Genomic DNA, 57,256 nt, shown 5'->3' on the forward strand with positions numbered 1-57,256 from the left:
GGCCCAGCGCCCGCGTCGGCGCCTGGCTCCACCCCATCAGCCCCGCCATCCCATTGACGGCGTCCGCCCCATGCACCTCGTTGAGGTGCGTGAACAACTTGATCGGGTCGCTGTACTGAATCATCGGGTCGTCACCGACGCCGCGCAGCGCCACCGACATCACGTCGAGGTCGATCGTCGGCAGGGTGTCCAGCCCCAGTTCGCTGACCACCACCGCGGCGGTCGGGAACTGCACCGAGCCCGCGATCTCGAAGTGGTAGCCGTCGAACAGCTCGACGGTGGAAGCCATCCCGCCCGCATACAGCTTGGCGTCGAGACAGATGGTCCGCAGCCCGGCCTTCTGCAGCAACACCGCCGCGGCCAAGCCGTTGTGCCCGGCACCGACAACGATCGCGTCAAAGTCATTCATGTCCCTGCCCTCCGAGAAGGGAGGCTGGCACGGACGCGAAGTTTTGTCAATTATGACGAAACTTGCGCGGACACCCAGGCGCCGGTGATTCCGCCCCGCAGCGTCTCCAGCGCCGCGTGACTCATCCGCGCCAACTCCCCGAGCGAGCGGTCGTCGCCGAGCATCCAGAACTCCATCGCACCGAAGACGCCGGCCGCGATGCAGCGGGCGGTGACCGCGGCGCGCAACCGGGCGTCCGGCGTCTCACCCACGGCGCAGCTACGTCGTTGCAGCTGGCTCTGAATGGCGTCGGCGAAGTCGGCCTGCACCTCTTGCATGTGGCGGACGATGCGTCCCGGGTCGAGCTCGCCGCCGCGGAGGGCGGCGATTTTCGTCACGGCCTCAACGTCATAGGGAAACGAAAAGATGGCCGTCTGAACGGAGTCGATGATCGGCTCCTCGGCGGGCCTGGCATCCAGCGCCGCCCGGAACCAGTTCAATCCGGTGTAGTCGGCAAACAGCAGGTCGTGTTTCGACTTGAAGTGGCGGTAGAAGGTCCGCAGCGACACCCCGGCGTCGGCGGCGATCTGCTCGGCCGACGTGTCCTCCACGCCCTGGGCCAGGAACCGCACCATCGCGGCCTGAATCAGCGCCTCCCGGGTGCGTTCGCTGCGCGCTGTCTGCGCGGGCCTGACCATGGCGATAAGGTACCGCACTTCCAGTTATGTCAATATTGACAAAACTTGACGAGGCGGGCCAGACTGCGGCCATGGTGTCGCTCCTCGTCCACGCGGTTCTCGGCCTCTCCGTCATCGGATGGATCGTCGCGTCGAATCAGCAGGTGTTCGCCCGTCCGGCCGGCGGATCGCTGTTCTCGCCACTGGAAGTCCTCTACTACGTGGTCGGCATCGCGTCGGTGGTGCTGGGCTGGTACTTCAACGTCACCTTCGTGCGGGAGTACTCGCACGGATCGACCAACCCGCTGTGGGGCGAACACGGCAGCTGGGCCGAGTACATCCGGCTCATGTTCACCAACCCGGCGGCGAGCTCGGCCAGTCAGGACTACACGATCGCGAATGTGATTCTGCTACCGCTGTTTACGATCGTTGACGGCTACCGCCGCGGGTTGAAGCACCCGTGGCTGTACTTCGTGTCCAGCCTGTTCACCAGCTTCGCGTTCGCGTTCGCCTTCTACTTCGCCACCATGGAGCGGCAGCGCCGGCACGAACAGGCCCGCCAGACCGTGGACGCCTAGGTACTGGGCTTCACGGCCCGCCACCGCTGGCGACCATCGTGCGCGTCGCCGCGGATGTCGATGAATCCCGCGGCGATCAGTCGCCGGGCCAGGTCCTTGGGCGCGATCGGGTTGTAGGTGATCGGCTGCCACTTTTGCCCAGGCCGCCGAGCTGCACCGGCGCCGGTGCAGGAGATTCATCGCCATGGCGATCACGCTAGGCGGCGCACACCCAGCGGACTTCCGATAACCTGCCGTGTTGTGTCGGATTTCGGCCATCACGGCGTGGCGACGTCGGCGCAGACGTTGCCGCCGGGCGCGCGGATCGAGCGGCACCGGCATGTCCTGCACCAGATCGTCAATCCGTCCTCGGGGGCGGTCTCGGTGACCACTCCGGCAGGAACGTGGATCGCTCCGGCCAATCGGGCGATCTGGGTACCGGCGGGCTGCTGGCACGAACACACGTTTCACGGCCACACCCAGTTTCACGGCGTCGCACTGGATCCCGGCCGGTACCGTCACGGTCCCGCGGCACCGGCCGTGCTGGCGGTCGGCCCGTTGATGCGCGAACTGATCATTGCCTGCTCACGAACGCCCGCAACCGATACCGACGAGCACCACCGGATGCTCGCCGTGCTGCACGACCAGGTGCGAACGAGCGGCCGCGAGCCGCTGTGGGCTCCCACGCCCGTCGACGACCGGCTGCGGCGGGCCTGCGCACTGATCGCCGAGAACCTGCGCGAGCCGTTGACACTGCAGCAGATCGGCCACCGGGTCGGCGCCGGGCAGCGCACCCTCAGCCGCCTCTTCGGCGTCGAGTTGGGGATGACGTTCCCGCAATGGCGCACCCAACTCCGGCTACAGCACGCACTCGTCCTGCTCGCCGAGCGCCGTGACGTCACCTCGGTGGCCTCCGAATGTGGTTGGGCCACATCGAGTGCGTTCATCGACACCTATCGGCGAGCCTTCGGCCACACCCCGGGCCGGGTGGCCGCAAAAGCGGTCTAGCCGGTCGGCTCGAGGAGCTCGGTGCCCACGAACGGTACGAGCGCCGCGGGCACCCGCACGCTGCCGTCGGGCTGCTGGTGGTTCTCCAGGATGGCCACCAACCACCGGGTGGTGCCCAGCGTCCCGTTGAGCGTGGCCGCCGTCTGCGGCTTGCCCTGGTCGTCGCGATAACGCGTCGAGAGCCGGCGCGCCTGGAAGGTCGTGCAATTCGACGTCGACGTCAGCTCGCGGTAGGTGCCCTGCGTGGGAACCCAGGCCTCACAGTCAAATTTGCGGGCGGCTGACGAGCCGAGGTCGCCCGCGGCCACGTCGATGACGCGGTAGGGCACCTCGATGCGGGCCAGCATTTCGCGCTGCCAGCCCAGCAGCCGGCCGTGTTCGGCTTCGGCCTCCTCGGGCGTGCAGTAGACGAACCCCTCCACCTTGTCGAACTGGTGCACCCGGATGATGCCGCGGGTGTCCTTGCCGTAGCTGCCGGCCTCGCGGCGAAAGCACGACGACCAGCCCGCATACCGCAACGGACCGGCCGACAGGTCGAGGATCTCGTTCGAGTGGTAGCCGGCCAGCGGCACCTCGGACGTGCCGACCAGGTACAGGTCGTCGGCCTCCACCCGGTAGATCTCGTCGGCGTGGGCCCCGAGGAACCCGGTGCCGGCCATCACCTCCGGGCGCACCAGCACCGGCGGGATCATCGGGACGAAGCCGTTCTCGACGGCCAGCCGCAGGGCCAGTTGCAGCAGGCCGAGTTGCAGCAGTGCGCCCCGCCCGGTCAGGAAGTAGAACCGCGAGCCCGACACCTTGGCGCCGCGCTGCATGTCGATGAGCCCCAGCGCCTCGCCGAGTTCGAGGTGGTCCTTCGGCTCGGCGAGCCGAGCGGGTTCGCCGACCACGTCGAGGACGCGGTAGTCGTCCTCTCCGCCGGCCGGTACGCCGTCGATGACGATGTTGGCGATCGCCATGTGCGCCGCCGTGAACGCCGCCTCGGCGTCGCTCTGGGCGCTCTCGGCTGCCTTCACCTGCTCGGCGAGCTCCTTGGCGCGCGCCAGCCTGGCCGGTCGCTCTTCGGGCGCGGACGCGCCGACGGCCTTGCTGGCGGCCTTCTGCTCGCCGCGCAACGTGTCGGCGGACGAGATCGCGGCCCGGCGGGCGGCGTCGGCTTCCAGCAGGGCGTCGACCAGCGCCGGGTCCTCTCCTCGGCTGAGCTGGGAGCGGCGGACGGTGTCGGGGTCTTCCCGGAGCAGCTTCAGGTCGATCACGGGCACGAGACTACTTTCGGCGCCGCGTGCCGGCGTCGGCAGCGTCCCGCCACCACGATCCCAGGACACACATCTGCATCATTTGTCACAGGTCTTAGCTGGTCCTGTCAGAATGGAGCCGATGACGCAAGCGCCCGAGACGGAAGTTTCCGAAGCCAGCGCGCCCGCCTCGCCCGAAGAGCGAGGGGAGCAGCCGGCCGGCTTGCAGTGGTCGCATAGTTTGCAGGCGAGGGCGACGAGGCGGGCACTTTTGCTCACCGCGCTCGGGGGCCTGCTGATCGCCGGCCTGGTCACGGCGATCCCGGTCGGTGGCACCGGCCCGGGGCGGCTGGCCGGCTACCTCGACAGCAACCCCGTGCCCACCACCGGCACCAAGAGCGAGGCCGCCTTCAACCGGGCCGCCAGCGGCGAATGCCTGATGTGGCCGGACACGACCCCCGAAGCGGCCCGCGTCGTCAACTGCGCGGACGACCACAAGTTCGAGGTGGCCGAGTCGATCGACATGCGAACGTTCCCGGGTTCCGAGTACGGGCCCAACGCCGCTCCGCCCTCGCCGGCCCGCATCCAGCAGATCACCCAGGAGCAGTGCGAGGCCGCCGTCCGCAGCTACCTCGGCCCCAAATTCGACCCCAACAGCAAGTTCACCGTCAGCCTGTTGTGGCCCGGCGACCGGGCGTGGCGCCAGTCGGGCGACCGTCGCATGCTGTGCGGGCTGCAGATGCCCGGCATTAACAACCAGCAGCAGGCGTTCAGGGGCAAGGTCGCCGATATCGACCAGTCGAAGGTCTGGCCGTCGGGCACCTGCCTGGGGATCGACCCGACCACCAACCAGCCGGTCGATGTCCCGGTGGACTGCGCGGCCCCGCACGCCATGGAGGTGACCGGCACGGTCAACCTGGCTGAGCGGTTCCCCGGGGCCCTGCCGGCGGAGCCCGAACAGGACGGGTTCATCAAGGACGCGTGCACCAAGATGACGGACGCCTACCTCGCGCCGGTCAAGTTGCGCACCACCACCCTGACGCTGATCTACCCCACCGTCTCGCTGGCCAGCTGGACCGCGGGCAGCCGTGAGGTCGCGTGCAGCATCGGCGCCACGCTCGGCAACGGCGGCTGGGCCACCCTGGTCAACGGCGCCAAGGGCCAGCTGCTGATCAACGGGCAGCCCCCGGTGCCGCCGCCGGACATCCCCGAGGAGCGGCTGACATTGCCGCCGATCCCCCTGCAGATTCCGGCCCAGCCGCCGGCCAGCCAGCCCAGCGCCCCGCCGCCGATTCCGCCGAACAACCAGCACCTGCCGGGCCAGCAGCCGGCCCCGCAGTCGCCCGCCTCGCAAGCCCCGCAGCAGCCCGCATCGCCGGTCCCGGCTCCGCAGGCGCCGCCCCAGGAGGCGCCGCCGCCGGGGGACGCCGCTGTCCCGCCCGCGGACGGAGGAGCGCCGCCGGCCAATCCGGCGACAGAGGCACCGCAGCCCGCCCCGGGTGGCTAGCCGGTGCCCGTGCGGATGGACCCGCAGCGGTTCGACGAGTTGGTCTCCGACGCGCTCGACTTGATCCCGCGCGAGCTGGCGTTGGCGATGGACAACGTCGTCATCCTCATCGAGGACCGCCACCCGCAGGAACCGGAACTGCTCGGGCTCTACGAGGGCGTGGCGCTGACCGAGCGCGACTCCGAATACTCCGGCTACCTGCCGGACGCCATCACGATCTACCGCGAGTCGCTGCTCGACGTCTGCGACTCCGACGAAGACGTCGTCAACGAAGTCGCGATCACGGTGATCCACGAGATCGCCCACCATTTCGGGATCGACGACGACCGGTTGGCGGAGCTGGGTTGGGCCTGACGGCGCGGCAACCGTGAATTGTCGGCGCCCGATGCTATGAACGGCTTATGAGCGCTGACTGCCGCGACTGCCTGGCGGGCCTAGATCACTGTCATGGCACCGTCATTCGCCATTCACTGCGCCACTGGGAGTGCACCGAACCGGACTGCGCCAGCCCCGAACTGGTCGCGCACACCTTCGTCATCGACTGCGACGCCGTGGGCTGTGGTCACTGTGTGGAGTCGATCCGCCTGGCCGGCTGACCGGGCGTCACCCCATCGGATCGGTTCCCGAGCGCACCGCGTCCGCGACCGGAGAGGCGGTCACCCCCGAGGACTCGGGATAGAACGGCGCCGTCAGTGGCCCCCAACGCACACAGCTCCACCGCCCGTCGGTGATCGGCGCGAGCACCACCGATTCGGCATTGTCGAGGTGGTTCTCCAGCGCGAAGTCGGCTTCCACCCCGGCGAGCACCGCCGCCGCCAGGCGGATCGCGGCGCCATGGCTCACCACGACGATGTCGCCGGTCCAGTCGGCGTTGTCGAGGTAGCGCATGCGTAGGTCGGTCAGCACCGGCAAGTAGCGGTCCAGCAGATCGTTGGCGGTCTCTCCGCCGGGCAGCGGGACGTCGAGTTCCCCGCGGTGCCAGCGCTCATAGATGGCGTTGAACTCGGCGACGGCGTCGTCGTCGTTGCGGTTCTCCAGCTCGCCGACCTGCACTTCGTGAATGCCGGCGACCTCGACGGCCGTCACCGCGAACTCTCCGCCGATCACCGCGGCCGTCTGCGAGGCGCGGGTGGCGACCGAGTGCGCCAACAGCGCGGGTCGACCGGAACCGCGCGCAAACGCCCTGGCCTGGTCGCGACCCAGCGACGTGAGCTCCGCGCCGGGCGGCCGGGTGTCGAGTCGGCGCTCGACGTTGCCATAGGACTGGCCGTGGCGCAGCAGCACCAGCCGTCCGCTCACGGCTCGATCCGCTCGGGATTGCCCCTTAGCTGGGCCAGCCATCGGGACGCCTCGTCGGACGGCGGCGGCAGCACTCCAGCGGCCGAGCCCGTCGGCCAGGAACCGAGGTATCGCACATCGGCACAACGACGGTGCAGCGCCTTGAGTGCCTCGGCGACGGCGCCGTCGTCCAGGTGGCCGACGCAGTCGGCGAAGAACACATACGTGCCGAGCCCCGTCCTGGTCGGCCGCGACTCGATCCGGGTCAGATCGATGCCGCGCATGCCGAACTCGGTAAGGGCCGCCACCAGCGCGCCCGGGCTGTTGTCGATCCGCAACACCACCGAGGTCCGGTCGGCGCCGGTGCGCGGAGGCGGGGATCCCGGCGGTCCGACCAAAAGGAAGCGGGTGCGCGCATTCGGCTCGTCGACGACCCCGTCGGCCAGGACGGGCAGGCCCCATCGGGTCGCGGCCAGCGGCGAGGTCACCCCGGCGTCGGCGTTCCCCTCGGCCACCTGCCGCGCGGCGTCGGCGTTTGAATAGGCGGGACGCGGCTCCGCGCCCGGCAGTTCGACGGCGAGCCACTTCCGGACCTGGGCCAACGCCACCGGGAAGGCGGCCAGCGTGCGGACGTCCGGCGCGCCGTAGCCCGGCCTGACGACAATGCTGAACGCCACGTCGAGTGTCGTCTCAGCGAACACCTGCAGCGGCGAGCCGATCGAGAGGCTGTCCAGCGTTGGTGTCACCGATCCGTCAATAGAGCTTTCGATCGGGACGCACGCGTAGTCGGCGCGGCCGTCGCGCACGGCATCCAGCGCCCCCGGTGTGCTGTCGATCGGCACCTTTTGAATCTCCGCGTCCGGGCCCTGTTCGGGGATCAGGCCGGCGGCCACGATATCCATCAACGCCGCCTCGGTGAAAGTCCCCTCCGGGCCGAGATAAGCGATGCGGATCACGCCCCAACCCTAACGGCACGCCGCGCGGAACACTCCATTGTGCCGTCGCGCGAGTTAGGTTAACTTAGGCTTGCCTAACCTTAGGAGGACCATTGCCACCGCTCGCCCCTTCCGCGCCGACAACCGCCGAGCGCATCCGCAGCGTCTGCGCCCGGGCCGGCGGCGTACTCCTTGCCATCGAGCGCGAGGACCCCGTCGCCCCGTCCCTCCATCACCTCCTGGACGACGGATCGTTCGCCCTCGCCCTGCCCGTGCAACACTCGCCCGGAACCTTCGGTTCCCAGGCGTTGCTCGAGCTCACCGATTACGCTCCGCTCCCCCTGCGGGAGCCGGTCCGCTCGTTGGTCTGGGTGCGCGGCAGAGTGCACGAGGTCCCGGCGGGCGCGGTGCCGCCGCTGCTGGACCATGTCGCCAGCCGATGCCCGAACCCCGCGCTGCTGCAGGTTCGGACGCCCCAGTCGGTCGCGACGGACGAGGAACCGGGGTATGCGCTGCTGCGGATGGAGATCGCGTCGGTCGTCGTCACCGACGCCACCGGCGCCGAACCCGTCGACATAGCCGACCTGCTGGCGGCGCGGCCCGACCCGTTCTGCGAGATCGAGTCGACGCTGCTGTGGCACCTCGACACCGCCCACAACGACGTGGTGGCGCGGCTAGTGTCCCGGCTACCCCCGCAGCTGCGGCGCGGGCAGGTCCGCCCGCTCGGGATCGATCGCTACGGCATGCGCTTCCGCGTCGAGCGCCACGACGGAGACCACGACGTACGGTTGCCGTTCCACAAGCCGGTGGCGGACATGGCCGGGCTGAGCCAGGCCATCCGCGTTCTGATGGGCTGCCCGTTCATCAACGGGTTGCGGGCCCGCCGCTAGCCCATGTCCTAAGTTGAGCGGGTGAACGGCGACCGAGCTCCGGAACGTCGAGAGCCTCGAAGACCCGTCCCGCCGGCGGAACCGTCGCAGGTGATCCGGCGCGAGGCCGCCCCGCCGCCCGACGCCCGCACGGTACCGCTGCGCCGTCCGGTACCGCGACGCCCCGCGACCCCGCGACCGCCCCCGCCGGTAGCGCCGCGAGTTCGCCGCCCCCGCGGCATCCGTCGTTGGTTGCGGGCGACCGCGGCCGTGGTGCCGATCGGGACGCTGCTCGCCGCGGCGGGCCTCGTCGGCGGCGGCTGGTGGTTCGACACCGCATTGCACCGCGAAGCGGTGTTGAGCGACTACCCGGACCGTCCCGGTCCCGGGCGCGGGACCAACTGGCTGCTCGTCGGCTCCGACAGCCGGCAGGGCCTCACCGCCCAGCAGCAGCGCGACCTTGCCACCGGCGGCGACATCGGCAACGGTCGCACCGACTCGATCCTGCTGGTCCACGTCCCGGAGTTCTGGTCCGGTACCCCGCCGACGATCGTGTCGATCCCGCGCGACTCCTACGTACCGATCCCCGGGCATGGCAAGGACAAGATCAACGCCGCATTCTCGGAGGGCGGGGGCGCCCTCCTCACCCAGACGGTGGAGCAGGCCACCGGGTTGCACCTCGACCACTACGCCGAGATCGGGTTCAGCGGGTTCGCCAGCCTGGTGGACGCGCTCGGCGGAGTGACGGTGTGCCCGACGGAGGCGCTGCACGACCCGTTGGCCGGCATCGACCTGCCGGCCGGCTGCCAGCAAGTGGGCGGCCGCGACGCGCTCGGCTTCGTGCGGACGCGGGACACCCCCCGGGCCGACCTCGACCGGATGGTGCATCAGCGGGAGTTCATGTCGGCGCTGCTGCACCGTGCCACCAGCCCCGCGGTCTACCTCAACCCGCGGCGCTGGTACGCGGTGCCGCGCGCCGCCGCCGGCGCCCTGACCGTCGACCGGGGCGACCACGTCTGGGACCTGGCCCGCCTCGGGTGGGCGCTGCACGGGCCGAAGAGGGCGATGACGGTCCCGATCGGCGAATTCACGGACAGCGACGCCGGATCCGTGGTGGTGTGGGACCACGACGGGGCCGCGCGCTTGTTCGAGGCGCTGGCGTCCGACGGCCCCGTGCCCACCCCGGGCGAGGCGCAATAGCGACCCCTATTCGCCGTTCTCGCCGGCGGGGTGCTCCTGCAGCCAGGCCTTGGTTCGACCGGGATGGTGGGTGGCCAGCCAGGCGACCCCGACGTCCCGGCAGAACGCGAGGTCCTCGTACTCGTCGACGTTCCAGCAGTACACCGCCCTGCCCTGGGCGATGGCACGGTCGGCGAGTTGCGGATACTCCTTCAACGCCGCCAGCGACGGCCCGATGGCGGTGGCGCCGACGGCGGTGGCGGCGCCACTGATCAGGTAGCGGGCGGCCTTGCCGAGCAGCACGGTCGGCAGCATCGGTGCGGCGCGCCGGATCCGCCACATCGCGGCCGCCGAGAACGACATCACCACCGCCCTCGACCGGTCGGCCGACGCCGGCGCGGCGATGCCGTAGCGATGCAGGAGCGCGAGCAGCTTGCTCTCCACCAATGAGCCGTACCGGACCGGGTGCTTGGTCTCGATGAACAGCTTGACCGGCCGGTGCCAGTCCAGGACGAGCGAGACCAGGGCATCGAGCGTCAGCAGGCTCGTGTCGCCGTGCGACCCGTCGGGGCGCCAGCTGTCGTGCCAGGCGCCGTACTCCAGCTCCCGCAGCTCCTCGAGGGTTGACGTGCTGACCAAACCGGCCCCGGTCGACGTGCGGTCCAACCGACGGTCGTGCACGCACACCAGGTGGCCGTCGCGGGTCAGGCGCACGTCACATTCCACCCCGTCCGCGCCCTCTTGGAGGGCGAGATCGTAGGCGGCGAGCGTGTGTTCGGGCAGGGCCGCCGACGCGCCCCGGTGGGCAACGACGAACGGGTGCCCGGCGAGCACCTCGTCGGCCCACGTCATGATCCCAATGCTGCCGGTTCCTGCCCCTTCAACTCAACTGGGGCGGCGTCAACCGGGCGCGCCGGCTCCCCGGCGGGCCGAGTGGGACCGTCGGAACCGGCCATGATCCAGCGGTGCGCCGGCCGGTCGACGGGTTTGCGCTCGAATCCCTCGACGATGCGCGCCGCGGCGGCCAGCGCGATCGCCGCGAGCAGGTAGGCGAACACCATCAGCACGGTGTTGTTCGCGATCGCCTGCGCGTCCGTGGCGAAGCTGGTGGCGATGGCGAAGGTCGACGCGAGGTAGCTGAGGATCCAGGCGATCCACCACTGGAGGATGGGCCTGCGCAGCCGGACGTAATGGTCCTCGATCTCGGCCAACTCGATGATGTAGACCGGGGCCCACAAGAGATTGACCAGCGGCACCAGGCAGCCGACCCACAGAGCGCGCGCCGACCGCGGCTCCGGGATGCCGTAGTGCGCGAACGCCGCGGTCCGGCGCGCGATCAACCACCGCACGAGCAGCAACCAACAAGTGACCGCCACCCCGATCGAGGCCAGGCTGGCCACCACCCCGAGCCAGTCGACGGCGATGGCCAGCAGCGAGTTGAGCAGGATGTTCCGGTTGATCACCAGCAGCACGTAGCGCACCACGTAGACCAGGGCGGTGAGGCCGAGCACCAACACGCCCGCGAACAGGCTGGCACGCACCACGGCCGTCCACGGGCCCGTGCGGGCCGGCTTCTCGGCCGGCGCGGGGGCCAGCTCCGCACGGTCCGAAAGTCCCCAACGCGGCATCACCGCATACCGCGGCGTCGGCCCCCGGTCCCGCCGCAGTCGGCGGGTAGCCGGCGCGGCGCCCGGGCGCACCGCTATCCAGCGATACCCCGGTGGCAGCCGCGGCGTTGCGCGCTGCCACGCGGACGAACCGGGAGGCCTGGCGGGCGTCGCCGGCGGCGGGCCCCCGTACGTGCCCCATCGAGGATCGGCGGGCGGAGCGTCCGCAAGGGGCGCCATGAGCGCCCCCCGGCAGCGTGGACACCACTCGCGGCGCCGCTCGCGCACGTTCCACCGAGTGCCGCACTGGGAGCACACCTGGATCACCGGACCAGACTAGCCCGGCGGCAAACGCACCCCCCGGCAACGCGGCGGTCACCCGAGTCGCCCGGAACGCGACGGCCCGCTCAGCTCCGGGACGGTTCGGCAATCACCCGAACGCCGACGACTATCCACAGTTTCCACAGGTTTATCCACAAGAGGCGCCGGGGTATGCCGCCCCCGAAAATCGCCTCTACCGGCCAACGCGGGACCGCAGCTGTGGATAACCCGCGCTCTGGTACGGGTGTCCCGTAAACAAGCCGCATCGACGCGGGAGCGAAATGGATTGCCCGGCTAACCATCCCCACGGGAACGGCCCCATTGCGCGCCACATTTTCCAAGCCGATCACAACGGGTTATGATCGCGATCCGCCCTGTGTTGTGACTCGCCTCACTAACCGAAATGGACGAGCAGGTGAAAGGCACTTGATGGCCACGCATTCGTTCGGTCCCGGTTCGCCGGCCCAGTCGAAGTCGTATTCCGGCTCGCCTGCGTGGAATCACAGCTACAGCGTCGCCGCCTTGCGTGCGGGTCTGATCGCACTGGCCCTGCTCGCGGTATTGGCCATCATCGTCCTGTCTTGAAACCCGGCCGATCGGGGTATTCGGAGTATCGCCTCACAGCGGACGTTCTTGCGGTGCGCGCAGTCATGGAGCAGGGTTGATTACGGCTGGCCTCCACGTGGCAGGCTTGGGCCGATGAGCGTCTTAGACCGATAACCGAAGAAAGGAATGCCGTGGCTGAATACACCCTGCCCGACTTGGACTGGGACTACGGAGCGCTGGAACCGCACATCTCCGGCCAGATCAACGAACTGCACCACAGCAAACATCACGCGACGTATGTCAAGGGCGCCAATTCCGCCGTCGAAGCGCTTCAAGAGGCGCGCAGCAAGGACGATCACAGCGCCATCCTGCTGAACGAGAAGAACCTCGCCTTCAACCTGGGCGGCCACGTCAACCACACGGTGTGGTGGAAAATTCTGTCCCCCAACGGTGGCGACAAGCCGACCGGCGATCTGGCCGCCGCCATCGACGATGCATTCGGCTCGTTCGACAAGTTCCGTGCGCAGTTCACCGCGGTTGCCAACGGGATTCAGGGCTCCGGCTGGGCCGTGCTCGCGTACGACAGCCTCGGCGACAGGTTGCTCACCTTCCAGGTGTACGACCACCAGGCCAACTTCCCGCTCGGCGCCGTTCCGCTGCTGCTGATCGACATGTGGGAGCACGCGTTCTACTTGCAGTACAAGAACGTCAAGGCCGACTACACCAAGGCGTTCTGGAATGTCGTGAACTGGGAGGACGTGCAGGCGCGCTATGCCGCGGCCACGTCGAAGGCCTCGGGCCTGATCTCGACCTAACCGTCCTGGAGAAATCAAAGGGCGTCACGCGCTGCGCGTGGCGCCCTTTGACCTTCTCGCCACCCTCACGACGGCCGTGTCGGGTTGCACGGTGCCTAAACCGCAGGCATCCTTAACTATTCGAGCGTGTGGCTGTTCGGTTTCAGGCGTCGCGCGGAGGTCGAAATGGAGACTGGCTCAGAGCGGCCAATAGGGGTATCCCCCTTCCATTCTCGTGGTGCCCTGAAAGGGTTTGTGATCTCTGGCCGTTGGCCGGATTCAACCAAGGAATGGGCCCAGCTGTTGATGGTCGCAGTGCGGGTCGCGTCACTGCCCGGATTGCTTTCCACGACAACGGTGTTCGGCGCCCGCGAGGAACTGCCCGACGAGCCCGAGCCGGGCACGGTTGGCCTGGTGCTGGCCGAGGGCACGGTCTTCGGCGAATCGGCCATCCAGCCAGGCTATTTCGCCACACATCAGCCCCCAGCCCTGCTGATGTTGCACCCGCCCTCGGAAACCACGCCGTCGTTGCCCGAATGCACCGGAGCGGCGTCCGGCTGCGTGCTGCTGCCGGGACTGCCCTACCTGGGCCTCGAACATCGGGCGGCCTGGGTGGAGGCGGAAGCCGACGGCACTATCACCTCCATGGTGAGCCGGGTAGGCGTCGACCCCATCAGTCATCCCGACACCGCGATCCTGGCAATGCTGTTGGCGGCTTGAATCACCGGGATCGAATCGGGGCCCGGACAGGCGGACTCGGCCGCCGTCCTCCAGCGCGCGCCGGCCGGCCCATAAGCCCGCGGACCACCCGCGAGCGCGAGTAGCCGCCAGTGCGTTTCGCACCCGCCGAGTTGCGCGATGGGACGGCCCGGCGGGAGTGTGGTGACGATCACACCGTCAGCGGCGCTCGCGCAAACTCGCCGGCCGCTCCGGGCGGCGACAACATCGCCTGCCACGCCTCCGGGTCGTGCCTGAGGGGCCGGCGACAACAGTCCGCCCGCCGCGCACGCGCCGACCCGCCGGCCCCAGAGGTATCCCCGGCGGTGATTCACTGGACTTCAAGCCCGTTTTGGGTGCGAGTTGCAGACCTTGCAGCAAAGTTCGCCGCCATAATATACAAAAATCCTCGGCTTGCTCGTTGGCTGCGGAGCGACTGCCCAGCACCGTTCCTCGGGGCTTCCCGGCAGTCCCGGTCGGAGCGGTCCGCCACATTCGGCGCGGACCTGGATTCTGCGGATAACCTGTGAGTTTCGCCCGTCCGGTGGACACTTCAGCGAATCGGATGGACGCTCGTGAAGTGTGGAACTGGCCGGCGCCAGCTACGTCCGTACCGGAGCCGATCAGGTTTGCACCTGGTAGCAACGACAATCCGTCGCTAGCATGATCAGCTAATACACCTAGGTAATAGTTAACTTCTACAGCCCAGTGGAGGACATATCGATGAGCACGACGTTTTCTGCCCGCCTGAACCGCCTGTTCGACACGGTGTATCCGCCCGGGCGCGGACCGCACACCTCCGCGGAGGTGATCGCGGCGCTCAAAGCGGAGGGCGTTACGATGTCGGCTCCCTACCTCTCCCAGCTACGTTCCGGCAACCGCACCAATCCGTCGGCGGCCACCATGTCGGCCCTCGCCAATTTCTTCCGGATCAAGCCGGCCTACTTCACCGACGACGAGTACTACGAGAAGCTCGACAGGGAATTGTCGTGGTGGGCCACTATGCGCGACGACGGGGTGCGCCGCATCGCGCTGGCCGCCGCCGAGTTGTCTCCGGAGGCCCGGGAGGAGCTTGTGGAACGCGTGGACGAGCTGCTCCGCGCGGAACACGCGGGCGTCTAGCGCGTCCGCGACGAATTCGGCGGCCCGCCCTGGCGGGCCGCCGTCCTCTCCTCCCGATTAGGGTTGCTTGAATCGCGCACCCGCGAGTTCGATACACATTGAGCCAGCGAGACCACCGGGAGGCGGCCGGGAATGGGCCTGTTCCGCAAGCGAAAGAGTCGCGCGACGCTGCGCGCCGAAGCCCGCGCGATCAAGGCCCGCGCCAAGCTGGAGGCCAGGCTCTCGGCCAAGAATGATGCCCGCCGCATAAAGAGCGAGGCGCGGTCGGCGGAAAAGGCGCTCCGAGCCCAGATCAAGGCCCAGCGCGAAAGCGACCGCAACGCGCTGAAGGTCGCCGAGGCCGAGCTCAAGACCGCGCGCGAGGGGAAGGTGTTCTCGCCCACCCGCATCCGCCGCCTGTTGACGGTGACCCGGTTGCTGGCCCCGATCCTGACCCCGGTCATCTACCGGGCGGCCATCGCCGCCCGCGCGATGGTCGACCAGCGTCGCGCGGACCAGCTCGGCGTCCCGCTGGCGCAGATCGGCCAATTCTCCGGGCATGGCGCCCAGTTGTCGGCCCGGATCGCCGGCGCGGAGAAGTCGCTGCAGATGGTGCAGGACAAGAAGCCCAAGGACGCCGAGACCCGGCAGTTCGTGTCCGCGATCTCCGAGCGGCTCGCCGATCTCTCGGCGGCCGTCACCGCCGCGGAGAACATGCCGGCCGCGCGCCGGCGGGCGGCCCACGCCGCGATCTCATCGCAACTCGACGGCATCGAGGCGGACCTGATGGCCCGGCTCGGCCTGAGCTGACCGCCGTGACCATGGGGCGGCTCCGGCGCGCGCTGACCGCGGTGGCCGTTACGCTCGGGGCCGGCGTGGCCCTGGGTACACCGGCCGCCTGGGCGCATGTGCACGTCAGCAGCGACGACGCGGCGCGCGGTGACCGGTCCCTCGTCACCTTCCAGGTACCCAACGAATCGAACACCGGCGCCAGGACCACGACGCTGACCGTCGCCCTCCCCAACGCGACGTCGGTGAGCGCCGAGTACCTGCCCGGCTGGGCGGTGACGCTGGACCGGGACGCGGCCGCCGGCTTCGTGCGGTCGGTGACCTGGACGACCGCGCCCGACGGCGGCATCGGCCCCGACCAGTTCGGCCTGTTCCGGATCTCGGTGCAGCTGCCCGACGCCGATACGATCAGCTTTCCCACCACGCAGACCTACTCCGACGGGACGGTCGTGAAGTGGGATCAGCCGCCCCTGCCCGGCGGCGCGGAGCCCGAGCACCCCGCGCCCGTGCTGGCGCTCGCCGGCGGCCCGCCGGCGCCGCACCAACACCAGCCACCCGCAGGCCCCGCCCCCGCGTCCGCCGCCCCCAGGCCGGCGGACAACACGGCCCGCCTCCTCGGCGGGGCGGCCCTGGTCGTAGCCGCCGCCGGCGTCTTCTTGGTGCTGATCCGCCGACGCTCGTGAAACGCCTGGCGGTGGCGGCGTGGGTCGGCGCCTTGCTGGCACTCGCCACGCTCAGCGCCCCGTCGGCGTCCGCGCATGCCGCCCGGATCGCCGCCGACCCGGCAGACAACGCGGCGCTCGCCTCCGGCCCGCCCCGGGCGAGCGCGACCTTCAACGAGCGGCTGCAGACCGCCTTCGCGGCCATGACGGTGGTGGGCCCCGACGGCAACGTGTGGTCCACCGGCGAGCCCTCGGTGCAGGGGGCGATCGTGAGCGTCGACCTCCGGCCGCTCGGGCCGGCCGGCACATACACGGTCAACTACCGGGTGACGTCCGCGGACGGCCACGTGGTGTCCGGTTCCTGGTCGTTTCGCCTGACGGTTCCCGGCACCGGCACGCCCGGGCCCGTCGCCGCCGGGACCGACACGGGTGGCCCGCTGCCGGTCTGGCCATTCGTGGTCGTAGCGGTGACACTCGTCGCGACCGGCGCCTTGTGGGCGGCGCGTCGCCGACCCTGACCGCTGGCCGAGGCGCGCAAGCGCCTCCTGGCATGATGGGAGCGAGTTACTTTTCGGTGCGCGACCAGGAAGGCGCAAAGGAGCGGCCGCATGGCAGACCCGCAGGAGCAACCCAACAGCGAACCCGACGGCGCTTCCACCCCACCGGCCCTCCCCCCGGAGGCGCCGCCCGAGAAGAAGCCGCCCGCCAAGGCGGCGAAGAAAGCCCCCGCCAAGGCGCCCGCTAAGAAGGCACCTGCGAAGAAGGCCCCCGTCAAGAAGGCGGTCGCGAAGAAGGCGCCAGCCAAGAAAGCCGCGCCCCCGCCGCCGCCCGCCGAGCAGCCGCTCAGCGTACAGCAGCGGATCGAGACCAACGGCGACCTAGCCGCGGCCGCCAAAGACGCTGCGGCGCAAGCAAAATCGACTGTCGAAGCCGCCAAGAACCCGGTCTCGCCGGAGGTTTCACCATCGGTGCTGGGCCAGTCGCCGCTGCCGCTGATCGTCGCCCTGGGCGTCAGCTTGCTGGCCATCCTGCTGATCCGGCAGTTGCGGCGCCGCTGAGATGACCGTGTCCTTCCGGCCCACCGCCGACCTGGTCGACGAGATCGGCGCCGACGTGCGCAGCTGCGACCTCCAGTTCCGCCAGTTCGGGGGTCGCGCCGAGTTCGCCGGGCCGATCACCACCGTGCGCTGCTTCCAAGACAACGCGCTGCTCAAGTCGGTGCTATCCGAGCCCGGGGCGGGCGGGGTGCTGGTCGTCGACGGCGCGGGCTCTCTGCACACCGCCCTGGTCGGCGACCTGATCGCCGAGTTGGCCCGCTCCAACGGTTGGGCCGGGCTGATCGTCAACGGGGCGGTGCGTGACGCCGCCGCGCTGCGCGGCATCGACATCGGCATAAAGGCGCTGGGCACCAATCCCCGCAAGAGCACCAAGACCGGCGCCGGGGAACGCGGCGTCGAGATCAGCCTTGGCGGGGTGACGTTCGTGCCCGGCGAAACCGCCTTCAGCGATGACGACGGGATCGTCGTCATCGCCCCCTAAGCGCCCCCTAAGCGGGTACCGGTGCGCGTTTCCTGGAGAACTTGAGCCCCTCGTCGTCGACCTTGCCGCGCCGGATGGTGCGCATGTCGAACAGGTAGTTCTGCTTGAGGCGCCACGGCGCGCGCGACCCGGACTTGGGCAAGATGTCCTGGGATCGCTGGAAGTAGCCGGGATTGAAGTCCATGAACGGCAGCTCGTCGACGTCGGCGCCCGGGTGTAGCGGCTCGACGGTGTCGAAGCCCTTGGCGTCCATGTAGTTGAGCAACCGGCAGACGAATTCGGAGACCAAGTCGGCCTTCAGCGTCCACGAGGCATTGGTGTACCCGAAGGTGATGGCGAAGTTCGGCACGCCGGAGAACATCAGGCCCTTGTACGTCATCAGGGACGGCAGGTCGAAGGGCTGGCCGTTGCGCGACGGCGTCACCCCGCCGAGCAACTGCATGTTCAAACCGGTTGCCGTGACGATGATGTCGGCCTGCAGCTCCTCGCCCGAGGCGAGCCGGATCCCGGTCTTGGTAAACCGGTCGATGGTATCGGTGACGACGTCGGCCTTGCCGTGCCGGATGGTCCGGAAGAAGTCACCGTCGGGCGCCAGGCACAGCCGCTGGTCCCACACGTTGTACTTCGGGCCGAAGTGCTTCTCGACGTCGTAGCCCTTCGGTAGGCGGCGCTGCGCCATCGTCATCAACGTCTTGCGCATGTAGGCGGGGCGTTTGCGCGCGAGCTGGTACTGGAACGTGCTGAAGGCGATCGCCTTCCACCGGTTCGCCATGTGCGCCAGGCGGTCGGGCAGCAGCCGGTTGGCCCGTACCGCGAACGGGTCAACGCCCGGCAGTGAGCCGATGTAGGTCGGCGAGCGCTGCAGCATCGTGACGTGGCCGGAGCCCGAATTCACCAGCGCCGGGATCAGCGTGATGGCCGTCGCGCCGGACCCGATGACGACAATTTTCTTCCCCGCGTAGTCGAGGTCCTCCGGCCAGTGTTGCGGGTGCACGATCGTGCCCTCGAAGTCCTCCGCGCCGGCGAACGTGGGCGAGTAGCCCTCGTCGTAGTTGTAATAGCCGGTGCAGGCGAACAGGAACGAGCAGGTGAGCTCGCTGCGCTGGCCGTCGTGTTCCACCGTCAGGGTCCAGCGATTGTCGGCGTCGGACCAGTCGGCGGCCAGCACGCGGTGGCGGTAACGGATGCGGCGCTCGATTCCGTTCTCGACCGCGGCCTCGCGAATGTAGGACTTGATCGAGGGGCCGTCGGCGATCGACGTCGCCGAACGCCACGGCTTGAACCGGAATCCGAGGGTGAACATGTCCGAGTCCGACCTGATGCCCGGGTATTTGAACAGGTCCCACGTGCCGCCGAGGTCATCACGGCGCTCGAGGATTGCGTAGCTCTTGGATGGGCAACGGTCCTGGAGGTGCCACGCGGCGCTAACGCCCGAGATGCCAGCGCCGACGATGACGACGTCGAGGTGTTCAGTCATGTGGTCACGCTATCAACGCTGTGTCGACTCGGTCAACAGGGTGTTGAAAGCTTCGACACCCTGTAAAGTCGCACGGGTGACCTCCGCCGGCCAAGCACGCGCCCTGCGCGGCCGCCGTACCCTGCGCCCCTCCGGAGACGACCGGGAGCAGGCAATCATCGCGACGGCCGAACGGCTGCTGCACGAACGCGCGTTCGCCGAGATCTCCGTCGACGACCTCGCGAGGGGCGCAGGCCTGTCGCGGCCGACGTTCTACTTCTATTTCAAGTCGAAGGAAGCGGTGCTGCTCTCGCTGCTCGAGCCGGTGATCGCGCAGGCCGACGCGGAGTTCGACGGCGCGATCCAACGGCTGCCCGCGGACCCGCGCCGGGTGTGGCGCAACGGCATCAAAGCGTTCTTCACGGCGTTCAGCACGCACCGCAAGCTGGCCCGCGCCGCGACGGAGGCGCTGGCCACCAGCTCGGAGTTGCGGACGGTGTGGTCGGGGTTCATGCAGAAGTGGATCGACCAGACGGCGGCCATGATCACCGCCGAGCGCTCCCGCGGCGCCGCGCCGGAGACCATTCCGGCCGCGGACCTGGCGACGGCACTGAACCAGATGAACGAGCGCACGATGATGGCCGCCCTGTCCGCCGAGGCCCCGGCCGTAGACCCAGAACGGGTGGTCGACACCCTCACCCACATCTGGGTGAGCGGCATTTACGGCCCAAACGAATAGCGGCCGCCCTACCGGTTTTCGCGGTGCTGTGGCATAATCGAACACATGTTCGATCAGGATGGGCCGACGGCTCTGCTGGAGCGCATCGGTGCGGCGGCCCGCGCCGAGAACCGGGCCGCTGCGGCGCAACTGATCGCGATCGGGGAATTGTTCGCCTACCGACTCTCGCGGTCCGCGGAGACCGAGGCCTGGGCAATCGACACCATGGAGGCCGTCGCGGCCGAGGTGGCCGCCGGATTGCGGATCTCCCAGGCGTTGGCCGCCTCGCGGGTGCGCTACGCTCGGACGATGCGCGAGCGCCTGCCACGGGTGGGCGCGATCTTCGCCGCCGGGGACATCGATTTTCGGTTGTTCGCCACCATCGTGTACCGCACCGACCTGATCGATGACGCCGACGTGCTCGCAGCGGTGGATGCCCGGTTGGCCGCGAATGTGACGCGGTGGCCGTCGATGACGCGCTCGCGGCTGGCCGGGCAGGTCGACTTGATCGTCGCGCGCGCCGACGCCGATGCGGTGCGCCGCCATACCCGGTCGCGCACCGACCGGAGCATCGAGATCGACGACACTGAAAGTGGCATGGCGCTCATCCGAGGCAGCCTGCTGGTGCCCGACGCCCGGGCCCTGGACCAGCGTCTGGATGCAGTGGCGGGCACCGTGTGCGCGCGTGATCCGCGCACCCGTGAACAGCGCCGTGCCGACGCCCTGGGCGCGCTGGCCACCGGGGCCGACCGGCTGGGCTGCCGCTGCGGGCGTGGTGACTGCGCCGCAGTCGGGCGCCGCCCGGCGGGGCCGGTGGTGATCCACGTGATCGCCGAGCGGGCCACGCTCGCCGGGGCGGGTGACGCGCCGGGCTCCGAGGTGGGCGCCGACGGGCTGATCAGCCCCGAGCTCGTGGCGGAACTCGCTAAGTCGGCCACACTCGTACCGCTGGCGCATCCGGGTGACGCCCCACCCGAGAGGGGCTACACCCCGTCACGGGCGCTCGCCGACTTCGTACGCTGCCGCGACCTGACATGCCGCTGGCCGGGCTGCGACGTGCCCGCCGGCCGATGCGATGTGGACCACACGGTCCCCTACGCCCAGGGCGGCCCCACCCACGCCGGCAACCTCAAGTGCTATTGCCGCACGCACCATCTCATCAAGACCTTCTGGGGCTGGACCGACCAGCAGCTGGCCGACGGCACCCTGATACTGACCTCCCCGTCGGGCCAGACGTACGTCACCACCCCCGGCAGCGCCCTGCTGTTCCCCAGCCTCTGCCACGCCGTGGGCGGCATGCCGACCCCCGAGGTCTGCCCATCCGAAGCCGACTACTGCGCCGACCGGACCGCGATGATGCCCAAACGCACCCGCACCCGCAGTCAGCACCGCGCACAGCGCGTCACCGCCGAACGGCAACGCAATCGCCAAGCGCGCCTCGCGCTACGCGCCGGGCCCACCCCGCCCGACGGCGACCCACCACCGTTTTAGGCGAGCGGCTTGATCGTGCGGAGTGAGGCATCCATCCTGCACGCGGACCTGGACTCCTTCTACGCCTCGGTCGAACAGCGAGACGACCCGACGCTGCGGGGTCGGCCCGTGATCGTCGGCGGTGGTGTGGTGCTGGCGGCCAGCTACGAGGCCAAGGCCTACGGCGTGCGCACGGCCATGGGCGGCGCGCAAGCCCGCAGGTTGTGCCCGCGGGCCGTCGTGGTGCCGCCCAGGATGGCCGCCTACACGCGCGCCAGCGACGCCGTCTTCGAGGTGTTCCGCGACTGCACGCCGCTCGTCGAGCCGCTATCCGTAGACGAGGCGTTCCTCGACGTCGGCGGCCTCGCACGGGTGTCGGGCACCCCGGTCCAGATCGCCGAGCGGCTGCGCGCAGACGTGCGCGCGCGGGCCGGGCTGCCGATCACCGTGGGGGTGGCCCGGACGAAGTTCCTCGCCAAAGTGGCCAGCCAGGAAGCGAAGCCCGACGGCTTGCTGCTCGTTCCGCCCGACGGCGAGCTGGCCTTCCTGCATCCGTTGCCGGTGTGCCGCCTCTGGGGCGTGGGTGCGGTAACCGCGGACAAGTTGCACGCCCATGGGATCGACACGGTGGCGGCGGTCGCGGAGCTGGGTGAATCGACGCTGGCGTCACTGGTGGGCGCGGCGATGGGCCGCCAGTTGTTCGCACTGTCGCGCAACATCGACCGCCGGCGGGTGACCACCGGCGTGCGTCGACGCTCGATCGGCGCCCAGCGGGCGCTGGGGCGCGCCGGCAATGCGATGTCGGCGCCCGAGATCGACGCCGTGGTCATCAACCTGGTCGACCGCATCACCGGGCGGATGCGCGCCGCCGGTCGCACCGGGCGCACGGTGGTGCTGCGGCTGCGCTTCGACGACTTCGGCCGGGCGACCCGGTCGCATACCCTGCCGTGGGCGACCTCGGCGACCGGGCCCATCCTGGGCGCGGCCCGCCGGCTCGTCGCCGCGGCGGCGCCGTTGATCGCCGAGCGCGGGTTGACGCTGGTCGGGTTTTCGGTCTCGGGGATCGACCGCACCGGCGCGCAGCAGCTGATGCTGCCGTTGCACGGTGAATCACCGGGGGTAGACGCCGCCATCGACAGCGTCCGTCGCCGCTTCGGCAAGCAAGCGCTCACCCGCGGTGTGTTGATCGGTCACGATTTGGGTATAGAGATGCCGACATTACCCGACTGAGGTTCTGCCGTTAATTCGCGAATTCCGTTGCCGTTCATTATCTTTCGATGATATGAGCTTCATTTGAGATGGTCCACGACCTCGGCGAGCACGCGCGTCCACATATAAGCTGGCGAAGACCCCGACCCGGAAAGGGAGCAATTGAACACGACGGTGCCGCCGGACAAAGCGCGCAACAGCGGCCCCCCACGCGAAGGTTTTCTCCTCGGTTACAGCGCCGTGCTCGCGTTATCGGCGGGCTTCGTCAACGCCGTGGCTCTCCTCATCCTGGCGTTGCCGGTCGGAAACCTGACGGCGATCACCACCCAGCTGGGCATGAACACGGCGAACCCGTGGCTCTACGAGGGTCATGTGCTCGCCGCAATTCTGTTGGGCTTCCTAGCGGGAGCGACGATGGCCGGCGCGATTCTCGCACCCACGGAGGCTCTGGCGGGGCCCCGGCAGGCGGTCGTGCTGTTCACCGAGGCGGTGCTGCTCGTCCTCGCCGCCGCCGGCGTGGAAGAAACGTTCGTCAAATCCCAGATCACCTCGCTGGGCGTCGAGGAAACCGCGATCCAGGCGCTGTTCGCCGCCGCGGCGCTCGGCCTGCAGAACGGCCTGACCTCAAGTTTTCATGGGATGTCGATCCGCACCACGCACTTCACGGGCACCGTCACCGACCTCGGCCTGATGCTCGGCCGCAGCCGGCAGGACGGGATCGCGAAGTGGAAGGCCGCGATCCTGGTGACGACGCTGCTGCTGTTCCTCGGTGGCGGCATCGCCGGGATCGCGTTCGGGGTGTGGTTCGGCGGGTACGCCCTGCTCGTTCCCGCCGCAACCTGCGCGGCCGTCGCCGGCGCCAATGTGATCCACGGTCGCGTACGCTGCGACGAGCCGGCCTCGGAGACGGTCGAGACCGTGCGCGTCTGAGGCCTCAGTTGCGCCGGGTCCACTCCAGCAGCTTGTCGGCCGGCCACGTGTTGACGATGCGGTCGACGGGGACGCCGGCGTCGACGGCGCGCTGCGCGCCATAGCCGAGGAAGTCCAGCTGGCCGGGCGCGTGCGCGTCGGTGTCGATGCTGAACACACACCCGATCTCCAGTGCCAGGCTCAGCAGCCGCGATGGTGGGTCGCGGCGCTCGGGACGGGAGTTGATCTCGACCGCGGTGCCGTGCTCGCGGCAGGCCGTGAACAAGGCCTCGGCGTCGAACTGGGACTCGGGCCGGATACCGCGGTTCCCCGAGACGAGCCGCCCCGTGCAGTGGCCGAGCACGTCGGCGTGCGGATCGGACGCGGCGCGGACCATGCGCCGGGTCATCGCCGCGGCATCCATCGACAGCTTCGAATGCACGCTCGCCACGACCACGTCGAGGCGCTCCAGCAGTTCGGGTTCCTGGTCCAGACCGCCGTCTTCGAGGATGTCGACCTCGATCCCGGTGAGGATCCGCATCGGGGCGAACCGCTCGCGCAGCCGGTCGATCACGTCGAGTTGCGCGCGCAGCCGGTCCGGCGACAGGCCGTTGGCGATGGTGAGGCGCGGCGAGTGGTCGGTGAGCGCGCAGTACTCGTGGCCCAGCGCGGCCGCGGTGGCCATCATCTCGTCGATGGGCACCGACCCGTCCGACCAGTTCGAGTGCAGGTGCAGGTCACCCCGCAGGGCGGCGCGGACGTGCCCGCCACCGAGATCCTCGGCCGACGACCTCAGCTCGACCAGCAGGTCGGGTTCCCGACCGGACCACGCCTGGTCGATGACCTTGGCGGTTTTGGGTCCGATGCCCGGCAGCGATTGCCAGCTGTTGGCCTGCCCGTGCCGCTCGCGCTCGGCGTCGCCGAGTCCCTCGATGATGTCGGCGGCGTTGCGGTAGGCCATCACGCGCCGCGCGTCGTGCCGGCTGCGGTCCTTGTAGTAGGCGATCTGCCGCAGCGCTGCCACCGGGTCCATGACTCCAGTGTGCCCGGCGTGACCTTGGTGTCGAGCCCGAGCGCCGGCTGGGTGGAAGTCATCGCCCCTCATCGTTTAGTTGCGCTTCATAAAGATCGGCTAACGTCGGATTCATGCGATTTGCGTTCAAGACGTCACCCCAGAACACCACATGGGCCCAGATGCTGTCCGTCTGGCAGGCAGCCGACGACATCGAGGTCTACGAGTCGGGGTGGACCTTCGACCACTTCTACCCGATCTTCTCCGACACCAGCGGGCCCTGCCTGGAGGGTTGGACGACGCTGACCGCGTTGGCGCAGGCCACTAAGCGGCTGCGGCTGGGCACGCTGGTCACCGGCATCCACTACCGCCATCCTGCCGTGCTGGCCAACATGGCCGCCGCGCTCGACATCATCTCCAACGGGCGGCTCGAGCTGGGGATCGGCGCCGGCTGGAACGAGGAGGAGTCGGGTGCCTACGGCATCGAGCTAGGCAGCATCCGGGAACGGTTCGACCGGTTCGAAGAGGCCTGCGAGGTGTTGACCAGCCTGCTTACCCGGGAGACCACCGACTTCGACGGCAAGTACTACCAGCTCAAGGGGGCCCGCAACGAGCCGAAGGGCGTGCAGCGCCCGCATCCGCCGATCTGCATCGGCGGGAGCGGGGAGAAGCGGACGCTGCCGATCACCGCGCGGTACGCCCAGCACTGGAACTTCGTCGGAGGCCCGCCCGATGTGTTCGCGCGCAAGCGGGACGTGCTGGCCGCGGAGTGCGAGAAGATCGGGCGTGACCCGAAGGAGATCACCCTGTCGGCCCACCTGCGCCTGAACGAGGACCGCAACTACCAGCAGCTGCTCGATGAGGCGGCGGGACTGGCGGCCGAAGGGCTCAACCTGGGCATCGTGTACATCAACCCCCCGCATGACCCCGCGGTCCTGGATCCGCTGGCCGAGGCCATCCGGGATTCCGGGCTGTTGGACCACTGAGCGGGACGCCAATGTGGCCGCCGGCCAACCCCGAGCAAACGCTGGGTGCGGCCGGGCGAGCTGGAGCGGACGCCTAGACCCCGAAAAGCAGCAACTCTTCGGCGGTGACGAGGCGTTCGTGTTTGGCGGGAAATTCGCGACTTTTGACCGGATGGCGGACCCACGACCAGGCCATTCGCCCCACCCGCGATCGATGTAATGGGTTCATATGCACAGTGACCACTCCTGCGACGGTCTGTTGAGCCGGGGCCTCTGTGGCATGAAGCCCACAGCGGTCCATTAGACACCCGCCTTCTGGCAAACTACCGCAGACGCGCCGACGCATTCGCGGCGTGTTTCTGGTGTGACTGGTGGGATTACTGGAGCGGGGCCGCGGTCGGCTTGACCGGCGCCGGAAGCGCCGTGGCGCCCATCAGGTACCGATCCACGGCCGCGGCCGCCGCGCGGCCCTCAGCTATCGCCCAGACGATCAGGGACTGGCCCCGGCCCATGTCTCCCGCAACGAAGACGCCCGGGACCGACGTGTCGAAGTCGCCGCCACGGGAGACGTTGCCGCGCTCGGTCAGCTTCACGTCGAGGTCGGTCAGCAGACCGTCCTTCTCCGGCCCGACGAATCCCATCGCCAGCAGCACGAGGTCGGCCTCGAGCTCGAAGTCCGAGCCCTCGACCTTGATGAACTTGCCGTCCTGCATCGTCACCTCGTGCGCCTTGAGGGCGGTGACGTGGCCGTCCTTGCCCACGAACTCCTCGGTGTTGACCGAGAAGATCCGTTCGCCACCCTCCTCATGGGCGGAGGACACCCGATACATCAGCGGATAGGTCGGCCACGGGGTCGACGGCGCCCGCGACTCCGGTGGCCGCGGCATGATCTCGAACTGGTGTACGGCAACAGCGCCCTGTCGGTGCGCGGTGCCCAGGCAGTCGGCCCCGGTGTCGCCACCGCCGATGATGACGACCTTCTTGCCTTTGGCGGTGATCGGCGGTTCGCCGTCGTCCCCCAGCACGTCGTCGCCCTCCTGCACCCGGTTGCCCCAGGGCAGGTATTCCATCGCCTGATGGATGCCGTCGAGCTCCCGGCCGGGAACGGGCAGGTCCCGCCACGCGGTCGCACCGCCGGCCAGGACCACCGCGTCGAAGTCGGCGCGCAGTTGCTCGGCAGTAATGTCGACGCCGACGTTGACGTTCGCCCGGAATTCGGTGCCCTCGGCGCGCATCTGCTCCAGCCGCCGGTCGAGGACCCGCTTTTCCATCTTGAATTCCGGGATGCCGTAGCGCAGGAGTCCGCCGATGCGATCCGCCCGCTCGAAGACGGTGACGGTGTGCCCGGCACGGGTCAGTTGCTGCGCGGCCGCCAGACCGGCGGGGCCCGAGCCCACCACCGCGACCTTCTTCCCGGTCAGCACGTCCGGAGGCAGCGGGACCACGAAGCCTTCGTCGAAGGCGTGATCGATGATTTCCAGTTCGATCTGCTTGATCGTCACCGGATCCTGGTTGATGCCGAGCACACACGCCGGCTCGCAGGGCGCGGGGCACAACCGGCCGGTGAAGTCCGGAAAGTTGTTGGTGGCGTGTAGCCGCTCGATCGCGTCGTACCATCGGCCCCGACGTACCAGGTCGTTCCACTCCGGGATCAGGTTTCCCAGCGGGCAGCCGTTGTGGCAGAAGGGAATACCGCAGTCCATGCAGCGGGTCGCCTGCTCGCGCAAGGTCTCGTCGTCGAATTCCTCGTAGACCTCGTGCCAGTCGCGCAGCCGCAGCGGGACAGGCCGACGCTGCGGCAATTCCCGGTGCGTGAATTTCAGGAAGCCGGTCGGGTCAGCCATGCGCGGCCGCCATGATCGCCTTGTCGACGTCCACTCCGTCACGTTCCGCCTCGGCGATCGCCTGAAGCACCCGCTTGTAGTCGCGCGGCATCACCTTGGCGAAGTGCCGCCGCTGCCCGTGCCAGTCCGCCAGGATCCGCTGGGCCACCGCGGAATCGGTGGCGTCGACGTGCGCCTGAATCATGCCGCACAGCCATTCTGCGTCGTCTTCATCGAGTGTCTCGAGTTCTACCATTTCGGTGTTGAGGTTCTTCGGGAGTTCGCCGTCGGGGTCGTACACGTAGGCGACGCCGCCCGACATCCCCGCCGCGAAGTTGCGGCCGGTTTGGCCGAGGATGACGACCTTGCCGCCGGTCATGTATTCGCAGCCGTGGTCGCCGACGCCCTCGACCACCGCGTGGGCGCCCGAGTTGCGCACCGCGAACCGCTCGCCCACCACTCCGCGCAGATACAGCTCGCCGCTGGTGGCGCCGAACAGGATCACGTTGCCGCCGATGATGTTGTCCTCGGCGACATAGCCGTCCGGGACGTTGTCCGACGGCCGCACCACGATCCGACCACCGGAGAGGCCCTTGCCGACGTAGTCGTTGGCGTCCCCGTAGACCCGCAGCGTGATGCCCTTGGGCACGAAGGCGCCGAAACTGTTACCCGCCGACCCCTCGAACGTGATGTCGATGGTTCCGTCCGGCAGGCCCTGGCCGCCGTACGCCTTCGTCAGCTCGTGCCCCAGCATGGTGCCCACCGTGCGGTTGACGTTGCTGATCGTGGTCGAGAACCGCACCGGCTTGCCGGAATCCAGCGCCTCGCGGCTCATCACGATCAGCTGCTGATCGAGAGCCTTGTCCAGGCCGTGGTCCTGGCGCGAACTGCAGTACAGGTCCTGGTTCATGAACGCCGACTCCGGCTCGTGCAGCACCGGGGTCAGGTCCAGCTTGTGCGCCTTCCAGTGCGCCCGCGCCAGCGTGGTGTCCAGCGCCCGGACCTGGCCGACGGCCTCGTTGAGGGTGCGGAAACCCAACTGAGCCATGTATTCCCGGACCTCTTCGGCGATGAACACGAAGAAGTTCTCGATGAATTCCGGCTTCCCGGTGAACCGCTCGCGTAGCAGCGGGTTCTGCGTGGCCACCCCGACGGGGCAGGTGTCCAGGTGGCATACCCGCATCATGATGCAGCCGGCCACCACCAGCGGGGCGGTGGCGAAGCCGAACTCCTCGGCGCCCAGCAGCGCGGCGATCATCACGTCGCGGCCCGTCTTGAGCTGGCCGTCCACCTGGACCACGATGCGGTCGCGTAACCCGTTGAGCAGCAACGTTTGTTGGGTCTCGGCCAGACCAAGTTCCCACGGCGCCCCGGCGTGCTTTTGGGACGTCAGCGGGGTGGCGCCGGTGCCGCCGTCGTGTCCGGAGATCAACACCACGTCGGCGTGCGCCTTGGAGACGCCCGCGGCGACCGTGCCGACGCCGTTCTCCGAGACCAGCTTCACGTGCACCCGCGCGGCGGGGTTGGCGTTCTTGAGGTCGTGGATCAGCTGCGCCAGATCCTCGATCGAGTAGATGTCGTGGTGCGGGGGCGGCGAGATGAGGCCGACACCAGGCGTGGAGTGCCGCACAGTGGCGACCCAGGGGTAAACCTTGTGGCCCGGGAGTTGGCCGCCCTCACCGGGTTTGGCGCCCTGCGCCATCTTGATCTGGATGTCGGTGCAGTTCGTGAGGTAGTGCGAGGTCACCCCGAAGCGGGCCGAGGCCACCTGCTTGATCGCGCTGCGGCGCCAGTCCCCGTTGGGATCGCGCTCGAAGCGCTTGACGTCCTCACCGCCCTCGCCGCTGTTGGACCGGCCGCCCAACCGGTTCATCGCGATCGCGAGCGTCTCGTGCGCCTCGGCGGAGATCGAGCCGTAGCTCATCGCCCCCGTGGAGAAACGCTTGACGATCTCGCTCGCCGGCTCGACCTCCTCGATCGGGATGGGCGGGCGCACACCGCCGCGGAACTTGAGCAGGCCGCGCAAGGACGCCATCCGCTCGCTCTGGTCGTCGACCAGGCGGGTGTACTGCTTGAAGATCGTGTACTGGCCCGTGCGCGTGGCGTGCTGGAGCTTGAACACCGTCTCGGGGTTGAACAGGTGGTACTCGCCCTCGCGGCGCCACTGGTAATCGCCGCCGACCTCGAGCTCGCGGTGGGCGCGCTCGTCGCGGCGGTCGAGGTAGGCCAGTCGGTGGCGGGCGGCGACGTCGGTGGCGATGTCCTCGAGCGTGATCCCGCCGATCGGGCAGCTCAGCCCGGTGAAGTACTCGTCGAGCACGTCCTCGGAGATGCCGATGGCCTGGAACAGCTGGGCGCCGGTATAGGAGGCCAGCGTCGAAATGCCCATCTTGGACATCACTTTCAGCACGCCCTTGCCGGCGGCCTTGACATAGTTGTTCAGGGCCGTGTTGCGGTCGAGGCCGTCGAAGAAGCCGCGATCGAGCATGTCCTCGATCGACTCGAACACGAGGTAGGGATTGATCGCCGCGGCGCCGAAGCCGATCAGCGCGGCCATGTGGTGCACCTCGCGGGCGTCGCCGGTCTCCACGACCAGGCCCACCTGGGTGCGGGTGCGGTCGCGCACCAGGTGGTGGTGCACTCCCGAGACGGCGAGCAGCGACGGGATGGGGGCCATCTCCTCGTCGGACTCGCGGTCGGACAGGATGATGATCCTCGCGCCGTCGGCGATCGCGGCCGAAGCCTGAGCGCGCACGTCGTCCAGCGCGGCGGCCAGCCCCGCGCCCCCGTCGGCGACCCGGTACAGGCAACGAATCACCTTGGAGCGCATGCCGTGTGGGCGCCCGTTGACCTCGTCGTCCGGGTTCAGGTTGACCAGCTTGGCGAGGTCGTGGTTGCGCAGGATCGGCTGCGGCAACATGATCTGGTGACACGACTCCGGGTCCGGCGAGAGCAGGTCGCGTTCGCCGCCGGTCGTGCCCTGCAGGCTGGTCACCACCTCTTCGCGGATGGCGTCCAAGGGCGGGTTGGTCACCTGGGCGAACAACTGCTGGAAGTAGTCGTAGAGCATCCGCGGGCGCTCCGACAGCACGGCCACCGGGGTGTCGGTCCCCATCGACCCGATCGGTTCGGCGCCGGTACGCACCATCGGCGCCACCAACAGGTTCAGTTCCTCGTAGGTGTATCCGAATGCCAACTGCCGCTTGACTACTCGCTCATGAGGCATCCGTACATAGTTGCCCTGCGGCAACTTGTCGATCGGCACCAGGCCGTTGTCCAGCCACTCCTGATAGGGATGCTCCGCGGCCAGTTTGGCCTTGATCTCCTCGTCGGAGACGATGCGCCCCTGTTCGGTGTCCACCAGGAACATCCGGCCCGGCTGCAGCCGCATCCGGCGGACCACTTTGTTCGGTTCCAGGTCGAGCACGCCGGCCTCGGAAGCCATCACCACCAGGCCGTCCTCGGTGACCCAGATCCGCGAGGGGCGCAAGCCATTCCGGTCGAGAACCGCGCCGACGATGGTGCCGTCGGTGAACGTGATCGACGCCGGTCCGTCCCACGGCTCCATCACCGACGCGTGGTACTCGTAGAACGCCCGCCGGTCCGGGTCCATCGCGTCGTTGCGTTCCCACGCCTCGGGGATCATCATCAGCACCGCGTGCGCCAGGCTGCGCCCGCCCAGGTGCAGCAGTTCGAGGGCCTCGTCGAAGCGCGCGGTGTCCGAGGCCCCGGGCGTACAGATCGGGAACAACTTCTCCACGTCGGTGCCGAACACGTCGGTCTTGATCAGCGCCTCGCGGGCGCGCATCCAGTTCTCGTTGCCGGTGACGGTGTTGATCTCGCCGTTGTGCGCCACCCGGCGGAACGGGTGGGCGAGGGGCCAGGAGGGGAAGGTGTTTGTGGAGAACCGCGAATGCACGATACCGAGCGCGCTGGTCATCCGATCGTCCTGCAGGTCAAGGTAGAACGCCTTGAGCTGCGGGGTCGTCAGCATGCCCTTGTAGACCATGGTCCGGCCGGAAAGGCTTGGGAAATAGACGGTTTCGCGACCTGGGCCATCCTGGCCGGGACCCTTTGTCCCGAGTTCGTGCTCGGCGCGCTTACGGATCACATAGCAGCGACGCTCCAGTGTCATCCCGGAAGCGCCCGCGAGGAAGACCTGCCGGAAGGTGGGCATCGCGTCCCGGGACAGCGCACCCAGCGACGAGTCGTCGATGGGCACGTTGCGCCAGCCGAGCACCCGCAGGCCCTCGGATTCGACGATCTTCTCCACCGCGGCGCCGGCGGCCACGGCATCCTTGGCCGACTGCGGCAGGAAGGCGATCCCGGTGGCGTACTCGCCCGCGGCGGGCAGCTCGAAATCGACGACCTCGCGAAGGAACGCGTCCGGCACCTGGATCAGGATGCCGGCGCCGTCACCGCTGCGCGGCTCGGCACCCTGGGCGCCCCGGTGCTCCAGATTGAGCAGCGCGGTGATCGCCTTGTCGACGATGTCGCGGCTGCGACGGCCATGCATATCGACGACCATGGCCACACCACACGCGTCGTGCTCGAACGCGGGGTTGTATAACCCGACGCGCTTGGGCGTCATTTGCCACCTGACCCTTCACCAAAAGTTCTCAGCTGCCGTTATGTGCGGCCCGTCGGGGCCGCACCCTGAGGTTGCGGGCTTCAGGCCCCTTCGGTCTTGTCTGTAGGCTGTCCCCCAGGCGGAGAAGATCCGGTTAGAGTTTGGCCCGTTCAGCGTTGAACGGCGGCCTGGAATCTGTCTCGACAAGTCGTAAAACGATATGACACTACCCGCCTGACATGCCAACTTGTGCAAGTCTAGCTCTCAGCGGGACGCCCCGTAAATTTCGTCGTGGCCGGTCGCCTGCAACCGTGTCGACGTGCCGTTTCCCGGATGGTAATCTGCCGGCCGCCACGCGGTTGCGGTGCGCGGGAAAGCTGCCGCCGTCGGCGCCGGACCGCCTCCCACTAGTTCCTTTGGGCGAGGTCGCTGGAAGCCCGACATCGCCGCGTGACCGATACTGGAAACACTGGCCCGCGCCGGGCGTGCGCGGGTTGCACCGTGGGGCTCATCACATGGTGAGCCGCTTCGCGGTCGGGCCGTCGCGCGGGCGCTCGATCGCCGCACCCGAGGAGCCCATGAACGAGCGCGACGAATTCCTGCGGAACCGGGTGCAGTCCAACCAGCCGAGGCCGCCCGCGGACCCGCCCCACCCGTCGCGGCGACCGCCGCCCCTGCATCCGCCGGCCTCACCTGCCCCGCCGCCGCCCATCCCGTCAGCGCCACCCACCACTCCGTCGGCGGCCTCGAAGCCGTCTGCGCCCGCCGACCGTGGATGGCGGCGAATCCTGCGGCTCGCCACCTTCGGGCTGGTGAGCGTCGGCCCGTCGGCGGCGCAACGCGAGCGGGCCGAGTTCGAGGCGACCATCCGCACGCCCCTCCATGGCAACTACAAGGTCGGCGTGTTGGGCAAGGGCGGTGTCGGCAAGACGTCGGTGGCGGCGAGCGTGGGATCGCTGTTTGCGGAATTACGCAAGCAGGACCACGTCGTCGCGATCGACGCCGACACTGCGTTCGGCAGGTTGAGCAGCCGGGTTGACCCGGCTTCGACCGCCTCCTTCTGGGAGCTCACCGCGGACAAGAACCTGCGGTCGTTCGGTGACGTGGTGGGCCGCCTGGGCCGCAACTCAGCCGGCCTCTATGTGCTGGGCGGCGAGCCGGCTTCCGGTCCGCGCCGGGTGCTCGACTCGGCGATCTACCGGGAGGCCGCGCTGCGGCTGGATCGCCACTTCACGATTTCGGTCATCGACTGCGGTTCGACGATGGATGCGGCCGTCACCGAAGAAGTGCTGCGAGATCTGGATGCGCTCATCGTGGTGTCGTCGCCGTGGGCCGACGGCGCATCGGCCGCGGCTAAGACCATGGAGTGGCTGTCCGATCATCAGCTGACCGGCTTGCTGCGGCGCAGCATCGTGGTGCTTAACGATTCCGACGGCCACGCGGACAAGCGCACCCGGTCGCTGCTGGCTCGCGAGTTCATCGAATACGGCCGGCCGGTGGTGCAAGTGCCATTCGACCCCCACCTGCGACCCGGCGGCGTCATCGACGTGCGGCAGGAAATGGCCCCGGCCACGCGACTCAAGTTCCTGCAGATCGCGGCGACGGTGGTCGGCTACTTCTCGGCTCGGCCTGACGAGCCGCGCCGCAAGTTGAAGTAGCCGACGAGCGCAGAGCAACGAGACGCGCGGTCTGCCGAACATCCTCGTGGCTGACGGTGATGGCGGTTGTTCATCGCCATCCCCCGAAGCGGCAGGCAGAAGCGGATCACGCCGACTGGGCGGTTACCCGCTCGCGCACGACCAGACCGTTGCGCTCGGCCAGAGACCGCAACTGCCCCAAAGCGAACGTACGTGGACGACCCGATTCGGGGATTATCACGCCCGCCCACAGTCCTTCAGCACCAGGGGACTCCACAGCTTCTTTCGCGCACAACCAACGCCGTGGGCAGGCCCGGCACAGCACCTTGGCCTCCTCGTCAGGAGTCGTCGTCCAACGATCCGGGTCCTGAGTGCAAACACCCAGCTGCGGGACCTCGTAAGAAGTTGAAGCGGCCATGTCGTACCGAACCTCCGTAAACCGTTGCTGCCTACGCCCTCCGTCACCGAAGGATACGGATACAAACCGTTGCGTTGCAACACTTAGCTCAACACGTCGCGTGGACGTTGGTTGAGGAGCGCGATGGTTGCGCACCCGTCCAAAATATCGGATTAGCTCGCACTTTTACCTGAGAATTAGCAGTGTATTGCCCTGTAGTCCCCTGGATGTGATGCACACAGTTGCACAGGGCTACCTATTTTCGAAGGCTACGGTGGCGTAGGTTACTGTAGCGTATCTACGCTTTGGCCGCTTCGGTAGTGGCCCTGCTCCGTAGGAATAGCGCAGCGAGGCTGAAGCCGTGGTTGCGTAGCGGTGCGCCGAGGCGGCTAGGATGAATGTCCACGGCTAGCGCATCGCACCTGTTTGCAGATTCCTGCGGCCCATCACCGACAGAGCGGCATGTGCTTCCGCGAGGTGAGGCGAAGGCAGTGTTATGGAGGAGCACCCGACGGGTATGTTCGTCGACGAGCCACTCAACTGCTCGATGTCCGCCAGCGACATGAGAATCGTCCGGTTCGGAGATCTACCTGGAGGCAAGCCGTTGACGTTCGAAGTCGCCAAGCCGGCGAGTTCGCTGGATGAGCTTTCGCGGGGCCGAAGCCCCGCCGCAAGACCGTCGTACCGATCCTCTGTCGACACGGATGAGCCCGGAGCTGACTCTGACCCCGGCTTAGCGCGAGCGGGCGCAGCGGCTGCAGCGCGCCGGCGAGAACTCGATATCAGTCAGCGCAGGCTCGCGGCCGAGGGCATCATCAACGCCGGCGCTCTCATTGCTTTCGAAAAGGGACGCAGTTGGCCCCGTGAGCGGACTCGCGCGAAGCTCGAGCAAGTGCTCCAGTGGCCGGCGGGGACCATCGTTAAGATCCGCCGCGGTGAGCCGGTTTCCGGTCGAATGGCACCTCAAGCTGCCCGGCGCACTGAGGACATAGCGGCTGATGGCGCCGAGGCGCTGATCGCGCAGGCGGTTGTCGCCGCGGTTGACAGCTGCCAGTTGGCCATAACCGCGTTGCCGCCCACGAACGCACCCGACTTCATCGAGCGAATGACACCCATACTGGCTGACTTGCGTCAGCTCGAGGCGATTGTCGTCCGGGCGACTCACATCAGTCGCATAACCCCCGAGCTGATAAAAGCGTTGAGCACGGTGCGTCACCACTACGACAATTTGATGACGCTTGGAGCGCTGGCGCCGGGTGCCCCGTTAGCGCAGCGCTTGTATGCAGCCAGGCGACGGGCCAATCTCTCAACCGTGGAAACCGCGCTGGCCGCTGGGGTCACGGAGGAAACAATCGTCCGCGCGGAGGCCGAGGAAGCGGTACCTGTCGAAGCAGCGGATGCGATCGAAACATTGATCGCTCAGATCCACTGAGCGTGACTTCGTATACACCACCACCAGCGCCGACACCACCGCGGCGTCCGGCAGCCCCGACGCCCAACCCGCACCAGTCGAACACCGCCCGTACGAACCCTTGCCGCGACCAGTTCCTGTTTGCGTTCCCAAGCCCGCCGCCAAAGGGTAGCTGAAGAGGCGCGTAGGGTCCCCCACCCATGTCACAAATTGGTGCGTCGGCGCCGATTGCGGGGGGTTACGCTTGATCGGCGGTGAAGCGCGAACTCGCACCCGCCCCTGGGCCACGAAGCACAAGAAGTGATACCCGAAGGGCTTGGAAATGTCGATCTTTACAGACGCCGCGAGGACGCTGGCGGCAATAGCCGGCCTCAGCGGACAAGTCGCCGGCAGCAACTTAAGCGACCGCGGCTACAGCGGCGGTTATAGCCCAGAAACTATTGCGGCCAGCTTAGCCAGTGGCGGGGCCGACTTCGGGATGTTGGCGAAGAAACCGGTCGCAGCCTTGGTGGACCGCGGTGGGAAATATCTGGTTTCACGTGGCCTGTTACCCAGTAAGGCGAGCGCAGGAAGAGCCGTCGGGTCAACGAGCATTATCTCCTGGACGTACACCATTGTGGAAATTTTGGAGTTGACCACCGGATTCGGTCCAGCATATGAGGGCGACGCACTCGAATACGGTTCGGATGGATTACCGGAGCTGTCCCAATTGCTGCACTCGGCGGTCCCGGGCGAGCCCTGGCAAGGTCCGGCTTCGCAGACTTACGCCCAGCTGAATCTGACGCTGCAGCAGCTTGCGGTGACGGTGGCGGACTTGGACACGAAGTTAGCCGATACAGTCAAGGGGCACGCCGACTGGGTCAACCATATGCGGTTGGGCTTCGGGCTGCTGAAAGACCTTCTTTTTACGGCAATGGTCATTGAAATGATGATCGATTTCGTACCGGCTCCGGTCGGCCCCGTCGCGGCGACGGCCTTCGCAATCGCAGTCGCGGACGCTGGGATCGGAGCGGCGACTGGCTTCATCAGCATGCTGATGTATCACTCGTTTGAAGCCAAGGCCGAAGCGGAAGACTTGACGAATCAATACAACAAGTTGCTGCACCAGTCTGACCAGAAGGGGCGGCCCGCTCAAACGACGGCGGCCACATCCGCCGAGTCGACAGTCTCGGACTTTGAGGCCATTTCGAACAGCATGTCCGCCGGTTCAGCCCGGTCGCCGCGGGCGTTCCGCGCACCCGAGGACCCCACCGCCTACCGCACCAATACCGCTGCCGCGGCGACCACGACGACCGCCGCCGGAATACCATCGTTTGCCCTGCCGGCCATCACCATGCCAAGCCTCGCTCAGGTGAGCACGATATCCGGGCAAACCGCCCGCATCTCCGGCCAACTCGCCCAACACATGAACCTGTTCAACCAGGCCATGGGACAAGTCCAACAGATCGCCCAAATGGCCCAACAAAACCAGCCCGCACCACCCCCCGCCCCCGACACCGAGACCGCCACCGACGTCAATGCCAAGACCGGTGACGACACCACCGCGGCGGCCGGCAGCCCCGACGGCCAACGCGCACCGGTCGAACAAACCGCCCCCGATACCCGAACCCTTGCCGCGACCAGCTCCTGATTGCGTTCCCAAGCCCGACGCCAGGGCGGCTGAGGAGGCACGTCGACTCTCCATCTATGTTATAGGTGGTGCGACGCCGCCATTCCCGGCCAGGTTACGCTTGATGAGCAGTGAAGCGCCAACTCGCACCCGCCCCTGGCCACGAAGCGCAGGAGTGATACCCGAAGGGCTCTGAAATGGTCTTTGCAGACGCCGCGAGGACGCTCGCGGCAATCGCCGGCCTCAGCGGACAGTTCGCTGGCGGCTACCTAAAAGACTACAACGGCGGTTATAGCCCAGAAACTATTGCGGGCAGCTCAGCCAGTGGCGGCGCCGACTTAGGAATGTTGACGAAGTGGCCGATCCAATCTTTAGTGGGTCGCGGTGCGCGTTACCTGAATTCACGTGGCGTCATAAAGCTTCCCACCGATAACTTTACGGGAAGATTGTATTCAAAGGGCGTAGAAGACTCTTTGAAATTCACGAGCATTATCTCCTGGACTTACACCGTGGTGGAAATGGTGGAGCTGACCACCGGATTCGGTCCAGCATATGAGGGCGACGCACTCAAATACGGTTCGGATGGCTTTGCGAAGCTGTCCGAAATGCTGCGCTCGGCGGTCCCGGGTGAGCCCTGGCAAGGTTCAGGTTCGGAGGCTTGCGCCCAGCTGAGCGCGACGTTGCAGCAGCTTGCGGTGACGGTGGCGGGGTTGGACATGAAGTTAGCCGATGCGGTCAAGGGTCACGCCGAATTGGTCAACCATATGCGGTTGGGCTTCGGGTTGCTGAAAGACCTCCTTTTTACGGCAATGGTCATCGAGATGATAATTGCTCTCGTACCAGCTCCGGCCGCGGCGAAGGCTTTCGCCATCGCCGTCGCGGTGGCGGGGATCGGAGCGGCCACCGGCTTCATCGCCACGCTGGTGCATTACTCGCTTGAAGCCGGGGCCGACGCGGAAGACTTGATGAATCAATACAACGAGTTGTTGTACCAGATTGGTCAGAAGGGTCAGCTGACCCAAACGTCGGCGGCCACATCCGCCGAGTCGACGGTCTCGGACTTTCAGGCCATTTCGAACAGCATGTCCGCCGGTTCAGCCCCGTCGCCGCGGGCGTTCCGGGCGGCCGAGGCCCCCACCACCCCGCACGCAAATACCGCTGACGCGGCGACCACGACGACCGCCGCCGGAATACCATCGTTTGCCCTGCCGGCCATCACCATGCCAAGCCTCGCTCAGGTAAGCACGATGTCCGGGCAAACCGCCCGCATCTCCGGCCAACTCGCCCAACACGTCAACCTATTCAACCAAGCCATGGGACAAGTCCAACAGATCGCCCAAATGGCCCAACAAAACCAGCCCGCACCACCCCCCGCCCCCGACACCGAGACCGCCACCGACGTCAATGCCAAGACCGGTGACGACACCACCGCGGCGGCCGACGCCCCCGATGGCCAACGCGCACCGGTCGAACAAACCGCCCCCGATACCCGAACCCTTGCCGCAGCCTGCGCCTGATTGCGTTCCCAAGTCCGACGCCAAAGGGCAGCTGGAGAGGCACATTAGCTCCCTGCGCATGTCATAAATTGGTGCGTCGCCGCCGATTGCGGCCGGGTTACGCTTGATGAGGGGTGAAGCGCGACCTCGCACCCGCCCCTGGGCCACGTAGCACAGGAAGTGATACCCGAAGGGCTTTATATGTCGATTTTTGCAGACGCCGCTAGAACGCTGGCGGCAATCGCCGGCCTCAGCGGGCAATTCGCCGGCAGCAACTTGAGCGACCGCGGCTACAGCGGCGGTTATAGCCCAGAAACTATCGCGGCCAGCTTGGCCAGTGGCGGCGCCGACTTAGGAATGTTAGCGAAGCAGCCGATCCAATCTTTAGTGGGTCGCGGTGCGCGTTACCTGAATTCACGTGGCGTCATAAAGCTTCCCACCGATAACTTTACGGGAAGATTGTATTCAAAGGGCGCAGGAGACTCTTTGAAATTCACGAGCATTATCTCCTGGACTTACACCGTGGTGGAAATGCTGGAGTTGACCACCGGATTCGGTCCAGCATATGAGGGCGACGCACTCAAAGACGGTTCGAAAGCATTCGCGGAGCTGTCCCAATTGCTGCACTCGGCAGTCCCGGATAAAACCTGGCAAGGTTCAGGTTCGGAGGCATACGCCCAGCTGAGCGCGGCGCTGCAGCAGCTTGCGATCGCGACGGCAGGGCTGGACACCAAGTTGGCCGATGCGGTCAAGGGTCACGCCGAATTGGTCAACCATATGCGGTTGGGCTTCGGGTTGCTGAAAGACCTCCTTTTTGCGGCAATGGTCATCGAGATGCTGATCGCTTTCATACCGGCTCCAGTTGGCCCAACGGTGGCTAAGGCCTTCGCCATCGCCGTCGCGGCGGCGGGGATCGCAACTGCCACCGCCTTCATCGCCACGCTGGTGAGCAACTCGTTCGAAGCCGGGGCCGAAGCCGAAGACTTGATGAATCAATACAACGAGTTGTTGTACCAGACTGGTCAGAAGGGTCAGCTGACCCAAACGTCGGCGGCCACATCCGCCGAGTCGACGGTCTCGGACTTTCAGGCCATTTCGAACAGCATGTCCGCCGGTTCAGCCCCGTCGCCCCATGCGTTCCGGGCGGCCGAGGGCCCCACTGCCTACCGCACCAACACCGAAGACACGGCACTCACAGTAACCCAGTCGAAGACCACTACCGGCGGGGCCGGAACATCCTCGTTCACCCTACCGACCATCACCCTGCCCACCCTGGCTCAGGTGAGCACGATGTCCGGGCAATCCGCCCGCATCTCGGGCCAACTCGCCCAACACGTCAACCTGTTCAACCAAGCCATGGGACAAGTCCAGCAGATCGCCCAAATGGCCCAACAAAACCAGCCCGCACCACCCCCCGCCCCCGACACCGAGACCGCCACGGACGTCAATGCCAAGACCGGTGAGGACACCGACGCGGCGGCCGGCAGCCCCGACGGCCAACGCGCACCGGTCGAACAAACCGCCCCCGGTGCCCCACCGGCACAGCCACGCGGCGAGCGGATTCTGTGAGCCCGCTGGGCGCCGCACGCCGCTAGTACTGCAGCCGTAGATCGGTTCTGGCGTGTCTGCGCTGGTCGGGGCGATGACCGCGGCATCTTGCGATGTTTGTGAAGACAATCGAATTGACCGCGGTCACCGCGGTTCACCGCGTAGACCCCGATCGGTGGTGGACCGCGTACTCGGCGATGCTCGACCGGATCGCGCCGCGCTTTGCCCGCTACGAACCATTGCGGGATGCCGGCGAGCTCATCCTTGGGGATGGCCTCGGGCCTGGACCGCAAGAATTGCTGGACTATCGCCGAACACCGCGGCGCCGCCACGCCAGATGGTCTGCAGCATCTGCTGGCGCGGGCGCGCCATCTCGCTTCCCCCGCCAATCTTGCGGGATTCAGCGTGTCCAACACACGGGGTCAAGGCCCGGTGTCGCTGCTCAATCTCGTCGAGCGGTCGATCACCGCCGACAGACTGGTCGTCGAACTCAAGAAGGTGTTCGCCTCGGCGGGCGGGCCGCCGAGGGTGTTGCGGATGGACAACGGGCCGGAGTTCATTTCGCAAGCGCTGCAACAGTTCTGCGATGGAAAGACGGACATGTCGTATATCCCGCCGGGAACGCCGTGGAACAACGGACACATCGAATCGTTCAACAACCGACTACGCAAGGAGTGCCTCAACCGCAACCACTGGAACACACTGCTCGAGGCCCGGGTGGTCATCGGCGACTTCAAGGAGGAACACAACCACCGACACCGCCACTCAGCGCTCGGCTACCGCACGCCCGCCGAGTACGCTGCCGTCTGCAGGTGCACCCCCAACCCGATGGCCTGCAGCATCAACTGAATCTGGATCAAACCAACCCGACTCTAGAAGCCGGTGGACTCAGAAACGGGGACTCGCCAAATTAGCTCATCCGCTCATCCAACGCCGGGGTTTTGGCTATATCGGTGCTGGCGCCGGTGCCGCGCCCAAATGTTGCACTTTCGTCTAGTTTAGCCCGTCTAGCACTGAAGCGAGGAGTGGTCGCCATCACTGGCGCTGATGGAAGCCTATACGTCAAGGATCGTAATTCCGCGCTTCGATCAGTCAAGGCCTCGGCGCACGTGATCGCTGCTTGATTGCGCCGGATCGCGCATGCGGCCGCTTCCCAGTGGGCACGCCGGGATTGACTCGCTACCGATCACAACCCTGTACCCAGCTCACCGATACCGATGGACGCGGGGCCGAATCTTCAACAATTGCCCACAGCGGGGCTGCGCGCAGAAATTCAGCGCATCTCGTGATTCAGTCCGCTGGCCGCGTTCTGATCTGCACCTTGGTAGGCTTTAGCTGCGGTCCGCAAGTCTTCAGCCAGCGCCGCCGACACTTCGCGGACAACCGCGAAGGCAGCTTCGCGGTCCCCCTCAGCTTCTCTGACGGCCTCGGCGCTGGGTCCGCACAGTATTCCGTGAGTGATCCAGACCTGAACACCGATGCCTGCGGGCGCCTCGGCACCTTTTGCGATATTGTTGACCGCTTCGTCGTGAGCGGTTGCCAACTTCAGTAAGTAACTTGGATTGACTTCCAGATCTGCCACGGTTTCTCCTCAATGTCCTCGTTTGCTCAGGCCACAACTAGGCGTCTTTTGCGTTACCCGCTTGAGATTGTCGTTCTTCCACAACGCGATGCTGCTGAGTTTGGTTGCTGAGCGACTCGCTTCCGACTGGCGCACGTCCGGTACCTGATGCTCCCGGTGCTGCTACGGCACCTTGGCTTTCATCGGTGCCCGCAGTACCCGCTTCTTGTCGACGCCTCGATGAGGGCTGGGAGAGATCGTTCGCGCCTACGGGCGCCTCGCGATTAAGGCGCGCTACGGCGGAAGAAAGAACGGTCGACAAGGTAGCCGTATAGTCGCCCGATCGCGTTGCCCGCGTAACCGCTCCAACAGTTGGCTGCTCGTCGATTGGTTGTTCGCTCTTGCTGCCGACTGGCGTCGATTTATGAAGCGACTCGGTGATCGGACCGTCCGATGATACAACCTTGTATCCAGTCGAACCGGTCTCGCCACTGCGGGCAAAAGGCACCTGCAAGATTGCGGTGTCAGCGCCCGCGGTCATGCGCTTCTTTAAAGGACCCAGAGTCGCCTTTGCTCCGGCGGCAATTTCCTGGTAACCACTGACCACATTCTGTACATCACCTCTATTTACTATTGATTGATTCAAAAGAGTTATCTCTGATATGAAACTACCGACGACCGCCCCAAGTGCTACGACTACTTGGAACATCATTGACAACTCAGGGCCGACACTGGGAATGGCATAAAGAGCCATGGCGACGTAAATTGCAAGGTTCAGTGCAGCTTTGATCCCACCAATGGCATTGCGAGTAAGTTCGACCTGACCGGCTTCGCGCTCCAGAATCTCCTTCATCTGGGAATCCAGATGCACGAAAGCTTGTAATCTCTTCAGTTGCTCGAGATTTTGGGCGGTGTAAGCCCGCGACGCGTCGCCCTGCCACTCGTCGTTCGGAGTGGCATAGCGAAGAGTCAGTTCGGCCGTACCCACATACGCTTGAGCCGTTTCGTACTCGGTTCCCTCGTCTTCTTGCCCGAATCCATTTAACAAATTCAGCGTCTCAACGAACAAAATGGCTGCCTGGAGCACTTCCAGCTTGGCGTCCGCCTCCAGTTTCTTCAGCCATTCGGGGCCTTTCATTTCGATAAAAATCATCGCTGCCTGCGAGAGATCCTCCACAGCAGTCGCAGCGAGGTCGCCCCAGTTCTGCGTGGCAACGTCGGTGCCAATTTCGGGTAAAGTCCCGATGATGCTCGCAATGAACAGACCCTTAGCCATTACAGTCCTTTCCGAGGCCCTGCGCTAACTACCAACGGGAAGGTGCTTCTACGAGTCACCAACCCCGCACTTCGGGCAGTGGTCCCCACGCTGTAGGATTCCGGGTCAAGGCCAGAATCAGCGAGCCGCTATCCAAGCTAAGTATGCAGGACGGAAATTGCGTCCGTAGGCACTAATTCCTTCGTACCGCCCCTGACCGGCGCAAACGTCATCGTGAGCTCGGTCACTGAGCAGTCCGGACGCCGTCGAAGTGGCGCATGCTAACTCCCGCAGCGACCGGACCGCCGGCCGCTTGAGCTGGGCGAACGCGGCGCCGGCGCCGGCGCCGTCAGTATCGACTGGCTATTCGCGCACAGGTGTGGACCGAGCAAGCGGTGCGGGTCCTGCGGTGGCAAACGCAGCTCCCCGGATGGGCGCGGAGGCCGCTGGCGCGACTCCCATCGGGGCAGCTTCATCAGCACCGACATCGTCGTGGTCATCGGTGCCAAGTTTGGCGCGGACACCCGTACGCACAGTTGAGTCGCCAAGTCGTCCACGTGCTGTCGACGGGCGTTCGGCGCTCGCCAACACAACCGGCCCAGACAACTCGGCGTGCACCGACATCTGCATCGTCTGGACGATTGTCGGTTGTGCGGTACCGGGCGCAGCCTCCGCAGCCGAAAATCGGGCAGATGGGCGCGCCGGGCCGCGGACGATACTGGCCGATCGCGACGTCGTCGCGCCAGCACTCGCAGAGCTGCTGGTGGAGTGGCGCGTGATGGATGACGAATCTCCCGCCTGTGCTGACTGCAGTGGCGAAATTTCATCCATCAAGCGTCCAGCCAGGCCGACATATTGCGTCTTTATAGCGTCAATCTCATCGGTCAGCAGCTGAGATTCCGTCACCAGATAGCAAATGAAACCCATTGCCAGCGCGAGTGCAATCGTGGAGACCACTGCTGCGAAAACTTTGGCCGCCGGCTCGCCCCCGGCTGCGGGCGTGATCATAATGAGTTCTTCGAGTATGAGTGCACCGGCGAGTAAGTCCTTCAACACTCCAAAGCTAAGGCGCATGTACGTGACCAACTCGGCATGGGCGCTCACCAGGTCCGCCAGTTCGAGGTCTAGGTTTGCGGCGGCCCTCACGACCAATTGTCGTGCGACCACTTGTTCCGCATAGGCGCCGGACGCCGAACTCACCCACCTGTCATCGGGAAGCGCCTTTACCAGCTGCTCGTAAAGAGCGGTCAACTGCACCGAACCGGCGACCAGGCTGTCACCCTCATAGGGAACCTCAAACCCAGTCGAAAGCTCCAAGACGTCCACGATGGCGAGGGTCCGGAGCAAGATACCGGTTCCCTTAGTGGCGGGGTTCCGATGCCGTCGATATCCCCGGGCGTCCGCCCAGTCCGAATAAGTGGTGATCAGGCGACGTCCGGAGAAGGTGAATCCTCCCAAGTCGCCAGCCAGGCCGGTCGCACCGGCAGCCAGGTACGGACCACTGAGTTCGCCGGTTCTAGCCAAATTGCCGAATTGCTGGCCAAAGCCAGCCAGATTCGCCGCAACATTAGCGGCCTCTACCAGGAGGGGAACAACCATTGCTAGGTCCTTGCGTCAAGATGGCACCGCGTTGAGCCGTCCCGACTGAACGTAACACAGCTCCGGCGGGGGCTCGGTCGCTTTGTTTGGTCGGCTTCTCGAAATGCGCTGCCTAAGCCGAGATCCGGCAAGAACCTTGAGTTTTGCTAAGGATTCTTCGCGTCGCGCTGTGAGCACGATGCTCATCAACAGCCCCAAGAATCGTCATCCAAGAACAGCGAAAGTGGCCGTTCGCAGACTTCTGATCTCGGGCGTTATCAACCAACCCCGCATCGACATCAACGTCGAAATGGTTAGCTTCTGCCCTGATCCGGGAGCGCCTGATGGTAGCGACTCTCCCAAGGCGGGGAGATCGCCCTTATCGGCAACCGGCGATGGCGCGGAGTACCGATAACATCTCGCCGCAGCTTGACATGGTCTGTTCCGGCACGATGGCTGAAGTAGGTTGTGACGTTGGTCCAAGCCACCTTCGCCTCCAACCCTGTTCCCACGCCAATCAATTCGGCGAGTTCCCTAAAGTGCGGTGTCAGCGTGACAATCCCTCCGGCCGCGACCGCGCGCAGGGTGAACTGCAGGAACGCCTGGGCGTCACCCAAGCTGACACTGACGTCGATGTCGTCGAACGGCACATAGACGGGATACTTGCTGGCCGTCTCCCCGAGCAACACGCCCGCCGATCCGATTGGCACTTGCCAATGGCGGTCGGGAATTAGGGTTTGACCGTGCAACGCGAAGCGCTGGTCGCCGGCGATACGAGAAAACCCGGACGGTCTCTTCGCCTTAGTCGGTGTAGTCAGTAGAACCGTAGATCGAGGGGGCATACCGGGAACAATCCGCATCCTGGTGATGGTGTGATCGGCGGACGCCGACCACCACACGTCAGGCCCACCGGGGGCTGCGTAGGCGGCGGTAAACGTATTGTTCCCTTCGATTCTCGACCATCTCTCCTTCCGGAAGCTGACGTGGGTCGCGCGGTCGAAATCGTCAAAGCTGCGCTCACATCTGGCGTCGACACCGTTGCTGGCCAATTGGTCTGCGACGCGGGTCGCCGACGCGACTAGATAGCTGGCCAGTCCGGCGACGTCGCGATCGCGCCGCTGCGCCGACTTGCCCGCGCGATGTGGCTTGGCGCGCAGGATGATCCAGGTGCGACGGTGTGCCGGCGCCGGGTCAGATCCGATCATCTCCCGGTAATGACTCACCAGGTCGGCGTTTGCCGTCGTTGCAACGCGGTAACCGGCCGAGATGATGTCGGCCTCCAAGTCGGGACAATTCACCGATAACAGCCGCTCGACCAGCCGGGTATCCACGACGTCATCGGTGTGAGCGTGTCCGTCGACAATCACCGTCGGTGTAAACGGCCGAGGAACTAACTCGATGACCGTGACTAAGGCACCGCCTTCCCAACGGACAGCCAGGTGATCACCGGGCCGAACGGTAGCGCCCACTACGGGTTCCGATGGAATCTCCAGGGGCTTCCGTCGTCGCCACAGCCATCGCCAAGCCGTCGCCAACCAGCCGGTCAGCCGTCGGCCGCGGATCGTTACGGTGGCCACCACAACGGCCACCGCCACCACAGCTGGACCGGCCCACCAATACCGCGTCTCCCGGGCCCACATGATCGCGAGGGGAGCCAGCACCGCTACCCATACCGCATGTCCGCTGGTGAATCGGAGCCCGACTAACTTCATCTTCGTCAACGCCTCCTCAAGGCGCGGAAGAGCAAGGCTCCCAAACAAAACGCAAGCATCAGACCGAAGGATCCAACGACAACTGAATCGATAGGTCCGTGGTCAGGTTCAGGTAAGGGCGTCGGAGGTCTGATCTGGTTGATTGCATACTGCGCCGGCGCGGCATCGAGTGGAACATCCCACGTAAGTGCGGCGACTGCATTCACTATGCCTGCGCCGATGGCGTTGTCGACGCCGCCACCGGGGTGTCGGGCTGTCGATGTGATCCGGCCTACGATTTGCGCCGGGGTCAGGTCGGGAAACTTCTGTCGCAGCAAGGCCGCTATGCCAGAGACATAGGCTGCCGCAAACGATGTGCCGGCAATGGGAACCGGCCCCTCCTTGCCCGCCAGTGCATCCACTGGCTCGCCCTCGGGACCCAGCGCGACGATATTTTCGGCGGGAGCAGCAGCGCCCACCCATGGTCCGTGCATCGAGAAACGGCTAGGGGAACCGTCTTCACCGATGCCTCCGACAGCCAACACCAGTGGCGCATACCACGCCGGGGTGACGATCGTCTGGACCCGTTGCCATCCACGCGGGTCCGCGGGATTGGACGGGTCTGGCGGGGGGTTCTGAGCGCAGTCGCTGCCCACGTTCCCGGCCGCCACGATGACGACCGCACCCTTGACGTTCACCGCGTAGTTGAGAGCGCCGCCCAACGTAGCCTCGTCCTCGGGCTTCTTGGCTTTGAAGCAGGCGGCTTCACTGATGTTGATGACATTGGCCCCAAGATTCGCCGCGTGCACCACAGCACGAGCCAGACTTCGGACAGATTGCCCAGCGGGTGTGGAAGTCGGGTCGTTATTGTTGACGCGCGAGTCCTTCGGTTCGTACGCCTCGGATGTCTGCCGCACGGAAATTATCCGTGCGTCGGGGGCCACGCCGACGAAGCCGTCGGTCAGCGAAGGCCGGCCGGCGATGATGGAAGCGGTGAGCGTTCCATGGGAATCACAATCGGTCAGCCCATTTCCATCCGGAACGACAAAATCGCCGCCCGGCTCCGCCGGAAGTCGGACCGAGGGATCTACGCCCGTATCGATTACCGCCACGGTGACCCCGGCGCCGGTCGCGAATTTCTGCGCTTCACGTACGCCTAGATAGGTGTCTGCCCAAGGTGGGTCGCGAAAGCTGGTCCCGGGCAACGTCATAGGTGTAGAACACAGGCGCCTCTGTTCGAGCGGCTGGTCGGGACCGGTCGCATCGGGCGGCACCGCAGCCGGATCGATTGGCGGCGGCGAGACCGCTAGGGCAGGGGGCGCACCCTGCGCAAAAATCGCGCCAACAACGGCGATCGTAGAGATGAGACGCCTACCGAGCTTGCGTTCGGTCGGCGGACCGTGATGCTGTTTCTGTCCGCCTCGCACAAGCGATTCGGGTAGGCGCTTGTCGGAGACCGACTTTCGGCCAAGAGTGCTCGCCATGAACATCGAGGGGCTTCAGTGCGTCGTAGTCTGCGATGAGCCGGCCCTCCGCTGCAATGCCGCGCGCCGCGCCCGCTTACTTATCGGACGCATCCTTGGCTCGGCGTCTCCCAATTACGCCCTCCGTCCACGCGCGGTCCTCCGTGTATAGCGCTTCTTCGTCCTGCTGCGCCCGTTTGTCCTTGCCCTGATTTTGGTTCCCTGCTCCGGGGGCGCCCAACGGCATGCCGCCCATCGCACCACCTGCATTGGGTAACCCGCGGCCTAGGGCGCCGGCGCCGGGAGCGGCCCCCCCGGGCCGTGATCCCGCCCCGGCTTCCGTCGCGGGGTCCATCGGCGTCAAGGGCAGGCCCGCCCCACCTCCTAGCGAGGCAGGCTTCATTCCACCCTTCGGTAAGCCGGCGCCTGCCTTTAAGCCATTCAACGCGTCCGCGAGCTGCGTATCGGGCGGAGTCGGTCGAGTAATAGGTGGTACCGCGTTCAGATCGTTCGGATTGGGCAGCGTTTTATCATCAAAGTTACTGTCGTCTGACCCGGGGTTAGTTTTGGTTGGGGGGTCGATGACAGTGCCGCGATCTGGGAACGTCGGAGTCACCGGCTCCAAAGCTACGTTCTTCGCATACTCGCTGAGCGACGTTTCCGATCTCGTCTGCAATCTCTGGTGCCACTGCGTTGCCAAGCCCACATCTTTGGGGTCGTTCTTCGCATAGTATTGGTACCACCACTCATTCATCGTCACCTCGTAAAGCGTCGGATGCTCTGTGGCGACGCTCCCAGTCCCGCCGCCAGTGACGTCTCGAACGACCTGTCCGCCAACACAGGCTTTCTTGTGCGCACCAACGACCTGCAGAGCCTGTGCTGCCAGCTTTCGGCAGGACTGCACCATTGACGAGATCCACCGACTTTGTGCTTCGAAGTTCTGCTCCACCTTGTCTCGGGCTTCGCCTTGCCAGGAGTCAAACCGCCGGAATCGCGACGTTTCCAGCTGGAGTGCCCGCTGAAACACATCCCACTCGTTCGCGAATGCTTTTAAGGCTGCCCCCTGGTCACCGGATTCGAGGATTGTCGCCGCGTCCTTGACGTCGTAGTAAGAGGCCTCGGATTGAACGCGCTCGGTGCGCGGTATCCCGCCAGATTGTTGTCTCTCCTCGGCGACGGCAGATAACTCGTCTTTACCGCGTGTTGCCGCGGCGCCGTTCGAGGATTTGGCGTTGGCTATGGCTGCGGCAGATCCCTCGTCGACCTCCCCGTATGCTTTGGCCGCGTTCCTCAACGATGTCGCCAGCCGAGTCCACTCACGTTCGCAGGATTTCAGAGCTTGCCGAACCGATTCGGTGGACATTGCCAGCTGTGTGGCAGCGTCGTTGACGAAGGAGAGGGTGCACGGTCCCGTCGGGTCTGTGGTCGGGATGGCCGGGAGCGGCGCCTCGAGCTCCTTCGCCCTTTTCAACAATTCGTCATACTCGACGTTCAGCGTCTCTGCCATGTCCCCTCATTCTCTCTTCGCCCGCACCGTCACCATGGGCGGAGGTGGTCGGATGGGGGCGCGTGACGCTCAGCGCTGCTGGTCGTCAGGCGCCTCACGCCGCTAATTGCTCGGGCGCAATTGACCCGGGGCCAAGACGTAAACACTTACCGCCCCTTCCGTGATACGGGCCAACGAGTCTGCGCGATCGAATCGGTGGTTGTCGACGCTAATCGTAGTCCACCGCGGCCGCTCAGAGGTGCACCATTTCGCGCGCAGGTGCAAGTCGCTTAGCCAGAAGTGCGGCCACCCGGGCCGGCGGCCCCTCTTGCCAATCGCTTTGCCTAACCGTTGATCCGGTGCGATCAACAGGGTGTGCGATGCAACCGCGAGCACCCGCCCGCGCCGACCGACAGGCCGTCGCTGCCACCCCTACCTCCGCGCCGCGGAACCCCATCTCGGCGATGTCGCCATAAGCTCTCGGAGCAGCAGCTGATGAAGTTCCGGTACACCGCAGCTGTTGACGGAAAGACATGGCTGGGCTGCGGGACTGCTATTCCGTCCGGCGCCTGGAGGACGGCGTGAAGCTCGACATTCACCTTCAGACCCATTCCGAAATAAATGTGCAAGGCGGACGTCGCTATGTCGGTGCTACCAAAAGCGAAGTCATGCTGCGCTGCACACAATCGCTCGTCACGTCCATCAATTAGGCTGATGGGGACATTGGCGAGTCCCCGTATTCAGTCACGAGAGGCGCCATGTCGTCCACGGCCCAAAGCGGCACTGGAGGAGCAATTCGCACGCGACGAATACGTGTTGGATGGAGCACGCCACGCTGAGCCAGAATTGGCCACTATTCGAGCGACTCGCCCGCTATTCGAGCACGCCATACGGACTTGAGAACCACGTATTCGAGCATTCAACCATCAACATGATCTGGCGCGACAAGGTGTCATTATTTACCCCGATACAGTCCCTCGCGCTGCACCCGCAGTACGCGGAGCAAAAGGACCCGTATCTCGATTGGCGAGAGTGGTGGAGTTCCGCGGCCTACCGATCCGGCGCCGTCGCCTCAAATAGTGTGCACTCATTCTGTAGTGTCGCAGATTTGAATTGGCGGTAGAGCTTGACCCGAATCGCACCGTCGTGCATGTGGGTCAGCAGCTGCTGCAGTCCACCAAAAAGGTCTTCGTACTGCTCATTCAGAACCGCCAATTCCGTGGCGTATTGCTCTGGGCGGTTAGTGTGCGCAATGCGCAGCGCGAGTACGGACAGCCGATCAACGATGCGACCGGGGGTCTCGGTGTGCAGCGGCGCATTCTCCCCCGCGTTGACCTGCTGCAGCAGCAGTTCGTCGATATCCTCGACCGTTGAATTGCGCTTCGCGTTGAGGGCATCGATGAGCCGCTTCGTGCAAGCGACCGCGTGGTCGTCGATGCCGGGCCGGCGAACCGCATCTTCGTGATGCCACAAACTGAAATTGGTCGCGTGAAGATCCATCGCTTTCACCGTAACTTCGCCGCTATCAGGAGTCGGCTGGTAGGTAGCGCTGTGCCAGCTAAGCGCGAGGTCTTTGAACTTCTGCACAGCACTGAGAAGCTGACCAGACGGTGAATCAAGCGGTGCGCCGGTCGGCACGATAAATAGTCCTTTCAGTCCGCGGATCTTTCACCTACGACCTGATGAACTCCAGCACGTCTGCATTGACAGTGTCGGCATGCGTGGTAATCAAGCCGTGCGGCAGGCCCGTGTAGGTCTTCAACGTGCTGTTCGGTAGTAGCTCGGCAGATAGCTTGCCGGCGATGCCGTATGGCACGACTTGGTCGTCTTTGCTGTGGAGCACAAAAACTGGCACTGCGATCTTCCGAAGGTCTGCTCTGAAATCGGTCTGGGACCAAGCGACGATCTCGTCATACTGTGCCTTCGCGTCACCGGCCATGCCCTGGCGCCACCAGTTGGCGATGGTGGCTTCAGACGGTTCGGTTCCGGGCTGGTTGTAACCATAGAACGGTCCGGACGGCACCGCGCGGAAGAACTCGGAGCGGTTGGCTGCCAGTTGTGCCTGGAGATCGTCGAAGATTTCTTTAGGCATTCCACCGGGATTGTCCGCGGTCTTCACCATGAAGGGTGGAACCGCATCGATGAGAACAGCTTTGGCGGTCCGGCCTGTTCCGTGGCGGCTGAGATAGCGCACCACCTCCCCGCCGCCACAGGAGTGGCCGACGTGCACCGCGTCGTGCAGATCCAGATGTTCAACCACCGCGGCCAGGTCGTCGGCGTAATGGTCCATGTCGTGCCCGTTGGCGACCTTGGCGGACCGTCCGTGCCCGCGGCGGTCGTGTGCGACCACACGATAACCATGGTTCAAAAAGAACAGCATCTGAGGATCCCAGTCGTCGGACGACAGTGGCCAACCGTGGCTGAACACGATCGGCTGGCCCGACCCCCAGTCTTTGTAGTGAATATCGACGCCGTCACCGGTGGTGACCTTGGGCATTGTCGATCCTTTCGCTCAAGCGTTGAGGGGGATGTGCGAACTATGGCGAACGGGGTGGCTCTATTGATGCCTTGAGCGCGATCCCGACCTGTCAGACGGTGAGGGCGCAGTCCCCTCCTCGGAGTATTTGACGGGAGCCAGCCATGCCTCCAAGGCGTACGGCCGTTCCGGTGAAACTGGCCGCGCAATGTTCATCGCTGCCCTCGGATGCCATGCCCGGCAGCATCTGCGATTACTGACATTTGCACACACCTGACTCCTCATCTCGCAGAGAACGATCAGTGTTCGCACTGGGACTCTTCAGCGACTGGGGTGATCAGGAAGGCAGGCTGTGAAAAAGTTTGTCGCTACCGCCGTTTGGGTTCGATATCACTGACGCAAGGCGTCCGGCCGCCCGTTCCTCGGCCGCTGCGGCACGTTCGCTGTCACGGTCTTCCTCCTCCGTGGCTGCCTGGTCGGCGGACGGCTCGTCATTCTTCATGCCGCCAGACGCTGCCGGAGTGCTGGTAGGTGCGGCACCTTGGAATCCCTGGACCAAGCTCTGGGCGAACGTCGAAGCTGTCTGAGTCGCATTCGCCGCGTCGCCCAGTTTCGGAACATTCGGTCCTAGCGTTGAAAGAAGGTCTGGTGTGCCTGGGGACTTCCGCGTTTCATCAACCAGCGACTCGCCGCCAGCCGGCCGGTCCGATCTGGGCAAAATGTTCCGATCCGCCCGGTAGGCGTCGCCGTCGCTCGCGGCGAAAAATTCCACGCCGATCAATCGATCGCTGATCGATTGATCGGCGTCCGCGTAGATGCCAGCCGCAGCGGCGAACTTAGATCCCGTCTGTCGTAACGCGACCTTGATGTCGCGGAGCCCATCGAGTACCGGTGTCTCGATCACCGGCATTGTCGCATTGATCGCGGCCGCAACCGGGTCCGCCCCAGTGGCGGCAATTGGCGGTGGAGCCGCAGGAAGCACGTGTGCCCGCAGATCGGACCCGGCGTCCTTGAGGCGGGGTGGATCGACAATGAGTTGATCACTCATCGTCGGCCACTATCGATGCGTACACCATGGAGAAATATTACCGAACGCGATGAGCTGTGATTGCAGAGATTTGCATCACGGTCCGCACGAATCAAAATTGAACGTTTCGAGCAGCGTCGTAGACGCCGGTTACCCAGAGGAGAATCGGAATTATGGCAGTGACCAGAAGGCCGTCCAGCAACTCGAGTATTCGCTTCATGACGGGCGAAATGCGACGGACCTCGACGGTTGCCCCTACCACCCCGAGCGCGACGACTGCTGTCGCCAGCAAGATGGTGAGGAGCCACCATGCGCTATACGGATTCCAGACGGTCAACTTTGCTGTTACCCCTAACGGGATCACGACGGTTGCGGCCAACAACGACCAGGCGCACCACCGGTCCGCAAATAGTCGTGACCGGAAGCCGCACATTGTGGTGACCAGGCCAGCTAGTACCAATGTGTGGACGAGGAAATGCCCTCGTACGACCACGGTGATTGCTCCGGTAGCCAGGAGAGCAGAGCCGGCCGTCACGTAGCCGTTGAGCAACTGCTTAGCTAGTCGGCTTCGCTCGGTGAGACGGACGGCGGACGTTGGCACCGATGCGGCGATGGCTCGCCAGGTCCGTGTTTCGTCGGTTTCGCTCACGTGATCGGCCGCAACGGGGTCGAGCAACTCGTCATGCTCCACTATTTCGCCCGGAGCAGGTACCGGGGGTAGGGCGATTCGCGCAACCGCTACTGTCAATTTGGCTGCGTTGGTCACCGTGAAGAGCCCGAAAATGATTGCACCGGCGGGCACCCAGCGTTGCCAACCATAGCCGAAGGCGATTGCCGCTACGGTTGCGCCGAACGCAGCGATCGTGGTGAACGATGCCAGCTCGTGGCGACCACGTGGACCGCCCCGCGTGAGCATTACCAACAAGAGGATGGCAGCGGCGCCGCCCGCAATCTGCGGAGCACCTATCGAGTCGACTCCGCGAGGCCTCGGGATGGCCAGTGCCACAGCAACGGAGACGAACGGAAACGCCGCCACCAGCAAGCTTTCAGCCAAGCTCACGTCTTGGTAGAACTTTCCGGCCGCCCAACTGCCCGCGAGCAGAGCAATTCCCCCAATGCCTAGCGCTATCGACCACCACAGCGGGCGGCCGGTGCTACTCCATGCCAGCGCAGCCAGAGTGGTCAATGCCAGCGTCACCACTGGAATCGCAACGTGCACAAAGCGATTGAGCGCGGGCCGGTCGAACGAAGGCGATTCGTCGAGCACCGCGATCGCGTCGATCACGTCCTCGACTAATGGTCGGTAACGCTCGGTGCGACTGACCGATACCAAGAGCAGCAACGAGCCGTCAACCACTTCTGCCTCGTCGAGTGATTGGTCCGGGTTGATTGGAGGCGCGCCCGGCCTAGCGAACGTCCAAGCACCCTGCGCCGAGAAATCAAACTCGGCCAATGTTTCTGCAGGCGTTCCTTCCAGCAGGCTGGCCAGTACCGTTACGGTCTCGTCGATATAGCTCTCGATTGGGGCAGACGGCGGCAGCACCACGTCTGTCATCCGCTTACCGGTGAGAATCGTGACTCGCGTCACCGGGGGCTTGGCCGGCGCTGACTTGGTAGTCGTGCTCGCGGTAGTACGAGCTGCGGTTGGTGCGCTCAATTGTCCTTACCCCTGTCGAAGTCGGCGGACAGTGCTGCGGCCAGCTGAATCAGCTTACGCTTGTACGCGCGGCCTAAATGGTCAAGCTGGATCTCGGTGCCCTTGGCGATATGTTCATCCCAGGGCAGCACAAATACTCGTTCGGGTTGTACGTGTTTCTCGAACTCTCGAGTCAATTCTTTGACGGCCACGTTGGGCTTGCCGGGCGCGACGTGGTTAATCACTATGCAGCTGCGGCCTACCAGATCCTGGTAGCCGTTGTTCCGGAGCCAGTCGATCGCGATCGCGGCTTGGCGGGCACCGTCGATTGACGCGCTCGAAACGATCACTGCGGCGGAGATCGTCGAGAGCACGCCTTGGGTAACCGGATCGAGCAAGCTTGCCCCGCAGTCGATCAACGTCAAATTATAGAATCGGGGCACTGCGTCCGCTGCACGGTGCCAGTCCGATTCGCTTAACGCGCGGGGCGTGGTGCTGTAATCCGGCGCGGCAAGGACTTCGAGGTCGACCGCGTTGGCGCTGAGGTGGGCTCGAACGTTGTTGTAATGCGAAAGGTCCCGCTCGGTTAGGAGGTCGGTGATGGTCGCTTTCGACTGGCGCCCGACTCGATCCGCCAGATTACCGGAACCGGCATCGGCATCGAACGCCAAAATGCGGTCGTTGCGCAGTTGAGCGAACAACGAACCCAGCGTCACAGTCAGACTCGTTTTGCCGACGCCGCCTTTCGGGCCCAGAATCCCGATCTGATAGGAACCTCGGGGAGTATTACGAATGTCATTGCAGAGACTTAGCTCTTGCTTTTCCTCTCGCGATAGACCCAAGTTGATACGAGTCAGCTTGAAGACCCAGCGCCGCCATCCTCGGCGAGGAACCGGCTTACTCGCTGGCTTTTGAATCGGCATGAGGGCGATGTGCGCAACCGCAGACGGTGCGTGGCGTGCGGTCCTGGGGACATGAATCGAATCGGGATGTGTCGGTGTGTCATCGGGAAGCCCGAATTGGGCAGTTTCCGCCGCGGCTTGTGCATCAGTGGCCTTGAAATCGCTTCGATCTTCGAGCGAAGGTATGTGCTGTTGTGCACGTGGACTTCGGGAGCTACGCGCATGACGCGCGTGGCGCGCATGGTGAGCGGTATTACCTGCTTCAGGTACCCGGCTCGGCGCGTTGTTGGGTGGTGCGGCCGGCTCGCTTCGTTGTGCCGGCATCCGGTCGGTTGGGCTTTCAGCATCGGCTGGTGCGTGGCGCCCGATCCGGTCGATGGGCAGCGGGGGCGACTGGCGTCTCGGCTGAGCAGGCGCTGCTGGCGCGATCCAATCCACTGGCGGCGCGGGAGTCGCACTTTCCGGTTGCACGAGTGTTGCCGGCGCCGCGGACGCGGTCGGGCCCGGCGGAATGCCGGCTTGCTGCGGCCCGTCTGGGGTGACTTGGCTAGGCGGCTTGGCCGGGGCGGGGAAGCTGACGTTGAAGTCGCCGTCTGCGCCAATCTCTTCCGGCAATTCGGTCCCGTCGGGGTACTGGAAAAGTCGGTCGTAATCGGCGCCCATGACAACCTCTCATACGTCGTTAGGCGATAAAGCACGGAACGGACCGGGCTCCTTAGTTGGAGTACCCGGCCCGATCCCGTACTTCGGCGTTCGCTCTGTTGTTAGCTGAACATTCCGGTGACGCCAGCCTCTGTTTGAGCCATCGACTGACCCGCCTCGGAAATGCGCTGGGACAACGCGTGAAGCGAGGCGTTCAGCTCGGCAGACGCTGCATCCCAACGCTGCTGCACTTGCTGGTACGCCTCGGAACCGCTGCCGCCCCATGCCGCGGCAAGCTTCGCGAGCGACGCCTTGCCCTCGTCGAGCAGTCCCTGAGTGGTCTGCACGGCGCCGGCGATGGAGCCTGCGCCACTCTCGATACCTGCGAAATTCCATGACTGTTCTGACATGCTCTGATCCTCTTCTTTCCCGATGATTGTTATTAGAAGTTCATCTGAGCCGACAACGAGCTGGACTGCTCGTCATCAGCCTGCTGGTACTGGACGCCAGCCTGCGAGATGTTGTTGTGAATCTCGCCGAGGGCCTTGATCTGGGCCTGACCGGCTTCGTGGAAGCGGGCCAGCGCCTGCTGGGCCGCCGCGCCGGCCGCGCCGCGCCAGTGTCCGGCCAATTCGCCGCCCGTCTGCTCTACCGCGCCGATGGTGCGGGAAAGCTCACCGGAGATCCGGTCGAAGTTGCTAGCCTCGGCGCTGAGGGTAGCAGCATCAGTCTTCATCTCTGCCATGCTTGACTACTTTCTGTGTTGCTGTTCTCGCCAACTTGATGGCAAGCCTTCCGGCCGGGCGGCCGGGAAGTCTGTGGTTGTCGGCTCTCACCAGTCGTCGTGGTCCTCCGACTCGAATGTCGAGCCATAGCCGTCGTCGCTACTCTGCTGCTCGAGCAGCGCGGGGATCGCTAACCCCGCCCTGCCGCCGGAGCCGGCCTGCGCGCCGGCGCCCATCATGCTCATAGGGGCGGAACCACCAGCCGCTGCGGAGGCTCCGGCTGCGCCGCTGGCCGGTGCAACTTGAGGGGCCTTGTCGATAAGATCGCTGATCAGCGTGGTGCGCGCTGCCGATCCCCCTGCGCCCGGAAGGGATTCAGCGTGCATGAGGCCCATTCCGACGCTCGGACCCGAGCCTCCGGCCAACGGATGGTTCGACAATGGACTCGCACCGAGAAGGCCGACTTGTCCGGTCTCGCCCGGCTCAACCGACCCGGCGGGGGCCTCAGGCATGCCGCCGCCCGCCTGATTGGTTTGGCTGGCCAGCGAGGTAAGCTGCTGCACCGGTTGCATCAGCTGCTGCATTGGCCCGCTCAGCTGACCCACTTGGTTGAGTCCGCTCAGGACTTGTCCGAGCCCCTCCTCAAGAGAGCCCGCGAGATCGGGTGTGACGGAGTCCAACTCAGCTGCTGCTGCACCGAGCGCGCGCGCTGCGCTAGGCGCGAGTTCCGAGGGGAGCTCGGACAGGATGCTAGCGCGTACCGCCTCGGCGGCTTCGGGTTGAAGGATCGGCTCCATCGGCGGAATCTCTTCGAACATGGTATTGGCGACCGTCTCTGCCTGATAGAGGTCCATCGCTGTCCCGGCCTGATTCCA

The 57,256-nt window shown here is 65.9% G+C and carries 52 protein-coding genes and 3 pseudogenes (2 of these 55 only partly in view); 28 read left to right on the top strand and 27 right to left on the bottom strand.

The genetic code is table 11. The features are described 5' to 3' along the window. Positions 1–409: the beginning of a phytoene desaturase family protein gene (locus tag SKC42_RS17090; protein ID WP_330965459.1), read on the bottom strand. The gene continues 1,148 nt to the left of window position 1, outside the view; the window shows 409 of its 1,557 coding nt (coding positions 1–409); the start codon lies at positions 407–409; its stop codon lies off the left edge, out of view. 50 nt (positions 410–459) lie between these two features. Next, on the bottom strand, positions 460–1,086 hold the full coding sequence (locus SKC42_RS17095; RefSeq protein ID WP_330965460.1) for a TetR/AcrR family transcriptional regulator: 627 nt from the start codon (positions 1,084–1,086) through the stop codon (positions 460–462). A 71-nt stretch (positions 1,087–1,157) separates the two neighbouring features. Between SKC42_RS17095 and SKC42_RS17100 the strand changes: the two genes are divergently transcribed. Further along, a complete protein-coding gene (locus SKC42_RS17100) occupies positions 1,158–1,643 on the top strand; it encodes a DUF2834 domain-containing protein (RefSeq protein WP_330965461.1) in 486 nt (161 codons plus the stop codon). On the opposite strand, the pseudogene SKC42_RS17105 reads toward SKC42_RS17100, so the two are convergent. Next, positions 1,640–1,762: pseudogene (locus SKC42_RS17105) on the bottom strand (SAM-dependent methyltransferase); the annotation flags it as partial. The gene SKC42_RS17100 and the pseudogene SKC42_RS17105 sit on opposite strands and share 4 nt — an antisense overlap. Positions 1,763–1,883: 121 nt before the next feature. Between SKC42_RS17105 and SKC42_RS17110 the strand changes: the two are divergent. Then, positions 1,884–2,630, top strand: coding sequence for an AraC family transcriptional regulator (locus SKC42_RS17110; RefSeq protein WP_330965462.1), 747 nt, complete (start codon positions 1,884–1,886; stop codon positions 2,628–2,630). Here the strand turns inward: SKC42_RS17110 and serS are convergent. Then, positions 2,627–3,886: a serine--tRNA ligase gene (serS, locus tag SKC42_RS17115; RefSeq protein ID WP_330965463.1), complete on the bottom strand. Its 1,260-nt coding sequence runs from the start codon at positions 3,884–3,886 to the stop codon at positions 2,627–2,629. The two genes, SKC42_RS17110 and serS, sit on opposite strands and share 4 nt — an antisense overlap. Positions 3,887–3,998: 112 nt before the next feature. Between serS and SKC42_RS17120 the strand changes: the two genes are divergently transcribed. The 3 genes from SKC42_RS17120 to SKC42_RS17130 are packed head-to-tail and all read left to right on the top strand — an operon-like array spanning position 3,999 to position 5,968. After that, positions 3,999–5,372: a septum formation family protein gene (locus SKC42_RS17120; protein WP_330965464.1), complete on the top strand. Its 1,374-nt coding sequence runs from the start codon at positions 3,999–4,001 to the stop codon at positions 5,370–5,372. 3 nt (positions 5,373–5,375) lie between these two features. Then, complete coding sequence (locus SKC42_RS17125; RefSeq protein WP_330965465.1) at positions 5,376–5,726, top strand: metallopeptidase family protein; 351 nt, start codon at positions 5,376–5,378, stop codon at positions 5,724–5,726. Positions 5,727–5,773: 47 nt separating this feature from the next. Beyond that, a complete protein-coding gene (locus SKC42_RS17130; RefSeq protein WP_330965466.1) occupies positions 5,774–5,968 on the top strand; it encodes a hypothetical protein in 195 nt (64 codons plus the stop codon). A 7-nt stretch (positions 5,969–5,975) separates the two neighbouring features. Here SKC42_RS17130 and SKC42_RS17135 read toward each other — a convergent pair whose 3' ends face one another. Together SKC42_RS17135 and pheA are read right to left on the bottom strand one after the other, a co-directional pair. Further along, entirely contained in the window at positions 5,976–6,671 is a 696-nt protein-coding gene (locus SKC42_RS17135; protein WP_330965467.1) for a histidine phosphatase family protein, read from the bottom strand. After that, the gene (pheA, locus tag SKC42_RS17140; RefSeq protein ID WP_330965468.1) at positions 6,668–7,606 is read right to left on the bottom strand and encodes a prephenate dehydratase; all 939 of its coding nucleotides are present in this window, start codon (positions 7,604–7,606) and stop codon (positions 6,668–6,670) included. Before pheA ends, SKC42_RS17135 begins: the two co-directional genes overlap by 4 nt. A gap of 92 nt (positions 7,607–7,698) precedes the next feature. Between pheA and SKC42_RS17145 the strand changes: the two genes are divergently transcribed. Both SKC42_RS17145 and SKC42_RS17150 read left to right on the top strand, forming a co-directional pair. Beyond that, positions 7,699–8,475, top strand: coding sequence for a DUF2470 domain-containing protein (locus SKC42_RS17145; protein WP_330965469.1), 777 nt, complete (start codon positions 7,699–7,701; stop codon positions 8,473–8,475). Between the two features lie 21 nt (positions 8,476–8,496). Further along, entirely contained in the window at positions 8,497–9,654 is a 1,158-nt protein-coding gene (locus SKC42_RS17150) for an LCP family protein (RefSeq protein WP_330965470.1), read from the top strand. Between the two features lie 6 nt (positions 9,655–9,660). Here the strand turns inward: SKC42_RS17150 and SKC42_RS17155 are convergent, their stop codons facing one another. Together SKC42_RS17155 and SKC42_RS17160 are read right to left on the bottom strand one after the other, a co-directional pair. Then, on the bottom strand, positions 9,661–10,485 hold the full coding sequence (locus tag SKC42_RS17155; RefSeq protein ID WP_330965471.1) for a glycerophosphodiester phosphodiesterase: 825 nt from the start codon (positions 10,483–10,485) through the stop codon (positions 9,661–9,663). Then, positions 10,482–11,567 (bottom strand): DUF4328 domain-containing protein, encoded by a 1,086-nt coding sequence (locus SKC42_RS17160; protein ID WP_330965472.1) that lies wholly within the window; start codon positions 11,565–11,567, stop codon positions 10,482–10,484. Before SKC42_RS17160 ends, SKC42_RS17155 begins: the two co-directional genes overlap by 4 nt. Positions 11,568–11,990: 423 nt before the next feature. On the opposite strand from SKC42_RS17160, the gene SKC42_RS17165 reads away from it, so the two are divergent. From SKC42_RS17165 to rraA, 9 genes are all read left to right on the top strand, one after another. Next, entirely contained in the window at positions 11,991–12,146 is a 156-nt protein-coding gene (locus SKC42_RS17165) for a hypothetical protein (RefSeq protein ID WP_330965473.1), read from the top strand. 152 nt (positions 12,147–12,298) lie between these two features. Further along, positions 12,299–12,922: a superoxide dismutase gene (locus SKC42_RS17170; RefSeq protein ID WP_330965474.1), complete on the top strand. Its 624-nt coding sequence runs from the start codon at positions 12,299–12,301 to the stop codon at positions 12,920–12,922. Positions 12,923–13,087: 165 nt separating this feature from the next. Beyond that, the gene (locus SKC42_RS17175) at positions 13,088–13,621 is read left to right on the top strand and encodes a peptidase (RefSeq protein ID WP_330965534.1); all 534 of its coding nucleotides are present in this window, start codon (positions 13,088–13,090) and stop codon (positions 13,619–13,621) included. 720 nt (positions 13,622–14,341) lie between these two features. Further along, a complete protein-coding gene (locus SKC42_RS17180) occupies positions 14,342–14,740 on the top strand; it encodes a transcriptional regulator (RefSeq protein WP_330965475.1) in 399 nt (132 codons plus the stop codon). 132 nt (positions 14,741–14,872) lie between these two features. After that, complete coding sequence (locus SKC42_RS17185; RefSeq protein ID WP_330965476.1) at positions 14,873–15,529, top strand: DUF6474 family protein; 657 nt, start codon at positions 14,873–14,875, stop codon at positions 15,527–15,529. An 11-nt stretch (positions 15,530–15,540) separates the two neighbouring features. Further along, positions 15,541–16,191, top strand: a complete 651-nt coding sequence (locus SKC42_RS17190) for a YcnI family copper-binding membrane protein (protein ID WP_330965535.1) — start codon at positions 15,541–15,543, stop codon at positions 16,189–16,191. Next, positions 16,188–16,688, top strand: coding sequence for a copper resistance CopC family protein (locus SKC42_RS17195; RefSeq protein ID WP_330965477.1), 501 nt, complete (start codon positions 16,188–16,190; stop codon positions 16,686–16,688). Before SKC42_RS17190 ends, SKC42_RS17195 begins: the two co-directional genes overlap by 4 nt. Positions 16,689–16,778: 90 nt before the next feature. Then, positions 16,779–17,228, top strand: coding sequence for an Rv3852 family protein (locus SKC42_RS17200; RefSeq protein WP_330965478.1), 450 nt, complete (start codon positions 16,779–16,781; stop codon positions 17,226–17,228). Position 17,229: 1 nt separating this feature from the next. After that, complete coding sequence (gene rraA / locus SKC42_RS17205) at positions 17,230–17,709, top strand: ribonuclease E activity regulator RraA (protein WP_330965479.1); 480 nt, start codon at positions 17,230–17,232, stop codon at positions 17,707–17,709. Between the two features lie 7 nt (positions 17,710–17,716). On the opposite strand, the gene SKC42_RS17210 is transcribed toward rraA, so the two are convergent. Beyond that, positions 17,717–19,186, bottom strand: a complete 1,470-nt coding sequence (locus SKC42_RS17210) for a flavin-containing monooxygenase (protein ID WP_330965480.1) — start codon at positions 19,184–19,186, stop codon at positions 17,717–17,719. A gap of 76 nt (positions 19,187–19,262) precedes the next feature. Between SKC42_RS17210 and SKC42_RS17215 the strand changes: the two genes are divergently transcribed. The 4 genes from SKC42_RS17215 to SKC42_RS17230 all read left to right on the top strand — a co-directional run bounded on the left by SKC42_RS17215 (position 19,263) and on the right by SKC42_RS17230 (position 23,492). Further along, positions 19,263–19,904, top strand: a complete 642-nt coding sequence (locus tag SKC42_RS17215) for a TetR/AcrR family transcriptional regulator (RefSeq protein ID WP_330965481.1) — start codon at positions 19,263–19,265, stop codon at positions 19,902–19,904. 45 nt (positions 19,905–19,949) lie between these two features. Continuing rightward, a complete protein-coding gene (locus SKC42_RS17220; RefSeq protein WP_330965482.1) occupies positions 19,950–21,374 on the top strand; it encodes an HNH endonuclease signature motif containing protein in 1,425 nt (474 codons plus the stop codon). 9 nt (positions 21,375–21,383) lie between these two features. Continuing rightward, positions 21,384–22,583 carry a DNA polymerase IV gene (gene dinB, locus SKC42_RS17225; protein WP_330965483.1) on the top strand — a complete coding sequence of 400 codons (1,200 nt, stop codon included), beginning with the start codon at positions 21,384–21,386 and terminating at the stop codon, positions 22,581–22,583. A 141-nt stretch (positions 22,584–22,724) separates the two neighbouring features. Beyond that, a complete protein-coding gene (locus SKC42_RS17230) occupies positions 22,725–23,492 on the top strand; it encodes a YoaK family protein (RefSeq protein WP_442932176.1) in 768 nt (255 codons plus the stop codon). Between the two features lie 4 nt (positions 23,493–23,496). Here SKC42_RS17230 and SKC42_RS17235 read toward each other — a convergent pair whose 3' ends face one another. Beyond that, the gene (locus tag SKC42_RS17235; protein ID WP_330965484.1) at positions 23,497–24,504 is read right to left on the bottom strand and encodes a PHP domain-containing protein; all 1,008 of its coding nucleotides are present in this window, start codon (positions 24,502–24,504) and stop codon (positions 23,497–23,499) included. Between the two features lie 113 nt (positions 24,505–24,617). On the opposite strand from SKC42_RS17235, the gene SKC42_RS17240 reads away from it, so the two are divergent. After that, positions 24,618–25,469: an LLM class F420-dependent oxidoreductase gene (locus SKC42_RS17240; RefSeq protein ID WP_330965485.1), complete on the top strand. Its 852-nt coding sequence runs from the start codon at positions 24,618–24,620 to the stop codon at positions 25,467–25,469. A gap of 356 nt (positions 25,470–25,825) precedes the next feature. Here the strand turns inward: SKC42_RS17240 and SKC42_RS17245 are convergent, their stop codons facing one another. After that, positions 25,826–27,292: a glutamate synthase subunit beta gene (locus SKC42_RS17245; RefSeq protein WP_330965486.1), complete on the bottom strand. Its 1,467-nt coding sequence runs from the start codon at positions 27,290–27,292 to the stop codon at positions 25,826–25,828. Further along, entirely contained in the window at positions 27,285–31,862 is a 4,578-nt protein-coding gene (gltB, locus tag SKC42_RS17250) for a glutamate synthase large subunit (protein WP_330965487.1), read from the bottom strand. The genes SKC42_RS17245 and gltB overlap by 8 nt, the downstream gene beginning before the upstream one ends. Before the next feature lie 557 nt (positions 31,863–32,419). On the opposite strand from gltB, the gene SKC42_RS17255 reads away from it, so the two are divergent. Beyond that, positions 32,420–33,499, top strand: a complete 1,080-nt coding sequence (locus tag SKC42_RS17255) for a MinD/ParA family ATP-binding protein (protein ID WP_330965537.1) — start codon at positions 32,420–32,422, stop codon at positions 33,497–33,499. A gap of 106 nt (positions 33,500–33,605) precedes the next feature. Here the strand turns inward: SKC42_RS17255 and SKC42_RS17260 are convergent, their stop codons facing one another. Continuing rightward, on the bottom strand, positions 33,606–33,896 hold the full coding sequence (locus tag SKC42_RS17260; RefSeq protein WP_330965488.1) for a WhiB family transcriptional regulator: 291 nt from the start codon (positions 33,894–33,896) through the stop codon (positions 33,606–33,608). A 496-nt stretch (positions 33,897–34,392) separates the two neighbouring features. Here SKC42_RS17260 and SKC42_RS17265 point away from each other — a divergent pair, with 496 nt between their 5' ends. The 6 genes and pseudogenes from SKC42_RS17265 to SKC42_RS17285 all read left to right on the top strand — a co-directional run. Next, entirely contained in the window at positions 34,393–35,307 is a 915-nt protein-coding gene (locus tag SKC42_RS17265) for a helix-turn-helix domain-containing protein (protein ID WP_330965489.1), read from the top strand. A gap of 301 nt (positions 35,308–35,608) precedes the next feature. Then, the gene (locus tag SKC42_RS17270; RefSeq protein ID WP_330965490.1) at positions 35,609–36,916 is read left to right on the top strand and encodes an EspA/EspE family type VII secretion system effector; all 1,308 of its coding nucleotides are present in this window, start codon (positions 35,609–35,611) and stop codon (positions 36,914–36,916) included. A gap of 176 nt (positions 36,917–37,092) precedes the next feature. Then, complete coding sequence (locus SKC42_RS17275) at positions 37,093–38,412, top strand: EspA/EspE family type VII secretion system effector (protein WP_330965491.1); 1,320 nt, start codon at positions 37,093–37,095, stop codon at positions 38,410–38,412. A gap of 180 nt (positions 38,413–38,592) precedes the next feature. After that, positions 38,593–39,960, top strand: coding sequence for an EspA/EspE family type VII secretion system effector (locus SKC42_RS17280; protein WP_330965492.1), 1,368 nt, complete (start codon positions 38,593–38,595; stop codon positions 39,958–39,960). Between the two features lie 176 nt (positions 39,961–40,136). Then, positions 40,137–40,305, top strand: a pseudogene (locus tag SKC42_RS27770) (IS701 family transposase); the annotation flags it as partial. Positions 40,306–40,386: 81 nt separating this feature from the next. Beyond that, a pseudogene (locus SKC42_RS17285) lies at positions 40,387–40,788 on the top strand (integrase core domain-containing protein); the annotation flags it as partial. A 424-nt stretch (positions 40,789–41,212) separates the two neighbouring features. Here the strand turns inward: SKC42_RS17285 and SKC42_RS17290 are convergent. The 14 genes from SKC42_RS17290 to SKC42_RS17355 all read right to left on the bottom strand — a co-directional run. After that, a complete protein-coding gene (locus SKC42_RS17290) occupies positions 41,213–41,521 on the bottom strand; it encodes an ESX-1 secretion-associated protein (RefSeq protein WP_330965493.1) in 309 nt (102 codons plus the stop codon). Between the two features lie 37 nt (positions 41,522–41,558). Beyond that, positions 41,559–42,776, bottom strand: coding sequence for an EspA/EspE family type VII secretion system effector (locus tag SKC42_RS17295; protein ID WP_330965494.1), 1,218 nt, complete (start codon positions 42,774–42,776; stop codon positions 41,559–41,561). Between the two features lie 342 nt (positions 42,777–43,118). Beyond that, complete coding sequence (locus SKC42_RS17300; protein ID WP_330965495.1) at positions 43,119–44,354, bottom strand: EspA/EspE family type VII secretion system effector; 1,236 nt, start codon at positions 44,352–44,354, stop codon at positions 43,119–43,121. A gap of 293 nt (positions 44,355–44,647) precedes the next feature. Beyond that, positions 44,648–46,045, bottom strand: coding sequence for a type VII secretion protein EccE (gene eccE, locus SKC42_RS17305; protein WP_330965538.1), 1,398 nt, complete (start codon positions 46,043–46,045; stop codon positions 44,648–44,650). A gap of 5 nt (positions 46,046–46,050) precedes the next feature. Next, on the bottom strand, positions 46,051–47,235 hold the full coding sequence (gene mycP, locus SKC42_RS17310; protein ID WP_330965496.1) for a type VII secretion-associated serine protease mycosin: 1,185 nt from the start codon (positions 47,233–47,235) through the stop codon (positions 46,051–46,053). A gap of 349 nt (positions 47,236–47,584) precedes the next feature. After that, the gene (locus SKC42_RS17315; protein ID WP_330965497.1) at positions 47,585–48,994 is read right to left on the bottom strand and encodes a PPE domain-containing protein; all 1,410 of its coding nucleotides are present in this window, start codon (positions 48,992–48,994) and stop codon (positions 47,585–47,587) included. 1,029 nt (positions 48,995–50,023) lie between these two features. Next, on the bottom strand, positions 50,024–50,611 hold the full coding sequence (locus SKC42_RS17320) for a DUF4254 domain-containing protein (protein WP_330965498.1): 588 nt from the start codon (positions 50,609–50,611) through the stop codon (positions 50,024–50,026). A 34-nt stretch (positions 50,612–50,645) separates the two neighbouring features. Beyond that, positions 50,646–51,470 (bottom strand): alpha/beta fold hydrolase, encoded by an 825-nt coding sequence (locus SKC42_RS17325; RefSeq protein ID WP_330965499.1) that lies wholly within the window; start codon positions 51,468–51,470, stop codon positions 50,646–50,648. Between the two features lie 316 nt (positions 51,471–51,786). Next, entirely contained in the window at positions 51,787–52,497 is a 711-nt protein-coding gene (locus SKC42_RS17330; protein ID WP_330965500.1) for a hypothetical protein, read from the bottom strand. Positions 52,498–52,588: 91 nt separating this feature from the next. Further along, entirely contained in the window at positions 52,589–54,133 is a 1,545-nt protein-coding gene (eccD, locus tag SKC42_RS17335) for a type VII secretion integral membrane protein EccD (RefSeq protein WP_330965501.1), read from the bottom strand. After that, entirely contained in the window at positions 54,130–55,677 is a 1,548-nt protein-coding gene (locus SKC42_RS17340; protein ID WP_330965502.1) for a MinD/ParA family ATP-binding protein, read from the bottom strand. Before SKC42_RS17340 ends, eccD begins: the two co-directional genes overlap by 4 nt. Positions 55,678–55,778: 101 nt before the next feature. Continuing rightward, on the bottom strand, positions 55,779–56,066 hold the full coding sequence (locus SKC42_RS17345) for a WXG100 family type VII secretion target (RefSeq protein WP_330965503.1): 288 nt from the start codon (positions 56,064–56,066) through the stop codon (positions 55,779–55,781). Between the two features lie 32 nt (positions 56,067–56,098). Then, positions 56,099–56,392, bottom strand: coding sequence for a WXG100 family type VII secretion target (locus SKC42_RS17350; RefSeq protein ID WP_442932177.1), 294 nt, complete (start codon positions 56,390–56,392; stop codon positions 56,099–56,101). A 96-nt stretch (positions 56,393–56,488) separates the two neighbouring features. Continuing rightward, on the bottom strand, positions 56,489–57,256 hold the 3' portion of the coding sequence (locus SKC42_RS17355; RefSeq protein WP_442932178.1) for a PPE family protein. The gene runs 414 nt beyond the window's last position; only the last 768 of its 1,182 coding nucleotides appear in the window; the start codon falls outside the window, past its right edge; its stop codon occupies positions 56,489–56,491.

Source organism: Mycobacterium sp. 050134, assembly GCF_036409085.1.
Taxonomy (GTDB): Bacteria; Actinomycetota; Actinomycetes; order Mycobacteriales; family Mycobacteriaceae; genus Mycobacterium.

What these genes read in the sequence shown, in the direction of transcription:
- SKC42_RS17120 (WP_330965464.1), top strand. Translation starts at nt 3,999, where the DNA reads ATGGAGCCGATGACGCAAGCGCCCGAGACGGAAGTTTCCGAAGCCAGC.
- SKC42_RS17155 (WP_330965471.1), bottom strand. Translation starts at nt 10,485, where the DNA reads ATGACGTGGGCCGACGAGGTGCTCGCCGGGCACCCGTTCGTCGTTGCC.
- SKC42_RS17180 (WP_330965475.1), top strand. Translation starts at nt 14,342, where the DNA reads ATGAGCACGACGTTTTCTGCCCGCCTGAACCGCCTGTTCGACACGGTG.
- SKC42_RS17350 (WP_442932177.1), bottom strand. Translation starts at nt 56,392, where the DNA reads ATGAAGACTGATGCTGCTACCCTCAGCGCCGAGGCTAGCAACTTCGAC.
- SKC42_RS17345 (WP_330965503.1), bottom strand. Translation starts at nt 56,066, where the DNA reads ATGTCAGAACAGTCATGGAATTTCGCAGGTATCGAGAGTGGCGCAGGC.
- SKC42_RS17185 (WP_330965476.1), top strand. Translation starts at nt 14,873, where the DNA reads ATGGGCCTGTTCCGCAAGCGAAAGAGTCGCGCGACGCTGCGCGCCGAA.
- SKC42_RS17235 (WP_330965484.1), bottom strand. Translation starts at nt 24,504, where the DNA reads ATGGACCCGGTGGCAGCGCTGCGGCAGATCGCCTACTACAAGGACCGC.
- SKC42_RS17295 (WP_330965494.1), bottom strand. Translation starts at nt 42,776, where the DNA reads ATGGCTAAGGGTCTGTTCATTGCGAGCATCATCGGGACTTTACCCGAA.
- eccE (WP_330965538.1), bottom strand. Translation starts at nt 46,045, where the DNA reads ATGAAGTTAGTCGGGCTCCGATTCACCAGCGGACATGCGGTATGGGTA.
- SKC42_RS17210 (WP_330965480.1), bottom strand. Translation starts at nt 19,186, where the DNA reads ATGACTGAACACCTCGACGTCGTCATCGTCGGCGCTGGCATCTCGGGC.
- mycP (WP_330965496.1), bottom strand. Translation starts at nt 47,235, where the DNA reads ATGACGTTGCCCGGGACCAGCTTTCGCGACCCACCTTGGGCAGACACC.
- SKC42_RS17325 (WP_330965499.1), bottom strand. Translation starts at nt 51,470, where the DNA reads ATGCCCAAGGTCACCACCGGTGACGGCGTCGATATTCACTACAAAGAC.
- SKC42_RS17200 (WP_330965478.1), top strand. Translation starts at nt 16,779, where the DNA reads ATGGCAGACCCGCAGGAGCAACCCAACAGCGAACCCGACGGCGCTTCC.
- SKC42_RS17340 (WP_330965502.1), bottom strand. Translation starts at nt 55,677, where the DNA reads ATGGGCGCCGATTACGACCGACTTTTCCAGTACCCCGACGGGACCGAA.
- SKC42_RS17260 (WP_330965488.1), bottom strand. Translation starts at nt 33,896, where the DNA reads ATGGCCGCTTCAACTTCTTACGAGGTCCCGCAGCTGGGTGTTTGCACT.
- SKC42_RS17165 (WP_330965473.1), top strand. Translation starts at nt 11,991, where the DNA reads ATGGCCACGCATTCGTTCGGTCCCGGTTCGCCGGCCCAGTCGAAGTCG.
- SKC42_RS17275 (WP_330965491.1), top strand. Translation starts at nt 37,093, where the DNA reads ATGGTCTTTGCAGACGCCGCGAGGACGCTCGCGGCAATCGCCGGCCTC.
- SKC42_RS17220 (WP_330965482.1), top strand. Translation starts at nt 19,950, where the DNA reads ATGTTCGATCAGGATGGGCCGACGGCTCTGCTGGAGCGCATCGGTGCG.
- SKC42_RS17095 (WP_330965460.1), bottom strand. Translation starts at nt 1,086, where the DNA reads ATGGTCAGGCCCGCGCAGACAGCGCGCAGCGAACGCACCCGGGAGGCG.
- SKC42_RS17240 (WP_330965485.1), top strand. Translation starts at nt 24,618, where the DNA reads ATGCGATTTGCGTTCAAGACGTCACCCCAGAACACCACATGGGCCCAG.
- SKC42_RS17130 (WP_330965466.1), top strand. Translation starts at nt 5,774, where the DNA reads ATGAGCGCTGACTGCCGCGACTGCCTGGCGGGCCTAGATCACTGTCAT.
- SKC42_RS17190 (WP_330965535.1), top strand. Translation starts at nt 15,541, where the DNA reads ATGGGGCGGCTCCGGCGCGCGCTGACCGCGGTGGCCGTTACGCTCGGG.
- SKC42_RS17175 (WP_330965534.1), top strand. Translation starts at nt 13,088, where the DNA reads ATGGAGACTGGCTCAGAGCGGCCAATAGGGGTATCCCCCTTCCATTCT.
- SKC42_RS17315 (WP_330965497.1), bottom strand. Translation starts at nt 48,994, where the DNA reads ATGGCAGAGACGCTGAACGTCGAGTATGACGAATTGTTGAAAAGGGCG.
- SKC42_RS17245 (WP_330965486.1), bottom strand. Translation starts at nt 27,292, where the DNA reads ATGGCTGACCCGACCGGCTTCCTGAAATTCACGCACCGGGAATTGCCG.
- gltB (WP_330965487.1), bottom strand. Translation starts at nt 31,862, where the DNA reads ATGACGCCCAAGCGCGTCGGGTTATACAACCCCGCGTTCGAGCACGAC.
- SKC42_RS17300 (WP_330965495.1), bottom strand. Translation starts at nt 44,354, where the DNA reads ATGGTTGTTCCCCTCCTGGTAGAGGCCGCTAATGTTGCGGCGAATCTG.
- SKC42_RS17255 (WP_330965537.1), top strand. Translation starts at nt 32,420, where the DNA reads ATGAACGAGCGCGACGAATTCCTGCGGAACCGGGTGCAGTCCAACCAG.
- SKC42_RS17330 (WP_330965500.1), bottom strand. Translation starts at nt 52,497, where the DNA reads ATGAGTGATCAACTCATTGTCGATCCACCCCGCCTCAAGGACGCCGGG.
- SKC42_RS17100 (WP_330965461.1), top strand. Translation starts at nt 1,158, where the DNA reads ATGGTGTCGCTCCTCGTCCACGCGGTTCTCGGCCTCTCCGTCATCGGA.
- SKC42_RS17265 (WP_330965489.1), top strand. Translation starts at nt 34,393, where the DNA reads ATGTTCGTCGACGAGCCACTCAACTGCTCGATGTCCGCCAGCGACATG.
- SKC42_RS17270 (WP_330965490.1), top strand. Translation starts at nt 35,609, where the DNA reads ATGTCGATCTTTACAGACGCCGCGAGGACGCTGGCGGCAATAGCCGGC.
- rraA (WP_330965479.1), top strand. Translation starts at nt 17,230, where the DNA reads ATGACCGTGTCCTTCCGGCCCACCGCCGACCTGGTCGACGAGATCGGC.
- SKC42_RS17280 (WP_330965492.1), top strand. Translation starts at nt 38,593, where the DNA reads ATGTCGATTTTTGCAGACGCCGCTAGAACGCTGGCGGCAATCGCCGGC.